At 67.4% G+C, this 55,623-nt stretch carries 53 protein-coding genes, 1 tRNA gene and 1 pseudogene (2 of these 55 cut by a window edge); 23 read left to right on the forward strand and 32 right to left on the reverse strand.

Features of this window, described 5'->3' with window-relative positions:
• The 3 genes in view from atpG to ACNQFN_RS00775 are tightly spaced (at most 53 nt apart) and all read left to right on the forward strand, a layout consistent with a single transcriptional unit that may run on beyond the window.
• Positions 1–661, forward strand: the 3' portion of a protein-coding gene (gene atpG, locus ACNQFN_RS00765) for a F0F1 ATP synthase subunit gamma (RefSeq protein ID WP_068636711.1). The gene continues 209 nt to the left of window position 1, outside the view; 661 of the gene's 870 nt are visible here — the last part of the coding sequence; the start codon falls outside the window, past its left edge; it ends in the stop codon at positions 659–661.
• Positions 662–687: 26 nt separating this feature from the next.
• On the forward strand, positions 688–2,088 hold the full coding sequence (atpD, locus tag ACNQFN_RS00770) for a F0F1 ATP synthase subunit beta (RefSeq protein ID WP_068636712.1): 1,401 nt from the start codon (positions 688–690) through the stop codon (positions 2,086–2,088).
• 53 nt (positions 2,089–2,141) lie between these two features.
• Positions 2,142–2,567: a F0F1 ATP synthase subunit epsilon gene (locus ACNQFN_RS00775; RefSeq protein ID WP_068636713.1), complete on the forward strand. Its 426-nt coding sequence runs from the start codon at positions 2,142–2,144 to the stop codon at positions 2,565–2,567.
• A 104-nt stretch (positions 2,568–2,671) separates the two neighbouring features.
• Here ACNQFN_RS00775 and ACNQFN_RS00780 read toward each other — a convergent pair whose 3' ends face one another.
• The 4 genes from ACNQFN_RS00780 to ACNQFN_RS00795 all read right to left on the reverse strand — a co-directional run bounded on the left by ACNQFN_RS00780 (position 2,672) and on the right by ACNQFN_RS00795 (position 5,400).
• Positions 2,672–3,253, reverse strand: a complete 582-nt coding sequence (locus tag ACNQFN_RS00780; protein WP_068636714.1) for a ubiquinone biosynthesis accessory factor UbiJ — start codon at positions 3,251–3,253, stop codon at positions 2,672–2,674.
• Between the two features lie 87 nt (positions 3,254–3,340).
• Positions 3,341–4,210 (reverse strand): Tim44 domain-containing protein, encoded by an 870-nt coding sequence (locus ACNQFN_RS00785; protein WP_068636715.1) that lies wholly within the window; start codon positions 4,208–4,210, stop codon positions 3,341–3,343.
• A gap of 22 nt (positions 4,211–4,232) precedes the next feature.
• On the reverse strand, positions 4,233–4,970 hold the full coding sequence (ubiE, locus tag ACNQFN_RS00790) for a bifunctional demethylmenaquinone methyltransferase/2-methoxy-6-polyprenyl-1,4-benzoquinol methylase UbiE (RefSeq protein WP_068636716.1): 738 nt from the start codon (positions 4,968–4,970) through the stop codon (positions 4,233–4,235).
• Between the two features lie 7 nt (positions 4,971–4,977).
• Positions 4,978–5,400, reverse strand: a complete 423-nt coding sequence (locus ACNQFN_RS00795) for a gamma-butyrobetaine hydroxylase-like domain-containing protein (RefSeq protein WP_418647714.1) — start codon at positions 5,398–5,400, stop codon at positions 4,978–4,980.
• Positions 5,401–5,557: 157 nt separating this feature from the next.
• Here ACNQFN_RS00795 and phoB point away from each other — a divergent pair, with 157 nt between their 5' ends.
• Together phoB and phoR are read left to right on the forward strand one after the other, a co-directional pair.
• Positions 5,558–6,268: a phosphate regulon transcriptional regulator PhoB gene (gene phoB, locus ACNQFN_RS00800; protein ID WP_068636717.1), complete on the forward strand. Its 711-nt coding sequence runs from the start codon at positions 5,558–5,560 to the stop codon at positions 6,266–6,268.
• 22 nt (positions 6,269–6,290) lie between these two features.
• On the forward strand, positions 6,291–7,610 hold the full coding sequence (gene phoR / locus ACNQFN_RS00805) for a phosphate regulon sensor histidine kinase PhoR (protein ID WP_418647715.1): 1,320 nt from the start codon (positions 6,291–6,293) through the stop codon (positions 7,608–7,610).
• Here phoR and ACNQFN_RS00810 read toward each other — a convergent pair.
• The 7 genes from ACNQFN_RS00810 to gatC all read right to left on the reverse strand — a co-directional run bounded on the left by ACNQFN_RS00810 (position 7,607) and on the right by gatC (position 14,505).
• A complete protein-coding gene (locus ACNQFN_RS00810; protein ID WP_418647716.1) occupies positions 7,607–9,229 on the reverse strand; it encodes a hypothetical protein in 1,623 nt (540 codons plus the stop codon). The two genes, phoR and ACNQFN_RS00810, sit on opposite strands and share 4 nt — an antisense overlap.
• Before the next feature lie 25 nt (positions 9,230–9,254).
• The gene (locus tag ACNQFN_RS00815; RefSeq protein ID WP_418647717.1) at positions 9,255–9,668 is read right to left on the reverse strand and encodes an HIT family protein; all 414 of its coding nucleotides are present in this window, start codon (positions 9,666–9,668) and stop codon (positions 9,255–9,257) included.
• 41 nt (positions 9,669–9,709) lie between these two features.
• Positions 9,710–10,567 (reverse strand): class II glutamine amidotransferase, encoded by an 858-nt coding sequence (locus ACNQFN_RS00820; protein ID WP_068636721.1) that lies wholly within the window; start codon positions 10,565–10,567, stop codon positions 9,710–9,712.
• A gap of 128 nt (positions 10,568–10,695) precedes the next feature.
• A complete protein-coding gene (gene gatB, locus ACNQFN_RS00825; protein WP_418647718.1) occupies positions 10,696–12,153 on the reverse strand; it encodes an Asp-tRNA(Asn)/Glu-tRNA(Gln) amidotransferase subunit GatB in 1,458 nt (485 codons plus the stop codon).
• Positions 12,154–12,187: 34 nt separating this feature from the next.
• Positions 12,188–12,685, reverse strand: a complete 498-nt coding sequence (locus ACNQFN_RS00830; RefSeq protein ID WP_245650901.1) for a hypothetical protein — start codon at positions 12,683–12,685, stop codon at positions 12,188–12,190.
• A 16-nt stretch (positions 12,686–12,701) separates the two neighbouring features.
• The gene (gene gatA, locus ACNQFN_RS00835; protein WP_418647719.1) at positions 12,702–14,174 is read right to left on the reverse strand and encodes an Asp-tRNA(Asn)/Glu-tRNA(Gln) amidotransferase subunit GatA; all 1,473 of its coding nucleotides are present in this window, start codon (positions 14,172–14,174) and stop codon (positions 12,702–12,704) included.
• Between the two features lie 43 nt (positions 14,175–14,217).
• On the reverse strand, positions 14,218–14,505 hold the full coding sequence (gene gatC, locus ACNQFN_RS00840; RefSeq protein ID WP_068636725.1) for an Asp-tRNA(Asn)/Glu-tRNA(Gln) amidotransferase subunit GatC: 288 nt from the start codon (positions 14,503–14,505) through the stop codon (positions 14,218–14,220).
• Positions 14,506–14,678: 173 nt separating this feature from the next.
• On the opposite strand from gatC, the gene ACNQFN_RS00845 reads away from it, so the two are divergent.
• The 12 genes from ACNQFN_RS00845 to ACNQFN_RS00900 all read left to right on the forward strand — a co-directional run bounded on the left by ACNQFN_RS00845 (position 14,679) and on the right by ACNQFN_RS00900 (position 26,539).
• Positions 14,679–15,722: a rod shape-determining protein gene (locus ACNQFN_RS00845; RefSeq protein WP_068636726.1), complete on the forward strand. Its 1,044-nt coding sequence runs from the start codon at positions 14,679–14,681 to the stop codon at positions 15,720–15,722.
• Between the two features lie 85 nt (positions 15,723–15,807).
• The gene (gene mreC / locus ACNQFN_RS00850) at positions 15,808–16,680 is read left to right on the forward strand and encodes a rod shape-determining protein MreC (protein ID WP_418647720.1); all 873 of its coding nucleotides are present in this window, start codon (positions 15,808–15,810) and stop codon (positions 16,678–16,680) included.
• Positions 16,681–16,683: 3 nt separating this feature from the next.
• The gene (gene mreD / locus ACNQFN_RS00855; protein ID WP_418647721.1) at positions 16,684–17,205 is read left to right on the forward strand and encodes a rod shape-determining protein MreD; all 522 of its coding nucleotides are present in this window, start codon (positions 16,684–16,686) and stop codon (positions 17,203–17,205) included.
• Positions 17,206–17,217: 12 nt separating this feature from the next.
• Entirely contained in the window at positions 17,218–19,176 is a 1,959-nt protein-coding gene (mrdA, locus tag ACNQFN_RS00860; protein WP_068636729.1) for a penicillin-binding protein 2, read from the forward strand.
• Positions 19,173–20,318: a rod shape-determining protein RodA gene (rodA, locus tag ACNQFN_RS00865; protein ID WP_068636730.1), complete on the forward strand. Its 1,146-nt coding sequence runs from the start codon at positions 19,173–19,175 to the stop codon at positions 20,316–20,318. The genes mrdA and rodA overlap by 4 nt, the downstream gene beginning before the upstream one ends.
• Positions 20,319–20,335: 17 nt before the next feature.
• Complete coding sequence (locus ACNQFN_RS00870) at positions 20,336–21,526, forward strand: septal ring lytic transglycosylase RlpA family protein (RefSeq protein ID WP_068636731.1); 1,191 nt, start codon at positions 20,336–20,338, stop codon at positions 21,524–21,526.
• A gap of 131 nt (positions 21,527–21,657) precedes the next feature.
• Positions 21,658–22,785 (forward strand): D-alanyl-D-alanine carboxypeptidase family protein, encoded by a 1,128-nt coding sequence (locus tag ACNQFN_RS00875; protein WP_068636732.1) that lies wholly within the window; start codon positions 21,658–21,660, stop codon positions 22,783–22,785.
• Positions 22,786–22,796: 11 nt separating this feature from the next.
• Complete coding sequence (locus tag ACNQFN_RS00880; RefSeq protein ID WP_068636733.1) at positions 22,797–23,081, forward strand: YbeD family protein; 285 nt, start codon at positions 22,797–22,799, stop codon at positions 23,079–23,081.
• Positions 23,078–23,749 carry a lipoyl(octanoyl) transferase LipB gene (lipB, locus tag ACNQFN_RS00885; RefSeq protein WP_068636734.1) on the forward strand — a complete coding sequence of 224 codons (672 nt, stop codon included), beginning with the start codon at positions 23,078–23,080 and terminating at the stop codon, positions 23,747–23,749. The genes ACNQFN_RS00880 and lipB overlap by 4 nt, the downstream gene beginning before the upstream one ends.
• Positions 23,750–23,808: 59 nt before the next feature.
• Entirely contained in the window at positions 23,809–24,756 is a 948-nt protein-coding gene (gene lipA / locus ACNQFN_RS00890; RefSeq protein ID WP_068636735.1) for a lipoyl synthase, read from the forward strand.
• 297 nt (positions 24,757–25,053) lie between these two features.
• Positions 25,054–25,920, forward strand: a complete 867-nt coding sequence (locus tag ACNQFN_RS00895; RefSeq protein ID WP_418647722.1) for a CheR family methyltransferase — start codon at positions 25,054–25,056, stop codon at positions 25,918–25,920.
• A gap of 13 nt (positions 25,921–25,933) precedes the next feature.
• Positions 25,934–26,539, forward strand: coding sequence for a chemotaxis protein CheB (locus tag ACNQFN_RS00900; protein WP_068636776.1), 606 nt, complete (start codon positions 25,934–25,936; stop codon positions 26,537–26,539).
• A gap of 15 nt (positions 26,540–26,554) precedes the next feature.
• On the opposite strand, the gene ACNQFN_RS00905 is transcribed toward ACNQFN_RS00900, so the two are convergent.
• The 3 genes from ACNQFN_RS00905 to ACNQFN_RS00915 form a co-directional block, all read right to left on the reverse strand.
• On the reverse strand, positions 26,555–27,247 hold the full coding sequence (locus ACNQFN_RS00905) for a pentapeptide repeat-containing protein (RefSeq protein ID WP_418647723.1): 693 nt from the start codon (positions 27,245–27,247) through the stop codon (positions 26,555–26,557).
• 75 nt (positions 27,248–27,322) lie between these two features.
• Positions 27,323–28,399 carry a response regulator gene (locus tag ACNQFN_RS00910; protein ID WP_068636737.1) on the reverse strand — a complete coding sequence of 359 codons (1,077 nt, stop codon included), beginning with the start codon at positions 28,397–28,399 and terminating at the stop codon, positions 27,323–27,325.
• Complete coding sequence (locus tag ACNQFN_RS00915) at positions 28,396–31,701, reverse strand: response regulator (protein WP_418647724.1); 3,306 nt, start codon at positions 31,699–31,701, stop codon at positions 28,396–28,398. The genes ACNQFN_RS00910 and ACNQFN_RS00915 overlap by 4 nt, the downstream gene beginning before the upstream one ends.
• A 230-nt stretch (positions 31,702–31,931) precedes the next feature.
• Between ACNQFN_RS00915 and ACNQFN_RS00920 the strand changes: the two genes are divergently transcribed.
• Positions 31,932–33,923: a UvrD-helicase domain-containing protein gene (locus ACNQFN_RS00920; protein WP_418647725.1), complete on the forward strand. Its 1,992-nt coding sequence runs from the start codon at positions 31,932–31,934 to the stop codon at positions 33,921–33,923.
• A 94-nt stretch (positions 33,924–34,017) separates the two neighbouring features.
• Here ACNQFN_RS00920 and ACNQFN_RS00925 read toward each other — a convergent pair whose 3' ends face one another.
• Complete coding sequence (locus ACNQFN_RS00925) at positions 34,018–34,455, reverse strand: c-type cytochrome (protein ID WP_068636740.1); 438 nt, start codon at positions 34,453–34,455, stop codon at positions 34,018–34,020.
• Between the two features lie 149 nt (positions 34,456–34,604).
• On the opposite strand from ACNQFN_RS00925, the gene ACNQFN_RS00930 reads away from it, so the two are divergent.
• A tRNA-Arg gene (locus ACNQFN_RS00930) sits at positions 34,605–34,681 on the forward strand.
• 120 nt (positions 34,682–34,801) lie between these two features.
• On the opposite strand, the pseudogene ACNQFN_RS00935 reads toward ACNQFN_RS00930, so the two are convergent.
• Positions 34,802–34,987, reverse strand: a pseudogene (locus ACNQFN_RS00935) (helix-turn-helix domain-containing protein); the annotation flags it as partial.
• Between the two features lie 105 nt (positions 34,988–35,092).
• Here ACNQFN_RS00935 and ACNQFN_RS00940 point away from each other — a divergent pair.
• The gene (locus ACNQFN_RS00940; RefSeq protein WP_068636752.1) at positions 35,093–35,659 is read left to right on the forward strand and encodes a hypothetical protein; all 567 of its coding nucleotides are present in this window, start codon (positions 35,093–35,095) and stop codon (positions 35,657–35,659) included.
• Positions 35,660–35,756: 97 nt separating this feature from the next.
• Here the strand turns inward: ACNQFN_RS00940 and ACNQFN_RS00945 are convergent, their stop codons facing one another.
• The 15 genes from ACNQFN_RS00945 to paaN form a co-directional block, all read right to left on the reverse strand.
• A complete protein-coding gene (locus tag ACNQFN_RS00945) occupies positions 35,757–36,056 on the reverse strand; it encodes a coiled-coil domain-containing protein (RefSeq protein WP_068636753.1) in 300 nt (99 codons plus the stop codon).
• 10 nt (positions 36,057–36,066) lie between these two features.
• Positions 36,067–36,936: a DNA-binding protein gene (locus ACNQFN_RS00950; RefSeq protein ID WP_418647726.1), complete on the reverse strand. Its 870-nt coding sequence runs from the start codon at positions 36,934–36,936 to the stop codon at positions 36,067–36,069.
• Positions 36,937–37,285: 349 nt separating this feature from the next.
• Positions 37,286–39,934, reverse strand: coding sequence for a GNAT family N-acetyltransferase (locus ACNQFN_RS00955; protein WP_418647727.1), 2,649 nt, complete (start codon positions 39,932–39,934; stop codon positions 37,286–37,288).
• Positions 39,935–40,088: 154 nt separating this feature from the next.
• A complete protein-coding gene (locus ACNQFN_RS00960) occupies positions 40,089–41,186 on the reverse strand; it encodes a 2Fe-2S iron-sulfur cluster-binding protein (RefSeq protein ID WP_068639465.1) in 1,098 nt (365 codons plus the stop codon).
• A gap of 17 nt (positions 41,187–41,203) precedes the next feature.
• Positions 41,204–41,701, reverse strand: a complete 498-nt coding sequence (gene paaD / locus ACNQFN_RS00965) for a 1,2-phenylacetyl-CoA epoxidase subunit PaaD (RefSeq protein WP_068639466.1) — start codon at positions 41,699–41,701, stop codon at positions 41,204–41,206.
• Between the two features lie 11 nt (positions 41,702–41,712).
• Positions 41,713–42,498: a 1,2-phenylacetyl-CoA epoxidase subunit PaaC gene (gene paaC, locus ACNQFN_RS00970; RefSeq protein WP_068639467.1), complete on the reverse strand. Its 786-nt coding sequence runs from the start codon at positions 42,496–42,498 to the stop codon at positions 41,713–41,715.
• Positions 42,498–42,794: a 1,2-phenylacetyl-CoA epoxidase subunit PaaB gene (paaB, locus tag ACNQFN_RS00975; RefSeq protein WP_068639468.1), complete on the reverse strand. Its 297-nt coding sequence runs from the start codon at positions 42,792–42,794 to the stop codon at positions 42,498–42,500. The genes paaC and paaB overlap by 1 nt, the downstream gene beginning before the upstream one ends.
• Positions 42,791–43,798 (reverse strand): 1,2-phenylacetyl-CoA epoxidase subunit PaaA, encoded by a 1,008-nt coding sequence (gene paaA, locus ACNQFN_RS00980; RefSeq protein ID WP_418647728.1) that lies wholly within the window; start codon positions 43,796–43,798, stop codon positions 42,791–42,793. Before paaA ends, paaB begins: the two co-directional genes overlap by 4 nt.
• Positions 43,799–43,911: 113 nt before the next feature.
• Positions 43,912–44,700, reverse strand: a complete 789-nt coding sequence (locus tag ACNQFN_RS00985) for an enoyl-CoA hydratase/isomerase family protein (RefSeq protein WP_418647729.1) — start codon at positions 44,698–44,700, stop codon at positions 43,912–43,914.
• 17 nt (positions 44,701–44,717) lie between these two features.
• The gene (pcaF, locus tag ACNQFN_RS00990) at positions 44,718–45,923 is read right to left on the reverse strand and encodes a 3-oxoadipyl-CoA thiolase (protein ID WP_418647730.1); all 1,206 of its coding nucleotides are present in this window, start codon (positions 45,921–45,923) and stop codon (positions 44,718–44,720) included.
• Positions 45,924–45,933: 10 nt separating this feature from the next.
• Positions 45,934–47,259 (reverse strand): phenylacetate--CoA ligase PaaK, encoded by a 1,326-nt coding sequence (gene paaK / locus ACNQFN_RS00995; RefSeq protein WP_068639471.1) that lies wholly within the window; start codon positions 47,257–47,259, stop codon positions 45,934–45,936.
• Between the two features lie 47 nt (positions 47,260–47,306).
• Positions 47,307–47,774 (reverse strand): hydroxyphenylacetyl-CoA thioesterase PaaI, encoded by a 468-nt coding sequence (gene paaI, locus ACNQFN_RS01000; RefSeq protein ID WP_068639472.1) that lies wholly within the window; start codon positions 47,772–47,774, stop codon positions 47,307–47,309.
• Positions 47,767–49,353, reverse strand: coding sequence for a 3-hydroxyacyl-CoA dehydrogenase (locus tag ACNQFN_RS01005; protein WP_068639473.1), 1,587 nt, complete (start codon positions 49,351–49,353; stop codon positions 47,767–47,769). Before ACNQFN_RS01005 ends, paaI begins: the two co-directional genes overlap by 8 nt.
• Entirely contained in the window at positions 49,350–50,147 is a 798-nt protein-coding gene (gene paaG, locus ACNQFN_RS01010) for a 2-(1,2-epoxy-1,2-dihydrophenyl)acetyl-CoA isomerase PaaG (RefSeq protein ID WP_068639474.1), read from the reverse strand. Before paaG ends, ACNQFN_RS01005 begins: the two co-directional genes overlap by 4 nt.
• 9 nt (positions 50,148–50,156) lie before the next feature.
• Entirely contained in the window at positions 50,157–51,824 is a 1,668-nt protein-coding gene (gene paaN / locus ACNQFN_RS01015; protein ID WP_068639475.1) for a phenylacetic acid degradation protein PaaN, read from the reverse strand.
• A gap of 410 nt (positions 51,825–52,234) precedes the next feature.
• Here paaN and paaX point away from each other — a divergent pair, with 410 nt between their 5' ends.
• Positions 52,235–53,248, forward strand: a complete 1,014-nt coding sequence (gene paaX / locus ACNQFN_RS01020) for a phenylacetic acid degradation operon negative regulatory protein PaaX (protein WP_174524561.1) — start codon at positions 52,235–52,237, stop codon at positions 53,246–53,248.
• A 12-nt stretch (positions 53,249–53,260) separates the two neighbouring features.
• Here the strand turns inward: paaX and paaY are convergent, their stop codons facing one another.
• Complete coding sequence (paaY, locus tag ACNQFN_RS01025; RefSeq protein ID WP_068639476.1) at positions 53,261–53,884, reverse strand: phenylacetic acid degradation protein PaaY; 624 nt, start codon at positions 53,882–53,884, stop codon at positions 53,261–53,263.
• A gap of 63 nt (positions 53,885–53,947) precedes the next feature.
• Between paaY and ACNQFN_RS01030 the strand changes: the two genes are divergently transcribed.
• Positions 53,948–54,748, forward strand: a complete 801-nt coding sequence (locus tag ACNQFN_RS01030; RefSeq protein ID WP_418647731.1) for an IclR family transcriptional regulator — start codon at positions 53,948–53,950, stop codon at positions 54,746–54,748.
• A 308-nt stretch (positions 54,749–55,056) separates the two neighbouring features.
• Positions 55,057–55,623 carry the 5' portion of an ABC transporter substrate-binding protein gene (locus ACNQFN_RS01035; protein WP_068639478.1) on the forward strand. 582 nt of this gene lie beyond the right edge of the window, so the window shows 567 of its 1,149 coding nt (coding positions 1–567); its start codon is at positions 55,057–55,059; its stop codon lies beyond the right edge, outside the window.

Below are 55,623 nucleotides of genomic sequence, written 5' to 3' on the forward strand. Positions count from 1 at the left end.
TCACAAGAGCCAGGTCAAGCGGGTGGGGCTGATCCTGGTGACCACCGACAAGGGTTTGTGCGGTGGTCTCAACACCAACGTCCAGCGCATCGCCCTCAACGCGATGAAGGACTGGGAGTCCTCGGGCGTGACCGAGATCCGTGCCTGCGCCATCGGCAACAAGGGTCTGGGTTTCATGCAGCGGATGGGCGCCAAGGTGGTGTCGAACGTCACCCAGCTGGGTGACACGCCGCACCTGGAGAAGCTGATCGGTCCGGTCAAGATCATGCTCGACGCGTTCCAGAACGACGAGCTCGATGCGGTCTACCTGGTCTACACCCGCTTCATCAACACGATGAAGCAGGAGCCGGTGCTCGAGCAGCTGCTGCCGCTCACCGGTGAAAAGCTGGGTACGCCGGACAGTTCGTGGGATTACCTCTACGAGCCGGATCCGCAGGTCGTCATCGACGAACTGCTGGTTCGCTACGTCGAGGCGCTGGTCTATCAGGCCGTGGCCGAGAACATGGCATCCGAACAGAGCGCGCGCATGGTGGCAATGAAGGCCGCTTCCGACAATGCCAAGAACGTGATTGGCGAACTGCAGCTGGTCTACAACAAGACCCGCCAGGCCGCGATCACCAAGGAGCTGTCGGAAATCGTCGGCGGCGCCGCCGCGGTGTAAGGCATTATTGATTTAAGGATATGACGATGAGTCAAGGTACGATCGTTCAGTGCATCGGCGCGGTGGTGGACATCCAGTTCCCGCGTGAAGCGATGCCCAAGGTGTATGACGCCCTGAAGCTCGAGGACGCTGCCGATTCCTTTGCCGAGCCTGGCCTGACCTTCGAGGTCCAGCAGCAGCTCGGCGACGGCGTGGTGCGGACCATCGCGCTGGGTTCTTCCGACGGCCTGCGCCGTGGCATGAAGGTTTCGGGCACCGGCAAGCCGATCTCGGTGCCGGTCGGCCACGGCACGCTGGGCCGCATCATGGACGTGCTGGGCCGCCCGATCGACGAAGCCGGCCCGATCGAAACCGACGAGCTGCGCGCCATTCACCAGAAGGCGCCGAAGTTCGACGAGCTGTCGCCGTCGGTCGAGCTGCTCGAAACCGGCATCAAGGTCATCGACCTGATCTGCCCGTTCGCCAAGGGCGGCAAGGTGGGTCTGTTCGGCGGCGCCGGTGTCGGCAAGACCGTGAACATGATGGAGCTGATCAACAACATCGCCAAGCAGCACAGCGGTCTGTCGGTGTTCGCTGGTGTGGGTGAGCGTACCCGTGAGGGCAACGACTTCTACCACGAGATGAAGGACTCCAACGTTCTGGACAAGGTCGCGATGGTGTTCGGTCAGATGAACGAACCCCCGGGCAACCGTCTGCGTGTGGCGCTGACCGGCCTGACCATGGCCGAGCGTTTCCGCGACGAAGGCCGCGACATCCTGTTCTTCGTGGACAACATCTACCGCTACACCCTGGCCGGTACCGAAGTGTCCGCGCTGCTGGGCCGGATGCCTTCCGCGGTGGGCTACCAGCCGACGCTGGCGGAAGAAATGGGCCGCCTGCAGGAGCGCATCACCTCGACCAAGGTCGGTTCCATCACTTCGATCCAGGCCGTGTATGTGCCGGCGGATGACTTGACCGACCCGTCGCCCGCCACTACCTTCCTGCACTTGGACTCCACCGTCGTGCTGTCGCGTGACATCGCCGCGCTGGGTATCTACCCCGCCGTCGATCCGCTCGACTCCACCTCGCGCCAGCTCGACCCGCTGGTCGTGGGCGAAGAGCACTACGGCGTTGCCCGCCAGGTCCAGCAGACCCTGCAGAAGTACAAGGAACTGCGCGACATCATCGCGATTCTGGGCATGGACGAACTGTCGCCGGAAGACAAGCTCGCCGTGGCCCGTGCGCGCAAGATCCAGCGCTTCCTGTCGCAGCCCTTCCACGTCGCGGAAGTGTTCACCGGCTCGCCGGGCAAGTACGTCTCGCTGAAGGACACGATCAAGGGTTTCAAGATGATCGTCGGCGGCGAACTGGACAACCTGCCGGAACAGGCTTTCTACATGGTCGGCAACATCGACGAGGCCATCGAGAAGGCGAAGAAGCTGCAGTAATTCGTCCGCCCGCGCGGTGCTTCGGTGCCGCGCGGATTTGAAAAGGAAACACTATGGCTATGACGGTTCATGTCGACATCGTCAGTGCGGAAGAGCAGATCTTCTCCGGGCTGGCCGAATTCGTCGCGCTGCCTGGCGAGGCGGGTGAACTCGGCATTCTGCCCGGCCACATGCCGCTGATGACCCGGATCAAACCGGGGGCGGTGCGGGTCAAGGTTCCGAATCAGGCGGAAGAAGAGCTTGTGTTCGTTGCCGGTGGTTTGCTCGAGGTTCAGCCGGGTCTGGTGACGGTGCTTGCCGACACCGCGATCCGCGGCAAGGATCTGGACGAGGCGAAGGCGCTGGAAGCCAAGAAGAAGGCTGAAGAGGCAATGGCCAACCAGACCGCGCGTCTGGATTATGCCAAGGCCCAGGCCGAGCTCATGGAAGCCGTGGCGCAGCTTGCCGCGATCCAGCGTCTGCGCAAGCGCGGTCACTGATCGCTTCTCCATCCTGCCTGAAGGCGGGACGGAAATGAAAAAGCAGCTCCTTGGGGCTGCTTTTTTTCGATCCATGCTTCGGAAAGAAAGGGCTTTCCCGTGATTCAGCGGCCTTGCTCTAGCCGTGAAATGCGCTTGTCGAGTCGCCCGATGGCGTCGCGCAAGGCGACGATGTCCTGCGCCAGCGGAGGAAGTGCGCCGTGCGGCACGAGCAGTGAGGCCTCTTCGGTCAGGTACTCGGCGACGTTGCCACCTGCGCGCTCGAGAGAGCGGCGGCTTTCGCCGACCAGTTGCTTGCCGCCTTCGACCAGACGGTGGGCGGCAATGTCGCCGAACAGCCGGGAGAGGTCTTCTTCCGCATCCCAGCGGAGGTGGCGGAAGACGAAGCCCAGGGCATCGGCGAGTTCGGCATTGCCTTCGATGCGCACGTGGCGCATCGCCGTTTCCAGGCCATCGACCAGCAGCTTCGGCAGGTCGGATGCGGCAAGTACCAGCAATACCTCAGGCTCGTTCTCGCCGGACCATGCAGCCAGATAGCCTTCGGCGGACACCGAGAAATCGAGCTCCAGCAGCGGCGTGACGGCGAGCCGGGCCGTGCGGCCGGCATGTGGAAGCAGGCGCGTGCGCGCCCAGCCGGATTGCGACAGCAAATGGTTGGTGGCGGACAGGAAAGCGCTGGACAGCATGGTGGCCGGGCGTGGAGAAGTGGGCGGAAAAATATGAGCCGAAAGCAAAACGGGGAGGCCTGAGCCTCCCCGTCCATGCCCCGATGTTCAGTCGACCTGCTGGATGCCGGCGATGAGCCAGCCGCCCTGGCCCTTGATCGGCTTGGTCAGGTGCCAGATTTCGTCGAAGGCCTCCGGTGCGGCGCCTTCCGCTTCACGCAGCAGACCGTTGAAGCGGACGCTGACGACGTAGCGCTCGCTGTCCTGCTCGACATCGACGACGTCGGCGTTCAGTTCGACGACATCGGTGCGCTGGGCAGCGGCGCCGCGCTCGTTGAGCTGCATGCAGATTTCGGCGAAGACTTCCGGCGTGGTGAATTCACGCAGATCGTCCAGGTTGCCGGCATCGTTGGCGGCCTGCAGGCGGATGAAGTTCAGTTTGGCCTGGCGGGCGAAGCCCTGCACATCGAAGCCTTCGGCAAGCGCCTTGTCGAGGCCCGATGCGGCCGCGGCTTGCGGCGCGGACGACATCGGCGGCATCGGGTTCAGCGGCCGTGCGTTCGCGCCCGCACCAGTGCCTGCCCCCGCGTATTGCAGGTTCTGGCTTTGCTGGTTGTTGGCGTTGCGGCGGAACAGCAGGCGGAAGATGAAGAAGGCTGCGGCTGCGAGCAGCAGGATCATCATGAACGAGGCCATTTCCTCGCCGAGGCCGAGGTGGGAGAACAGCGCGGCCAGCCCCAGCCCGGCGGCGAGGCCGGCGATGGGGCCCATCCAGGAGCGCTTCTGACCGGCAGCGGCCGCGCCGGCGGGCGGGGTGTTCTGGGTTGCGGCGGGTTGGCGGGGGGCTTGCTGGGGCGTCGCATTGCGCTTCATGCCGAAGCTGCTGCCGCCGCCAAGGCGCTTGGCTTCGGCTTCGGGGGCGCCGATGAAGCCGAATGAAAAGATGGCGACGATCAGGGTGAGGATCAGATTCTTCATCGTTGGTGGGTCTCCTGGGTTTTCAAAGCTTGTAGCCGCGATGCAGGGCAACCACCCCTGCACTGAGGTTGAAGTAATCGACACGCGAAAGGCCGGCTTGTTCCATCATGCCCTTCAATTCTTCCTGTCCGGGATGCATGCGGATGGATTCCGCCAGGTAGCGGTAGCTTTCGGCGTCGTTTGCCACCTGCTTGCCCATCCAGGGCAGCAGTTTGAACGAGTATAGATCGTAGATCGGCGACAGCGGCTTCCATACGCGCGAGAACTCGAGCACCAGCAGGCGGCCGCCGGGGCGCAGCACACGGCGCATCTCGGCCAGCGCGGCGTCCTTGTGAGTCATGTTGCGCAGGCCGAAGGCGACGGTCACGCAGTCGAACCAGTCGTCCGGGAAGGGCAGCTTCTCGGCATTGCACTGTGCGCTCGGCATGGCGTAGCCATGGTCGATCATGCGGTCGCGGCCGCGCGACAGCATGGCGTGGTTGATGTCCGTCAGCCACACCTGCCCCTTGGCGCCGACCTTGCGCGCGAAGGCCAGCGACAGGTCGGCCGTGCCGCCGGCGACGTCGAGCACGCGATCGCCTTCGCGCACGCCGGAAACCTGGATGGTGAAATGCTTCCACAGGCGATGGAGGCCGAACGACATCAGGTCGTTCATCACGTCGTACTTCTGCGCGACCGAGGAGAATACCTCGGCCACCTTCTTTTCCTTGGCTTCCTCGGCCACCGTCTGGAAGCCGAAGTGCGTCGTCTTGTCGCTCATGATCGTCTCAGTGATGATGTCCGCAACCACTCTTCGGCGCCGGTGGCGGCACCTTGGCGGGATCGCGGCTGCCGCCGGCCCGGGCAAGGCGGTCGAGGTAGGTCTGCCACAATGCGTCCTGCTGCTGGCCGATCGTGTAGAGATAGTCCCAGGAGTACAGGCCGCTGTCGTGGCCGTCGGAGAACACCGGGCGGATCGCGTAGTTGCCCACCGGCTGCAGGTCGACCACGTCGACGTCGCGCTTGCCCTGCTGCAGGGTCTCCTGCCCCGGACCGTGTCCGCGGACTTCGGCCGAGGGCGAATGGACGCGCAGGAATTCGAAGGGCAAGGTGAAACGGCTGCCGTCGTCGAAGGCGATCTCGAGCCGTTTCGACTGGCTGTGCAGCGTGATTTCGGTGGGAAGCGGGGTGTTCCGATCCAGTCCGGCCATGGCCAAAGCCTCGCATTCGGGGGCCACAATCATACCCGAATCGTCATCGTCCGGCCCTGTGCCGCGGCCGCGCGCGGTATTGCAGGCCGATGACGTGTCATCAAAACGTCAAACAGCTGCAATAGACTGTGCCCGTCAATAGCAGGGAATCGACAGCATGCCAGCGAACATCTTGCTCGTGGAAGACGAACCGGCGATCCAGGAACTGATCGCCGCCAACCTCAATCGCGCCGGCCATCACGTGGTCCGTGCCGCCGATGCCGAATCGGCCCAGCGCATCGTGCGCGAAGCGCTGCCCGACCTGATCCTGCTCGACTGGATGCTGCCGGGGGCCTCGGGCATCGAGTTCGCCCGCCGCTTGCGTGCCGACGAGCGCACGCGCGCGATCCCGATCATCATGCTCACCGCCCGCGGCGAGGAGCAGGACAAGGTCACCGGGCTGGAGACCGGCGCCGACGACTACATCACCAAGCCTTTCAGCCCGCGCGAGCTGGTCGCGCGAATCAAGGCCGTGCTGCGCCGGCGGGCGCCGCAGACCACCGAGGACGCCGTCGAACTGGGCGGGCTGCGGCTCGATCCGGGCACCCACCGCGTGACTGCGGAAGGCAAGGTGCTGACCCTGGGACCGACCGAGTTCCGCCTGTTGCACTTCCTGATGACGCACCCGGAGCGGGTGCATTCGCGCGCACAACTGCTCGACCAGGTGTGGGGCGACCACGTCTTCGTCGAGGAACGGACGGTGGACGTGCATATCCGCCGTCTGCGCTCGGTGCTCGAACCGGATGGCTTCGATGCGCTGGTCCAGACCGTTCGCGGCAGCGGCTATCGCTTCTCGACCCAGACGCCGCAGGTGCCGGCCGCGCGGTGATCGACGCCGACGTGGAATCAGCGTGATCCATCGCCCTCTTCGCTACATCACCGTCGGCATCGGCGTGCCGGTGGCCGCCGTGCTGGCACTGGCGTTGCTGGCCGGCCACTACCGCGGCAGCGACGCCGCGCTTGCCCTGGTGGTGCTGGGCTTGCTGGCCATCGCCATCCTGCTCGTGCGCCATGTACGCATGCTGGTGGAATGGGTGCGCCAGCCTGTCGGCAGCATGCCGCCGCAGGTCGAAGGCCTGTGGGGCAGCGTGTTCGACGAACTGGAGGACCGCTTCCGGCGCGAACTCGAGGTGCGCGACAAGCTGTCGGAGGAGCTGGGCCGTTTCCAGCAGGCGGCGCAGGCGATGCCGGACGGCCTGCTCTACCTGGCCGAGGACGGCAGCATCGAATGGCTCAACGTGATGGCCGAGCAGCATTTCGGCCTCGATCGCCGCCGCGACCTGCGGGTGCCGGTCACCAACCTGGTCCGCCAGCCCGACTTCGTCGCCTATCTGCAGGCCGACCGCCATGCCGAGCCGCTGATCATGCATTCGCCGGGGCGCAGGGAAAGGGCGCTGCAGGTGCAGATCATCCGTTTCGCCGGCAACCGGCGCATGGTGCTGTCGCGTGACATCTCCAAGTTGCAGCGCCTGGAAAACATGCGCCGGGACTTCGTCGCCAACGTGTCGCACGAGATGCGCACGCCGTTGACCGTCGTCGGCGGTTTCCTCGAGACCCTGATCGACGGCCTCGACGACTTCAGCCGCGACGAGGTGCTGCATTTCCTGTCGCTGGCGCACGAGCAGTCGAGCCGCATGCGGCATCTGATCGAAGACCTGCTGGCGCTGTCGGCACTCGAGACGGGGGCGCCGGCGCCGCTGGAGGAGGGGGTGGATGTGCCTGCGCTGATGCAGACCGTGCGGCGCGAGGCCGAATCGCTGTCGGCCGGCCGCCATACCGTCACGCTGGTGCTCGAAGGCGGCGGCGGGCTCAGGGGAAGCGCCAGGGAACTGCACAGCGCGTTCTCCAATCTTGCCAGCAATGCGGTTCGCTATACCCCCGCGGGCGGGCATGTCGAACTGGGCTGGCGCGTCGATGCCGAGGGCGGTGAATACTGGGTCAGGGACGACGGCATCGGCATCGATCCCGAGCACATTCCGCGCCTGACCGAGCGTTTCTACCGCGTGGATCGCGGCCGCTCGCGGGAGACTGGCGGCACCGGCCTCGGCCTGGCCATCGTCAAGCACATCCTGAACCGCCACCAGGCCGTGCTCCGCGTCGACAGCGAGCCTGGCAAGGGCAGCCGTTTTTCGATGCGTTTCCCGCCGGCCAGGATCGGCGACGAAAGCTAGCCGGGCACCCTGTCGGGCGTGACCGCCAGCTCCGCCTCGAAAGCGCACAGATCGTAGTTCGTGCCGCGCCGGATCAGGCGCTGCAGGCAGACCTGGCGCGCCGTGCCTTCGTGGTGGATTTCCACCCGCTGTCCGGCGGCATACCACTGCGATGGCAGCACGATGCAGGCAGGGATCTTGAGCGCGCTCGCCTCGGGCAGCAGGAAACCCTGCTGCCACGGCGCACGTCCGCTCCCGAGGATTGCCTGGCGTACCGAAACCATGCGGGGCATGCCGGGCAGCACTTCGATGCCGGCTTCGAGCGTGCCGTCTTCGCGGTACATCAGCCAGCTCAGGTCGCCGAGCAGGAAATGCGCGCTGTCCGGCGGGCGGATGCCGACGAGCTGGTGGTGGGCGATGCGCTCCCCGGCCGTGCGGCGCTGGACCCGGAAGCCGGCGACGGACTGGTCCAGGATCGTCCACTGCTCGTAATCCAGCCCGAGGCGCTCGGCGTCGCGCTGGTGGCGCGCCTGTTCATGCTCGGGCGTATCGACCTTCGGTACCTGTCCGCCGAAGGCCAGCAGGGAGATGTCCTCGCGCAGGCGGTGCAGCGGGCTGTCGGTGCGCGGCTGGCGGAACACCACGCCTTCGATGGCGAAACCGATGGTCAGCCAGTCGGCACTCAATTGCAGCATGCCGTCGGCACGCCGGCGCGGGAAGCGGCGGCCGGCCGTGCCGCGCCCCCAGGGCCGGTACAGCGACAGCAGCAGACGGACGCTGGCGTCGGTGGGGCAGTCCTCGCCCAGCCCCAGCGAAGCCGGCTTTGCGCCCCGCTTGAACTGCGCAAGCACGGCCTGGATCTGGTTGGCGAGCGTGCTGCCGTCGAAGCGCAGCCGTGCCGGCGCTTGCGGGACCAGGCCCAGCGGGCGCAAGCCGACGTCGCCATGGATATCCACGCCATAGTCGGTAGGCTTGGTGTTTTCATCGGCTGCGGCGAGATCGCAGTAGGGCGCGAAGCGCTGCGCCCAGCGGATGACCCAGTTCAGTTCGCGTTCGCTGCGGCCGTACGGGTTGGCGAGGTCGGTCAGCAGGATGGCGACGTAGGCCTCCAGCACGCTCTGCGCGTGCCATACCTCGTTGAGCGGATCGGGGACGCGGATGCGGTGGATGCCCGCCTGGCTCGCATCCGCATGGCTGGCATGGATTTCCGCCCAGCAGCCCGGCGGCACCTCGCGCCGCGCGCGGAAATATTCGAACAGGGTCATGCCGGCGTAGTAGGTGCGGCGCTGGGCCAGCAGTGCGCGCTGGTCGTGCAGCGTGCCGGCCGCCGCATCGAGCCGGGCGATCTGCGCATAGGAGCGGGACAGGTTGCGCCACAGTCCGAGCACCCGCTGCAGCGAGGCGTTTTCCTCGCTGTCGGGCGGCAGCGGCAGGCTGGCGTAGCGGCGCGCGATGTCGTCCTGGCTGCAGGCGACGATCTCGCGCGCGGCTTCGAGCACTTCGAGGTGCTGGTTGGGCGCCGGCGCCGCATGCAGCAGGGTCTCGATCATGTCGGTCAGCAAGGCATGCGTGCGCGGGATGTCCGTCGGGTGCAGCTTCTGCAGCAGGTCGAGGCAGACGGCCGGATTGGAGAAGTCCATGGCGGGAGGCGTGGGGAAAGGTGGATCAGGCCTGGGCGGCGAGGGCGCTGTCGATGGCGCGCGCCAGCGCGACCGGGTCGGCAGCGGCATGGACGGCGCCCTGGCGCTGCGCCGGCCCCCAGACCGATTCCGGGAAGTGGCGGTCGTCGCGATAGCGCGGAATCACGTGCCAGTGCAGGTGCGGCACCATGTTGCCGAAGCTGGCGAGGTTGATCTTGTCCGGGTGCAGCAGGGTGCGCAGCGCGGTTTCGGTGGCCAGCACGACGTCGAGCAGGTGGCGCCGGTCTGCCGGCAGCAGGTCGCTCATCTCGGTGACGTGCTCGTTCCAGATCACGCGGCAGAAGCCGGGGTGGGCGTCGTCATCGACGCGAATGACGCGGCAGCGCCCGTCCTCCCAGATGATCTGCTCGGCGGATGCGGGGCACAGCGGACAATCCATGGCGATCCTCGACGGCTTGAATGGCGGGAAACCGCGGAACTCTAGCGGCTCCGCGTGGCCGGGGCGAGGAATTGTTGCTCACAATCGGCATCGCGCCGCGGATAGTCCTGCGCCACCGTGCGGGTTTCGGCCATGTCGACCCGTTCGCCGTCATGGAAGGCGAACAGGTTGCCGGGCGGGATCTGCGTCCAGGCCTCGTTGTCGGTCAGCGGCGTGGTGGCGATCACCGCAACCCGGTCGGACGGCGTCGTGACCTGGTTGAAGTCGACGGTGACGTCCTCGTCGGCCAGATGGGCCACCGGGAAGGGCGCCTTGCGGACGATGTAGCACAGCCGCGACGAACAGTGCGCGAACAGGCGCTTGCCGTCCGACAGCAGGAAGTTGAATTCGCCGAGGCTGCCGACTTCGAGCGCCAGCTCGCGCAGGGCGGCATGCAGTTCGGCAGTGTCCTGCGTGCCTTGCGGAAAACGCTGGGCCAGGCGGTCGAGGATGCAGCAGAAAGCGAGTTCGGAGTCGGTGTTGCCGACCGGCTGGAAGCGGCCGGACAGCCTGGGGGCGAAGCCTTTCAGGTTGCCGTTGTGGGCGAAAATCCAGTAGCGCCCCCACAGCTCGCGCTGGAAGGGATGGGTGTTCTCGAGCCCGACGACGCCCTGCGTCGCCTTGCGGATGTGGGCGATGACGTTGAGCGAATGGATCGGGTAGTGCTTGACCAGTTCGGCGACCGGCGAATCCGCGCTCGGGCTGGGGTCGAGGAACACGCGCACCCCGGCGCCTTCGAAGAACGCGATGCCCCAGCCGTCCCGGTGGTGGTCGGTGAGGCCGCCGCGGGCGCGGAAGCCGGCGAAGGAGAAACAGATATCGGTCGGCACATTGCAGTTCATGCCGAGCAACTGGCACATCGGGGTCTCCGCGATGTCGGTACTGGAAACGGCAGTATAGCGAAGCGGGGGCGGCCGGTGGTCGCACGGGCCGTCGCGCGGGGAGCGGCCTGCCGCCGCTTCCCGTCTTCAGGCGCCGGGCTCGTGCTTCAGCCGAGCTTCTTCTTCAGCAACTCGTTGACCTGCGCCGGGCTGGCCTTGCCCTTGCTGGCCTTCATGACCTGGCCGACCAGCGCGTTGAAGGCCTTTTCCTTGCCGGCGCGGAACTCGTCCACCGACTTCTGGTTGGCAGCCAGCACCTCGTCGATCATCGCTTCGATCGCGCCGCTGTCGGTGACCTGCTTCAGGCCCTGCTTGTCGATGACCTCGTCGGCGCTGGCGCCCTCGCCGTTCCACAGCGCCTCGAACACCTTCTTGCCGATGGCGTTGGAGATGGTGTTGTCGGCGATGCGTGTCACCAGGCCGGCAAGCTGGGCGGCCGACACCGGCGAGGCGGCGATGTCGAGCTCGGCCTTGTTCAGGCGCGCGGCGAGGTCGCCCATGATCCAGTTGGCGCAGGGTTTCGCCAGCGCCGTGCCGGCGGCCGTCACCGTCGCCTGGTAGAAATCGGCGACTTCCTTGGAGGCCGTCAGCGTGGTGGCGTCGTAGGCGGACAGGCCCCACTCGTCCATGAAGCGGGCCTTCATCGCGCCCGGCAGTTCGGGCATCCCGGCCTGCACGCGCGCCTTCCAGTCAGGCGAGACCACCAGCGGCAGCAGGTCGGGGTCGGGGAAGTAGCGGTAGTCGTGGGCGTCTTCCTTGCTGCGCATCATGCGCGTCTCGCCGCTGTCGGGGTCGAACAGCACGGTGGCCTGCTGCACGCGGCCGCCGTCCTCGAGGGTGTCGATCTGCCACTGCACCTCGAAGTCGATCGCCTGCTGCAGGAAGCGGAAGGAGTTCAGGTTCTTGATCTCGCGGCGGGTGCCGAATTCGGTCGCGCCCTTCCTGCGCACCGACACGTTGGCGTCGCAGCGGAAGGAGCCTTCCTGCATGTTGCCGTCGCAGATGTCGATCCAGCGCACCAGCGCATGCAGCGAGCGGGCGTAGGCCACGGCTTCGGCCGAGGAGCGCATGTCGGGCTCGGAGACGATTTCGAGCAGCGGCGTGCCGGCGCGGTTCAGGTCGATGCCGGTCATGCCGTGGAAGTCCTCGTGCAGGCTCTTGCCGGCGTCTTCCTCCAGGTGGGCGCGGGTCAGGCGCACGGTCTTCTCGTAGGCCTGCTCGGCTTCGCCGACGCGGATCGTGATCGCGCCGCCCTGCACCACCGGCAGGTCCATCTGGCTGATCTGGTAGCCCTTCGGCAGGTCGGGGTAGAAGTAGTTCTTGCGCGCGAACACGCTCTTTTCCGCGACGTGGGCGCCGATCGCCAGGCCGAAGCGGATCGCGCGCTCGACCGCGCCGCGGTTCAGCACCGGCAGCACGCCCGGCAGCGCGATGTCCACCGCGCTGGCCTGCACGTTGGGTTCGGCGCCGAAGGCGGTGCTGGCACCGGAAAAGATCTTGCTGGCGGTGTTGAGCTGGGCGTGGACCTCCAGCCCGATCACGACTTCCCAATCCGTTCTGCTCATGGTCGTTTCTCTTGTTGCGGTTCGCGGCGCAGGCTCAATGGCACTGGCCGCTGGTCCGATCGACGATGATCGGCCATACGTAGTCGAAGGTGCCGCGGCTGCAGCGCCGCGCGCAATCGGAAAAGCCCACCGTCACCTGGTTGCCCTGCTCCCAGATGTTGACCGTGCAGCCGTCCTTGGCGCGCAGCTCCACGCTCGGCATGCGGCGCGTCTGGGTGAAGGGGCCGTCGAAGCGGCAATTGCCGCGGCGGGGGATGTCCACCGTGGCGCTGAAGCGCTTGACGTCGGCGTGGCTGATGTCGAGCACCGCGGTCGCGGTGTAGCCGGTCTCGTCGCGGAAGCGGCAGTCGGCCTGGACGTCGAGCGGGCGCACCGGCATCGGCTTCAGGCGGCCGGGGCGTTCGCTCGGCCGTGTTTCGCTTTCGGCCGGCCCCGGTGCCTGCCACGGCGGCGTGGCACAGGAAGCGAGCAGGCCGGCCGCGGCTGCGGCCAGACCGGCACGCAGCCGCCGGCGCGGCGGGATCGGGGGCACGAAAGGCATCATCGGCTCAAGCCGCGATCGCCGGCCTGCGCGTATGCCAGTCGGTCGCCTGCTGGAAGCGGTGGGCGGCGTTCAGCAGGCGGGCTTCGCTGAAGTAGTCGCCGATCAGTTGCAGGCCCACCGGCAGGCCGTCGCCGCCGAAGCCGCAGGGCTGCGACAGGCCGGGCAGGCCGGCGAGGTTGACCGCGAGGGTGAAGATGTCCGACAGGTACATCTGCACCGGGTCGTCCGCCATCTGGCCCAGCGCCCAGGCGGTGGTCGGCGTGGTCGGGCCGGCGATGAGGTCGCAGTGCTGCAGCGCGGCCTGGAAGTCCCGCGCGATCAGCCGGCGCAGGCGCTGCGCCTGCAGGTAGTAGGCGTCGTAATAGCCGTGCGACAGCACGTAGGTGCCGACCAGGATGCGGCGCTTGACTTCGGCGCCGAAGCCTTCGGCGCGGGTCTTGCCGTACATGTCGGCGAGGTCGCCATATTCCGCCGCGCGGTGGCCGTAGCGCACGCCGTCGAAGCGCGACAGGTTGCTGGAGCACTCGGCCGGCGCGATCACGTAATAGGCGGGAATCGCCAGCTTGGCGTTGGGCAGCGACACTTCGACCGTGGTGGCGCCGAGCGCGCGGTACTGCTCGATCGCGGCCTCGACCGCGGCGCGTACGTCCTGGGCCATGCCTTCGGCGAAGAATTCGCGCGGCAGGCCGATGCGCAGGCCTTCGAGCGGCCGTGCCGCAGCCGGCGCGGCGAGCGCGGCGGCGTAGTCCTCGGCCGGACGCTCCAGGCTGGTCGAGTCGCGCGGGTCGAAGCCGGTCATCGCCGACAGCAGCAGCGCGCAGTCCTCGGCGCTGGCGCCGAAGGCGCCGCCCTGGTCGAGCGAGGAGGCGTAGGCGATCATGCCGTAGCGGCTGACCACGCCGTAGGTCGGCTTGATGCCGGTGATGCCGCAGAAGGCCGCCGGCTGGCGCACCGAGCCGCCGGTGTCGGTGCCGGTGGCGATCGGCGCCAGGCGCGCGGCCACCGCCGCGGCCGAGCCGCCGGACGAGCCGCCCGGCACGCGGCTGAGGTCCCACGGGTTCTTCACCGCGCCGTAGAAGGAGCTTTCGTTGGACGAACCCATCGCGAACTCGTCCATGTTGGCCTTGCCCAGGCCGACCGCGCCGGCCGCCTTCAGCAGGCCGACGACGTGGGCGTCGTAGGGGCTGACGAAGTTCGACAGCATCTTCGAGCCGCAGGTGGTCAGCACGCCTTCGGTGCAGAACACGTCCTTGTGCGCGAGCGGGATGCCGGTCAGCGCGCCGGCCTGGCCGGCGGCGATGCGCGCGTCGGCGGCGCGGGCCGCGGCCAGCGCGCCTTCGCGGTCGACGGTGATGAAGGCGTTGAGCTGCGGGTCGAGCGCGTCGATGCGGTCGAGGAACAGGGTTGCGAGCTCGACGCTGGAAATCTGCCGGGCGTCGAGCGCGCGGCGCAGTTCCGGAAGGGAAGCGTGGATCATGTGTTCGGCAAGCCAGGTGAAGGCGCGGGAGCCGCGCCGCGGATCATTCGATGACTTTCGGTACCAGGTACAGCCCGGCCTCGGTCTGTGGCGCGACCTGCTGGAAGGCGGCGCGCCTGTCCTGTTCGGTGACGAGGTCCTCGCGCAGGCGGGTGGCGAGCTCCTGCGGATGGCTCATGGGTTCGACGCCGGCGGTGTCGACCGCCTGCATCTGCTCGATGAGGCCGAAGATGCCGTTCAGCTTGTCGCGGGTGGCGTCGATTTCGGCATCGGAAAGGGCGATGCGCGCGAGGCGGGCGAGGTGCCCGACTTGTTCATTTGAAAGCGACATGAGGTAACAAAACCTGCTGAATCCACAAAGGTTTGTAGGTTATCATAATCGTCTTTGCCCCGCCGGGGCTGCGCCATCGGGCGGTAGCGGGCGGGGCACTCGCGTTGCGGTGCATCATGCCTTCGTCCGGTGCGCCACGCGACTCAACCATTCCACCGGTTTCGGAAGGCCCCATGTTCGGTTTCCTGCGCTCCTATTTCTCCAACGATCTCGCGATCGACCTCGGCACCGCCAATACACTGATCTACGTGCGCGGCAAGGGCATCGTGCTCGACGAACCCTCGGTGGTGGCGATCCGTACCGAAGGCGGTCCCAACGCCAAGCGCTCGATCCAGGCCGTCGGCCACACCGCCAAGCAGATGCTGGGCAAGACGCCCGGCAACATCACCGCCATCCGGCCGATGAAGGACGGCGTGATCGCCGACTTCGTCGTCACCGAGCAGATGATCAAGCAGTTCATCAAGAAGGTGCATGATTCGCGCCTGCTGTCGCCTTCGCCGCGCATCATCATCTGCGTGCCCTGCGGCTCCACCCAGGTCGAGCGCCGCGCGATTCGCGATGCGGCGCTGGCGGCCGGCGCCTCGCAGGTGTTCCTGATCGAGGAGCCGATGGCCGCGGCGATCGGTGCCGGCCTGCCAGTGTCGGATGCGACCGGCTCGATGGTGGTGGACATCGGCGGCGGCACCACCGAAGTCGGCGTGATCTCGCTCGGCGGCATCGTCTATTCGGGCAGCATCCGCGTCGGCGGCGACAAGTTCGACGAGGCCATCGTCAATTACATCCGCCGCAACTACGGCATGCTGATCGGCGAGACCACCGCCGAGAAGATCAAGAAGGAAATCGGCTCGGCCTTCCCCGGCTCCGAAGTGCGCGAAATGGAAGTCAAGGGCCGCAACCTGGCCGAAGGCATTCCGCGCAGCTTCACGGTCTCGTCCAACGAGATCCTCGAAGCGCTGGCCGAGCCGCTCAACCAGATCGTCTCCGCGGTCAAGATCGGTCTGGAGCAGACGCCGCCCGAACTCGGCGCCGACATCGCCGAGCGCGGCCTGATGATGACCGGCGGCGGCGCGCTGGTGCGCGACCTCGACCGCCTGCTGATGGAGGAGACCGGCCTGCCGGTGGTCGTCGCCGAAGAGCCGCTGACCTGCGTTGCGCGTGGCTGCGGCATGGCGCTCGACAAGATGGACAAGCTCGCGGCGATCTTCACCTCCGAGTGAGCCGCTGCCCCGGCCTTGCCGCCGGGGCCTGCGTTCGTCATCGTCCACGCCATCGTTCTCGATCCGGTGGCTCCTGGTTTCCCGGATGTCTCTCGTCGGCCACAAGACCCCTCCGATCTTCAAGCGCGGACTGACGCCGGTCACGCGCCTGTCGGTGTTCGTCGCCATCTGCCTGCTGCTGCTGGTGGCGGACCTGCGTTTCCGCTACCTGGAGGTCGTGCGCAATGCCTTGTCGGTGGTGACTTATCCGCTGCAGATGGCCGCCGCCAAGCCGGCCGACTTCGTGCGCAACGCCTCGCGCTATTTTGCCACCCTGGTCGAAGTCCAGCTCGAGAACGCCGAGCTGCGCCGTGACCACCTGACGACCGGCGAGCGCCTGCTGCGCTTCGAGCTGCTCGAAAAGGAAAACGCCCAGCTGCGCGAACTGCTCGGCATGTCGCAGCGCATCGACGTCAAGAGCGTCGCCGCCGACATCCTCTACAACGCGCCCGACCCCTTCGCCCGCAAGGTCATCCTCGACCGCGGCGCGCAGCAGGGTGTCGAAGCCGGGCTGGCGGTGATCGACGCCAAAGGCGTGGTCGGCCAGGTCACGCGCGTGCACCCGGTGCAGTCCGAAGTCACCCTGCTCACCGACCGCAACCAGTCGATCCCGGTCAGCGTGCTGCGCAACGGCGTGCGCGGCGTGCTGTTCGGCACCGGCCGCGGCCGCCTGGAAATGCGCTTCGTGCTGGCCGACGCCGACATCCGCGAAGGCGACCGGCTCGTCACTTCCGGCCTCGACGGCATCTTCGTGCCCGGCCTGCCGGTGGCGGACGTGACCATGGTCGACCGCAGCTCCGACGCCTTCGCCCGCATCGATTGCGAGCCGCTGGCGGACATCGACACCAGCGTGCAGGTGCTGGTGATCGGCCGCACCGCCTACCCGCCGCCTCCGCCGGCACCGGACCAGGAGCGCTGAACGATGCAGCCGACCAACCGTTCCAGCCGCATCCTGCTGCCGGTCAAGCTGTGGTTCGTCTATCTCAGCCTGATCGTCGCGCTGGGGCTCGAATACATCCCGACCGGGCGGATGCCCGGCATTCCTGGCTGGGTGGCGCTGGTGCTGGCGATCTGGTGCGTGCGCGAGCCGCAGCGCATCGGCATGGGCGCGGGCTTCGTGCTCGGCCTGCTGGTGGACGTCGGCCAGGGTGCGGCGATGGGCCAGCATGCGCTGGCCTACGTGGTGCTGGCCTATCTGGCCAACGGTGCGGCGCGGCGCGTGATGTGGTTCCCGCTGTGGCAGCAGGCGCTGCATTTCCTGCCGCTGTTCCTGCTGACCCAGGCGCTGATGCTGGCGGTGCGCCTGCTGGCCGGTGCCGAGTTTCCGGGCTGGTCGTACTTCCTCTCCAGCCTGAGCAGCACTGCGCTGTGGGCGCCGCTGTCGATGCTGCTGCTGCTGCCGCAGTACCAGCCGGTCGACCGCGACGACAACCGGCCGATCTGAGGCTTGCGGCGGATGACGGAGATTCGTTCCACCGCCCGGGAACTCGCCCGCTTCCGCCTGCGGGTGGTGGTGGCGCTGCTGTTCGTCTGCGTCTGCCTGGGGCTGCTGGCGGCGCGCTTCCACTACCTGCAGGTGGTGCGCCACGACTACTACCTGACGCGGGCCGAGGACAACCGCATCGCGCTGCTGCCGAAAGTGCCGCATCGCGGCACCATCGTCGACCGCAACGGCGTCGTGCTGGCGCGCAACTACGCCACCTACACGCTGGAGATCACGCCGTCGCAGGTCAAGGACATCCAGGGCACGCTGGACGAACTCGCCACCCTGGTGGCGATCGAGCCGCGCGAGCGCCGGCGCTTCATGAAGCTGCTGGAGGAAAGCCGCAGCTTCGAGAGCGTGCCGGTGCGCAGCCGTCTCAGCGACGAGGAAGTCGCCCGCGTAGTGTCGCAGCGCTACCGCCTGCCGGGCGTCGACGTGAAGGCGCGGCTGCTGCGCGACTATCCGCAGGGCACGGTGGGGGCGCACGTCGTCGGCTACATCGGCCGCATCAACCAGCGCGACGTCGAGCGCATCGAGGAAGCGGGCGAAACCGCCAACTACCGCGGCACCCAGCACATCGGCAAGGCCGGGCTGGAGCAGTTCTACGAATCCGAGCTGCACGGCACCACCGGCATCGAGCAGGTCGAAGTCAATGCCGGCGGGCGGGCGGTGCGCGCGCTGTCGAGCATGCCGCCGACGCCGGGCAACGACCTCGAGCTGACGCTGGACATCGAGCTGCAGCGCGTGGCCGAAAAAGCCTTCGGCGAGCGCCGCGGCGCACTGGTGGCGATCGAGCCGGCCACCGGCGGCGTGCTGGCGCTGGTATCGACGCCGAGCTTCGATCCCAACCTGTTCGTCGATGGCATCTCCACCCAGGACTGGAAGGCGCTCAACGAGTCGCCAGACCATCCGCTGCTGAACCGTGCGATCTATTCGGCCTACCCGCCGGGCTCCACGTTCAAGCCCTTCATGGCGCTGGCCGGGCTGGAGACGGGCAAGCGCACGCCGGGGCAGGCGATCGCCGACTTCGGTTATTTCACCCTCGGCAACCACCGTTTCATGGACGACAAGATCGGCGGCCACGGCATGGTCGACCTGCACAAGTCCATCGTGGTGTCGTGCAACACCTACTATTACCAGCTCGCCCATGAGCTCGGCATCGACAACATCGCCAGGTTCATGGCGCCGTTCGGCTTCGGTTCGCGCACCGGCATCGACCTGCCGGGCGAGGCCAGCGGCGTGCTGCCCTCGCCGGAATGGAAGCGCCAGCGCTTCCGCCGCACCGAACAGCAGCAGTGGTTCGCCGGCGAGACGATCTCGGTCGGCATCGGCCAGGGCTACAATGCCTTCACGCCGCTGCAACTGGCCAATGCGCTGGCAGCGCTGGTCAACGACGGCAAGCTGTACCGGCCGCACATCGTGCGCTACGTCGTCGATTCGCGCACCGGGCAGCGGCGTGCGGTCGAGCCCGAGCCGCTGCGCGAGATTCCGCTCAAGGCGGGCAACATCAAGGCGGTGCGCGACGGCATGGTCGGCGTGAATGTCAGCGGCACCGGCAAGCGTGCCTTCCAGGGGGCGGAATACTCCTCGGGTGGCAAGACCGGCACCGCGCAGGTGTTCTCGCTGCGCGGCCAGCGCTACGTCGAGGGGCGGGTGCGCGAGCGCCTGCGCGATCATTCCTGGTTCGTCGCCTATGCGCCGGCCGAGGCGCCGCGCATCGCGCTCGCGGTGCTGGTCGAGAACGGCGGCTTCGGCGCGCAGTCGGCGGCGCCGATCGCGCGCCAGGTGATGGACTATTACCTGCTGCACCAGCAAGCGGGCGAACCGGCGGCAGAGGATGCCGTCGCCGGCGAACTCGAAGGCGGCGAGCAGGCCGAAGCGGCCCCGGCCGATGCCGCAGCGGCCGAAGCGCCGGCAGGGAGCCTGCGATGAGCAACTGGCGTTTCAACCCGCTCGCGCTCGTGCGTGCCTTCCTTCGGCCGATCGACCCGATCCTGCTGCTGCTGCTGGCGGTGCTGCTCGGCTATGCCTGGGTGCTGATGCAGAGCGCCTCGCCCGAGCGCCTGGACAACCAGGCACTGCATTTCGCCATCGCGCTGGCGGCGATGTGGGCGATGGCCTGGCTGACGCCCGTGCATCTGCTGCGGCTCGCGCTGCCGCTGTATGCGCTCGGGGTGGTGCTGCTGATCGGGGTCGATCTGTTCGGCGAGATTTCGAAAGGCGCGCGGCGCTGGCTCGACATCGGCATCACCCGCATCCAGCCGTCCGAGATCATGAAGATCTCGATGCCGCTGATGCTGGCCTGGTATTTCCACCAGCGCGAAGGCCAGACCCGCTTCGTCGATTTCCTCGTCGCCGGTGCGCTGCTGGTGGTGCCGGTCGGTCTGATCCTGATCCAGCCCGATCTCGGCACCAGCCTGCTGGTCGCCGCTTCCGGCCTGTACGTGATCTATTTCGCCGGCCTGTCGTGGAAGCTGATCGTGCCGCTGGTCGTCGCGCTGGTCATCGGCCTGGGTTCCATCGTCGCCTTCGGCGACACGCTGTGCCAGCCCGAAGTCGATTGGCAGGTGCTGCGCGAGTACCAGAAGCAGCGCGTGTGCACCCTGCTCGACCCGACGCGCGATCCGCTCGGCAAGGGCTTCCACATCATCCAGTCCACCATCGCCATCGGTTCGGGGGGCGTGTCGGGCAAGGGCTGGATGGAAGGTACCCAGACCCATCTCGCCTTCCTGCCCGAGCGCCATACCGACTTCATCTTCGCCGTGCTGGCCGAGGAGTTCGGCCTGATCGGCGCCGTCGTGCTGCTGGCGACCTACCTGCTGCTGATCGTGCGCGGCTTCGTCATCGCGGCCTTCGCGCCCACGCATGCCTCGCGCCTGCTCGCCGGCGCGATCACGATGATCTTCTTCACCTATGCCTTCGTGAACATGGGCATGGTCAGCGGCATCCTGCCTGTCGTAGGGGTGCCGCTGCCCTTCATCAGCTACGGGGGAACCGCGCTCGTCACGCTGTGTCTGGGCGTGGGTATCCTGATGAGCATCCAGCGCAGCCGGCTGACGGCGCGCAAGGCTTGAACGACCGAGGAGCGCCGATGAAATCCGATTCTGCCCGGGCCGATGCTCGCAGCGTCCACACCCCGGCCATGCGGCGACCGCGCTGCCGCGGGCTGGCTGGCGTGGCCGTGCTGGCATTTGCCGCCGTGCTGCTGTCGGCCTGCGGTTCCGCGCCGAAGCGCGGTGAAGGCAGCGCCGCGGCCGAACCGCCTGCGGCGAGTGCGGCGAAGCCCGCCGGCCGCGGCGGCGGCTATTACAAGGACGACGGCCCGGACGAGGTGCCGCCCGACAACCTCGATGCCATTCCCGACGCCGAGCCCCGCCTCGAGCCGCTGCACCGCTTCGCCAACCGGCCCTACAACGTCTTCGGCAAGGGCTACGTGCCCGCCACCGAGCTGCGGCCTCACCGCGAACGCGGACGAGCGAGCTGGTATGGCCGCCGCTTCCACGGCAAGCCCACGTCCAGCGGCGAACCCTACGACATGTATGCGATGACCGCCGCGCACCCGACGCTGCCGATCCCGAGCTACGTGCGCGTCACGCATGTGGCCAGCGGGCGTTCGGTGGTGGTGCGGATCAACGACCGCGGCCCCTTCCACAAGGGCCGCATCATCGACCTGTCCTACACCGCGGCCCACAAGCTGGGCTACATCAACGCCGGCAGCGCGGAAGTCGAAGTCGAGCAGATCCTGCCGGACGAACTGCCGCTGCTTGCGGCGGCGAGGCCGGTGCCGCCGGTACGCGGCCGCCAGGCCCAGGCCATCGAAGCCGCAGCGGCGCCGACGACGGCTCCGGCCGAAGTGGTGGACGCTGCGCCGCGCACCCTGCCCCCGCTGGCGCCGCCGCGCGTGGAGGCAGGCACTGCGGCCGCTGCCACCGGGCAGAGCGCCGCCGCGCGTGTGGTGGCTGCGGCAGCCGGCGCTGCAGCGGTCGAGACTGCTGCAGTCGCTGCGACGGAAGTTGGCGACGGCCTGGTGCCGCACATCGCCTCGGCCAGTGCCGGCATCTTCCTGCAGCTCGGCGCCTTCACTTCGCGCGCGAACGCCGAAGGCTTCAAGGCTTCGGTTGCGGATGAAGTCGGTGAACATGCGGAGCGCCTCGAACTGTTCGCCGACGGCGAGCGTTTCCGCCTGCATGCCGGTCCCTACGACACGGTCGATGCGGCGCGGGCGGCGGCCGAGAGAATGGGGGCGGCGCTCAAGCTCAAGCCATTCGTGATCGTGCGCTGAACGGCCGCTGCCGGCTGCTGCGCTGCCGCAGCGGGTTGAAACAAGGCCTTTCGCTTTTGGTCCGCAGCCGGGGTGGCACTTATAATCCGGCGTTCCCGCCAGCTTTTTCCCTCTTCTTTCCGGGTTCCCTCATGCGTTTCGTCCTTGCCGTCCTGATTTCACTGTTTTCCTTTGCCGCGCTGGCGCAGTCCGTGCCGCCGCCGGCGCTGGCCGCCAATACCTGGGTGCTGGTCGACCATGCCACCGGGCAGGTGCTCGTCGACAAGGATGCCGACACCCGCATCGAGCCGGCTTCGCTGACCAAGCTGATGACGGCCTACCTGACTTTCAGCGCACTGAGGGCAGGCACGCTGACGCCGGACCAGGTGGTGCCGGTGTCGACCAAGGCCTGGCGCATGGAAGGTTCGCGCATGTTCATCGAGCCGAACAAGCCGGTGACCGTCGATGAGCTGATCCGCGGCGTGATCGTGCAGTCGGGCAACGACGCCTGCGTGGCGCTGTCCGAGGCGATCGCCGGCAGCGAGGAAGCCTTCGCCGCGCTGATGAACCGCGAAGCCCAGCGCCTGGGCATGACCAACACCAACTTCACCAACTCCACCGGCCTGCCCGATCCGCAGCTCTACACCACCGCGCGCGACCTGGCCATCCTGGCGAGCGCGATCGTGCGCGACTTCCCCGAGTTCTACAACCTGTACTCGCTGAAGGAGTTCACCTACAACGGCATCAAGCAGCCCAACCGCAACCGCCTGCTGTACATGGACGCCACCGTCGACGGCATGAAGACCGGCCACACCAGCACCGCCGGCTACTGCCTGGTGTCGACCGCGCAGCGCGGAAGCCGCCGCCTGATCTCGGTCGTGCTCGGCGCCGCTTCCGACACCGTGCGGGCGCAGGAGTCGCTGAAGCTGCTGAACTTCGGCTTCCAGTTCTACGACACGGTCAAGCTCTACTCGGCAGACGAGGCGCTGTCGCAGTTCCGCGTCTGGAAGGGCGAGGACAACGAGGTGGCGGTCGGCTTCACCCGCGATTTCGTCATGTCGCTGCCCAAGGAGGTGGCGCAGAACGTCGCCGTGTCGCTGGAGAGCCGCCAGCCGCTGATCGCGCCGCTGGAGAAGGGCCAGCCGGTTGGCACGCTGAAGCTGAGCGTCGACGGCAAGTCGCTGGGCGAATATCCGGTGGTCGCGCTCAAGGACGTGCCGGTGGCCGGCTTCTTCGGCCGCCTGTGGGACGCGATCGTGCTGTTCTTCAAGAACCTCTGAGCGAATACGCCATGAGCGAACACAGCGGTGCGCAGCCGCGCCAGACCCTGATCGAATACCCCTGCGACTTTCCGATCAAGGCCATGGGCGCGCGGGTGGACGGCTTCGCCCAGGCAGTGATCGAAGTGGTGCTGCGCCACGCGCCGGACTTCGAGCCCGCCGGCGCCGAGATGCGGCCGTCGAGCAAGGGCAACTACCTGGCGGTGACCTGTACCTTCCGCGCCACCTCGCAGCAGCAGGTCGATGCGCTGTACCGCGAGCTGACTTCGCACCCGCTGGTCAAGGTGGTGCTGTGATCGTCAAGCGCCTCGGCCTGGTGGACTACGCGCCGGCGCTGGAAGCGATGCGCGTGTTCACCGCCGGGCGCACGGACGGCACGCCGGACGAGATCTGGCTGCTGCAGCATCCGCCGGTCTATACCCTGGGACAGGCCGGCAAGGCCGAGCACCTGCTGTGCAACCCGGCGGGCATCCCGCTGGTGCAGATCGACCGTGGTGGCCAGATCACCTACCACGGCCCGGGCCAGCTCGTCGCCTACCTGCTGATCGACCTGCCGCGGCGGCGCCTGAAGGTGCGCGAACTGGTCCATCTGATGGAGCAGGCGATCATCGACACCCTGGCCGAGTACGGCCTCGCCGCCGAGCGCAAGGACGGCGCGCCCGGCGTCTACATCGCCGGCGACAAGATCGCCGCGCTCGGCCTGCGGGTCAAGAACGGCTGCAGCTATCACGGCCTGGCGATCAACGTCGATGCCGACCTGACGCCCTTCGGCTGGATCAATCCCTGCGGCTACGAGGGCCTCAAGACCATCCGCATGAAGGATTTCGGCGTGGATGACGGCGTCGAAGCCGTCGGCGAGCGCCTGCTGGCCCATCTGCAGCGCCTGCTGCCGCCGATCGAAGCGCGGGCTGATGCGCACAATCAGCCTGAACGGGCTGCGCAAGAGGCGCCGGCGGGGCCATAATCGCGCTCATCTACCAAGAGCGCCACACCACACAGAGAGCGGACAACATGGAAAACCCGGTGGAAACCCCCGCCCGCAAACAGCGCGGCGCCGCAAAGACGGCGCGGATCCCGATCAAGATCGTCCCCGCCGAGCGCCTGCAGAAGCCTGACTGGATCCGCATCCGGCTCGGCGCCGGCCAGGAAGCCGAGCGCTTCAACGAGATCAAGGCCACGCTGCGCGAGCACAAGCTGCACACCGTGTGCGAGGAAGCGTCCTGCCCCAACATCCACGAATGCTTCGGCAAGGGCACGGCCACCTTCATGATCATGGGCGACATCTGCACCCGCCGCTGTCCCTTCTGTGACGTCGGCCACGGCCGCCCCGAGCCGCTGAACGCCGACGAGCCGCGCGACCTCGCCAAGACCATCGCCGCGATGCGGCTGAAGTACGTCGTGATCACCTCGGTCGATCGCGACGACCTGCGCGACGGCGGCGCCCAGCACTTCGTCGAGTGCATCCGCGAGACCCGCAGCGCCTCGCCGGCGACGACGATCGAAGTGCTGGTGCCCGACTTCCGCGGCCGCATGGAAGTTGCCCTCGACATCTTCGACCAGGCGCCGCCCGACGTCATGAACCACAACCTCGAGACCGTGCCGCGGCTGTACAAGCAGGCCCGCCCGGGTTCCGACTATGCCTATTCGCTCGAACTGCTGCGCCAGTTCAAGGCCCGCCACCCGGACGTGCTGACCAAGTCCGGCCTGATGGTCGGCCTCGGCGAGACCGACGAGGAAATCCTCGAAGTCATGCGCGACATGCGCGCCCACGACGTCGACATGCTGACCATCGGCCAGTACCTGCAGCCCTCCGGCGGCCACCTGCCGGTACTGCGCTATGTGCACCCGGACACCTTCAAGATGTTCGAGACCGAAGCGCTGAAGATGGGTTTCCGCAACGCGGCCTGCGGTCCGATGGTCCGGTCGAGCTATTGGGCGGATCAGCAGGCGCATGGTGCAGGGGTCGTGTGATTTCCATCGATAGCAGCCGATGCACGGCGCTCGCTGCGAGCTCGATGCAAAGCCAGCGTTCCGCGCGTGATTCGCAGCTCCAGGCGGCGTAATCACACTCGGCTGCAAGACCTGCCGCCCCCAGTCCGGCATCGCCGCCGCTGGGGGTTCGGCATTTTCAGGTGCCGGCGAAACTGCGTCGAACGACGCTGGCATGGAAAAAACGCTGTGGACAGGGAAGAACTCACAGGCTGCATGCGGCGGAACGTCGACAATCGGAGCCTTGCCGTGCATGCGCGCGGCGCAGGCTGAGGGCGGATGGAGATGTTTTCGAGCGAGGCTGGCGTCAGGACTGGCCAGGTCCAGTCGATACGGGAGTTTTCGTTCTCCGAACGGGAGTTCGAACGTGCGCGCAAGCTGATCCACCGGCTGGCGGGCATTGCGATGACCGACATGAAGCAGGACATGGTGTACGGCCGGCTGGTGCGCTGCCTGCGGGCGAAAGGGCTGAAGAGCTTCGAGGCGTATCTCGATCTGGTCGAAGCCGACCGCGGGCGGGAACGCCAGGCCTTCATCAATGCGCTGACGACCAATCTGACCTCCTTCTTCCGCGAACCGCACCATTTCCCGATACTCGCCGAGCACGCCCGCAACCGTGGCGGCGCGGGGGCCTACCGGGTGTGGTGCGCGGCGTCCTCGACCGGCGAGGAGCCGTACTCGATCGCGATCACGCTGGCCGAGGCGCTGCCTGCGGCCCGCGTCGAGATCGTCGCCTCGGACGTGGATACCCAGGTGCTGGAAAGCGCACGGCGCGGCGTCTATGCTGAAGCGCGGGTGCGCGAGCTTGCGCCCGATCGCCTGCGACGCTTCTTCCAGCCGGCACCCGGTGCCGGGCAGGGCATGCTGCAGGTGCGCCCCGAACTGTCCGCCCGCATCGACTTCAGGCACATCAATCTGCTCGATGCCGACTGGGGGCTGCGTGGCCAGTTCGATGCCATTTTCTGCCGCAACGTGATGATTTATTTCGACAAGAGTACCCAGCGCCGCATCATCGAGCGTTTTCGTCCGCTGCTGCGCCCCGAGGGCTTGCTGATATGCGGCCATTCCGAAAGCCTGCAGAATCATTCCGATCTGTTCCGCAGCCTGGGGCGTACCACTTATGCACCTGTCCTCCGGTCGGCCTGAGGCGGGCGCCGCGATGGCCTTGCGCCAACCGCTGGCATTCAACGACAGACTGATCGCCATCGGTGCGTCGACCGGCGGCACCGAGGCCATCCGCGAAGTGCTGGCCGGGCTGCCGGCCGGGTTGCCGGGCATCGTCATTGCCCAGCACATGCCCGAACGCTTCACCCGTTCCTTTGCCGAGCGCCTCGACCGGACCTGCGCCTTGGTGGTCAAGGAGGCGGTGCATGGCGAGCGCATCCTGCCGGGCCATGCCTATGTGGCGCCGGGGCACTCCCATCTTGCGGTCATCCGCAGCGGCGGCCATTACCTGGCAGAAGTCTCGGGAAGTGCGCCGGTCAACCGCCATCGGCCTTCGGTGGATGTGCTGTTCCAGGCGGTTGCCCGGGTGGCGGGACGCAATGCGGTCGGCGTGCTGCTGACCGGCATGGGCAAGGATGGCGCTGCCGGCCTGCTCGAGATGCGCCGCGCGGGGGCCTTCACCATTGCGCAGGACGAGGCTTCGTGCGTGGTCTATGGCATGCCGCGCGAAGCGGCGGAAATCGGCGCGGCTTGCGAAGTGCTGGATCTGCGCGCGATTCCTGCGCGCATCGTCGGTGAGCTGCGCCAGACGGTGCGCTGAGGGGCGGAGAAGGTTTCAGGGGCAGCCGGTGCAGCCGTCAGTCTGGGCATTGAGGAAGATCGCCTGATCGAGATTGGCGCCGCTGAGATCGGCGTCGACCAGCACCGCGCGGGTCAGGATCGCACCCTGCAGGTTGGCGCCGGCGAGCGAGGCGCCCTTGAGCTTGGCGGCGCGCAGGTTGGCGCGCTGCAGATCGGCCCTGTCCAGCTTCGCGCCTTCGAGCCGGGCGTTGGTCAGGTCGGCGTTCGCCAGCCGGGCGCCGCTGAGATCGGCCGCCGTCAGCACGGCGTTCTGCAGCACGGCGTTGCGCAGATCGGCCTCGACCAGCGTGGCATTGGCGGCCCGCGCGTTGCGCAGGTTGATGCGCGCCATCGATGCGCTATTGAAGTTGGTGCCGGTGACGTCGGTGCTGGAGAAGTTCGCCTCGCTCAGCGTTGCGCCGCTGAGGTCCGCGCCCGACAGATCGGAGCGGGTGAATTGCGAATTGGCCAGATTGACGCCGGCGAGCTGGGCGCCGTTCAGATTGGCATTGGTGCACAAGGTGCCGCGGCGGATGTCGCAGCCGCCGACGCTGCCGGTGCGCTGGGCCTGGGCGGCGAAGGACTGGGCCAGCATGGCGATGGCGAAGAAGCAGGCGAGAGGCGCATGCAGGTGCGGCCGGCTGAGGTGTGGCCGGCGCAGGAGTGGGGCTGTTGCGAGCAATTTCATCAAAGGGTTCCGCGGGAGCATGGTGCGAGTGGATTGTCGGTGAGCAGGCGCCGGCTGTCACTCCCGCCGTTGCGCTCAGATGGGAATGTGCGGACCGGCTTCGGTGTCGTCCAGCTTGCCGTGGGAGTCGGCGAAGCGTTCGCGAATCCGGATCATTCGAGGCAGGGCACGGCGGAAAGGTTCGATCAGGCCGGGATCGAAGCGCGAACCCGCTCCCGCTTCGATGTAGGCCACGGCATCCTCTACGCTCCACGTCGGCTTGTAGGGACGGCCCGTCAGCAGGGCGTCGAAGACGTCGGCGATCGTGGCGATGCGGGCCAGCAGCGGAATCTCCTCGCCGGCCAGGCCGCGAGGGTAGCCGGAGCCGTCCCAGTGCTCGTGGTGACAGAGGGCGATCTCGCGCGCGGCAGCCAGCAGTTCGTCGCTGTGCGTGCCGATGATTTCCGCGCCGATTTCCGGGTGGCACATCATCATCGCCCACTCTTCCTCGTTCAGCGGTCCGTTCTTGAGCAGCACGGTGTCGCGGATGCCGATCTTGCCGATGTCGTGCATCGGCGAGGCGTGGTAGAGCGTCTGCACGACTTTTTCGTCCAGTCCTACCGCCTCGCCGATCAGGCGGCAGTAGTGGCTCATGCGGATGATGTGGTTGCCGGTTTCGCCGTCGCGGAATTCGGCCGCGCGGCCGAGCCGGTGGATGATCTGCTGGCGGGTGTTGAGCAGGTCGAGCGTGCGCGCGTGGATCTGGCGGGCGAGTTCGCGATTCTGGTCGTAGAGCGCGAGGTGGGTGCGGACACGGGCCAGCACGATGGCGGGGCTGACGGGCTTGGTGATGTAGTCGACGGCACCGAGCGCGAGGCCGTAGGCTTCGTCTTCGGTTTCGTTCAGCGCGGTGACGAAGATGACTGGGATGTCGCGGGTTTCCGGGCGTGCCTTCAGGCGCCGGCATACTTCGTGGCCGTCGATGTCCGGCATCCGGACGTCGAGCAGGATCAGATCCGGGTGCGGCGGCGTGGCGGCGATCTTCAGCGCCCGTTCGCCGCCGGGTGCGACACGGGTGCGATAGTGCGGCGAGAGAATGCGCCCGAGGATGTCGATGTTGTCCGGTACGTCATCGACCAGGAGAAGGGTGCTTCGCGGAGGGGCTTCGCTCATGGCTGGATGCTTTCGGGCGTGGGGGGCGGGTCGGCGAGAGCCGGGCAAGCCTGGCGCAGGGCGTCGAGGCAGTCGAGCGCTTCGTCGAAGCGGTACAGGGCAACGAGTTCGCGGAGTCGTTCGATGCGCTCCGGCTGCTCCAGGCTGTCGAGGGCGGCGGCGAGGGAGTCGAGGTGGCGGCCGCTCTCGCCGTCATCCGCGAGCAGCAGGTTTTCCAGTTGCTGCAGGCCGGCCCGGAGTGCGTCGAGCCAGGCAGGCGTTGCGGCGGCTGTCGTATCGGCGACGGTGCCGGCGGGCGCGTGGCGGGCGAGCGCTGCCCGGATGCCGCTGCCCAGTGTGGCGAGCGCGCCGGCCAGTCCGTGCAGGGCGGCCTCGGCGTCCTGGCCGTTGCGCAAGCGGCTGTCGATGTCGGCGGCGCGGGCGGCGAGGGCTTCCGCGCCGATGTTGCCGGCGAGGCCTTTCAGCGTATGGGCGATGCGCGCGGCGGTGTCCCTGTCGCCTGCGGCAAGCGCTTGCGAAATCCGCGCCGGGGCGTCGCACTGGGTGTCGCAGAAGCGGCGCAGCAAGGTGTGCAGCAGTTCGGCGTCGCCCCCGAGGCGCTGCAGCGCGGTGTCGAGTTGCAGGCCGGGAACGGCGGGCAGCGCGATGGTGTCGCTGCGGGGATCGGGCGTGCCGTCCGGCAGCGCCTGCTGGCGGGCGCGGGGCCCGATCCATTGATGCAGGCGGATGAACAGCTGCTGCACGTCGATCGGCTTGGAGATGTGATCGTTCATCCCTGCCGCCAGGCAGCGTTCCCGGTCGCCGCTCATGGCATTGGCCGTCATTGCGATGATCGGCAGCCGGGCGCAGTCTTCCATCGCGCGGATGCGGTGCGTGGCCTCGAAGCCGTCCATGACCGGCATCTGGCAGTCCATCAGCACGCCGTCGTATCGGCTGCGGGCGATCAGCGCCAGCGCCTCCGCACCGTTGTTGGCGACATCGACATGGATGCCGCTGCGGCCGAGGATGTCGACGCTCATCTCCTGGTTCATCGTGTTGTCCTCGACCAGCAGCAGACGGGCGCCGCGGAGCGCGCGCTGCGCTTCGAGAAAGTCGGCCTGCATCGCCTTCTTGCGCGGCTGGTGCGTGTCTGCTGCGCCGAAGGCGGCGAGAATGCAGTCGAGCAGCGTGGAAGGCGTGACCGGTTTCTCCAGCAGGCCGGCGACCGGCAGGTCGCCGAGGCGTGCGTGCAGTTCTTCCCGGCTGAAGGCGGTCACCATGACGAAGCAGGGCGTTTCGCCGATGCCGGGGTGGGCGCGGATCTGGCGGATGGCTTCGACGCCGCTGGTGCCGGGCATCATCCAGTCCATCAGCACCAGCCGGTAGGGCCGGCCCGCCGCACAGGCGCTTTCGAGCATCGCGATTGCGCCGGCGGCGTCGGCAGCGGTGTCGGCATCGAATTTCAGTGCATGGAGCATGCCTTGCAGGATGTCCCGCGCATTGGGGTTGTCGTCCACGACCAGCACGCGCATGCCGAGAATGTCCTCGCTGCCGATCTCGAGCCTGCGTTGCCGGTTCTGCAGACGGAACGGGGCACGGAAATGGAAGGTGCTGCCGATGCCCGGCTCGGAATCGACGCCGAGCTCGCCACCCATCAGCTCCACCAGACGCTTGCAGATCGCCAGCCCCAGGCCGGTGCCGCCGTATTTGCGCGAGGTGGATGAGTCGGCCTGGGTGAAGGCCTGGAACAGGTGCTGGCGCTGTTCCTCGTCGATGCCGATGCCGGTGTCGTGGACGGCGAAGCAGAGCCAGACGCTGTCGTCCAGGCTTCGTTCCCGGCGGATGGTGATGGTGATCTCGCCCTGCGTGGTGAACTTGAGCGCATTGCCCAGCAGGTTGTTGAGCACCTGGCCGAGCCGCAGCGGGTCGCCGCGCAGGCTGGTCGGCACGTCGACGCCGATGTCGAACAGCAGTTCCAGGCCGCGGTTCTGTGCTCTGGCGGTGCCGAGGGCGGCAAGATTGGCGAGCACGTCTTCGAGGAAGAAGTCGGTCTCCTCGAACTGCAGCTTGCCCGCTTCGATCTTCGAGAAATCGAGAATGTCGTTGATGATGCCGAGCAGGGTTGCCGAGGCCGCATGGATCTTCTCCAGGTAGTTGCGCTGGCGCGGGCTCAGCGGGCTGTCGAGGGCGAGGTGCGCCATGCCCATGATGACGTTCATCGGCGTGCGGATCTCGTGGCTCATGTTGGCGAGGAAATCGGACTTGAGCCGCGTCACTTCCTCGGCCAGCAGCTTGGCCTCCACCTGGACCTGTTCCGCCTGCTTCTGTGCGCTGATGTCGATCAGCGCGCCCACCAGACCGGCAGTCCTGCCGTCGCTGCCGCGGTGGCCGCTCAGGCTGTAGAGCACGTCGTGCACCCTGCCGTCGGCGTAGGGCAGGCGCATTTCGGCAGTGAAGGTGCCGCCTTCGCGCAGCACGCGCTCGTTGGCTTCGTGGTAGGCCAGGCGGTCCTCGGCAGGTAGCTGCATGAACTGCAGCACGCTCTTGCCCAGCAGCGTTTCCCGCTCGATGCCGAATGAATCGAGGAAGGCCTGGTTGAAACCGAGGTAGCGGCCTCTGCCGTCCTTGAAGAACATCGGATGCGGCAGGGTGTTGAGCAGCGTGCGCTGGAAGGTGAGCTGGTCGGCAATGGTCTGCTCGTAGGCCTTGTGCTGGGTGACGTCGCGCACCGTGACGCAGGTGCAGGCCGGCCCGCCACCCTGGTCGGGCAAATGGGTGAGGCCGAGTTCGACGGGAAATTCACTGCCGTCGTGCCGGGCTGCGCGGAAGCTGCCGGCGGCCTTGCCGAGATGGAGGTGGCCGTCGGCACAAGCGTTGAAGCGCGCACGCATGGCGGCATGGCGCGGGCGGATGTCCGTGGGCACGAGCTCGTCGACGCCGAGGCCGACCAGGCTGCCGGCCGGATAGCCGAACAGCTCGTGTGCCTTCGGGTTGGCGATGATGATGGTGCCGCCGGCATCGACGATGAGCATGCCGTCCGGAGAAAACTCGATGATCTGGCGGTACCAGGTTTCGGTGTGGCCGGATTGTTCGCGCTCGGCATCGGTCCTGCAGGCGGCGCGGCGATGGAAAAACTGCATGGACGCTGCGAGCATGCCCATGCCGGCCAGGACCAGGACGATCGAACCGAGTACGCCGTACTGCCCGTGAGCGAGCAGGAAGCCCAGCAGCACGCTCGACGTGGCCGCCGTCAGCAGGATGGCCGGTCCTCCGGTGAATCTCGAGCGATCGGGCATGGGTTTCAATGTGGCGTTCTTGTCCATGACAAAGTATTGCGGGGCTGCGGCCATCCCGTATTTGCGCTTCAGGCATGCGCATGTTTCCGGCCGCTTCGCAATGAAGCTCGTTCGCGGATGAATGCCCAACGTGGGGAGTTTAGTGTGCCGGGGTCCTGCTTGCCATCCCCGGCGCCGGTCCGGCCGGGCGGCATCCCGTGCCCGTTCGGCTAGAATGGCCGGCCGCCGTGCCCTCGCCTCCTGCGCCTGCCGAATCGATGTCCGCTCTCCTCAACGCGCCGCAGCGCGAAGCAATCCGTTATCTCGACGGCCCCTGCCTGGTGCTGGCCGGCGCGGGCAGCGGCAAGACGCGGGTGATCACCCACAAGATCGCCCACCTGATCGACGAATGCGGGCTGAGCCCCGCCAACATCGCCGCGATCACCTTCACCAACAAGGCGGCGAAGGAAATGCAGGAGCGCGTCGCCCATCTGATGGGCGGGCGGGCGCCGAAGGGCCTGACCGTGTGCACCTTCCATGCGCTGGGCGTGCGCATCATCCGCCAGGAAGCCGTGCATTGCGGCCTGAAGCCGCAGTTCTCCATCCTCGATGCGTCCGACACGGTGCAGATCGTCGCCGACGTCGCCGGCGACAGCGACAAGGGCATCGCCAAGCAGATGCAGTGGCAGATCTCGTCGTGGAAGAACGCGATGATCACCCCCGAAGAGGCCGCGCAGCTTGCCGACAACGAGATCGCCTCGGTCGCGGCGAAGCTGTACAAGGAGTACGAACGCACCTTGCGCGCCTACCAGGCGGTGGATTTCGACGACCTGATCTCGCTGCCGGTGCGCCTGTTCGACGAGCACCCCGAAGTACGCGAGCGTTGGCAGAACAGGCTGCGCTATCTGCTGGTGGATGAATACCAGGACACCAACCGCGCCCAGTATCGGCTGCTGCGCCTGCTGTCGGGCGTGCGCGGCGCCTTCACCGCGGTGGGCGACGACGACCAGGCCATCTATGCCTGGCGCGGTGCCGACGTCGAGAACCTGCGGCTGCTGCAGCAGGACTACCCGAAGCTGAAAGTCATCAAGCTGGAGCAGAACTACCGCTCGTCGCGCCGCATCCTCGAAGCCGCCAACACCGTCATCGCCAACAACGCGAAGCTGTTCGAAAAGCGCCTGTGGTCCGAGCACGGCGTCGGCGAACAGATCGTCGTCACCAACTGCCGCGATGCCGAGCACGAGGCCGAATGGGTGGCGACCAAGCTGTCCGCGCACAAGTTCGAGAATCGCACCCGGTTCAAGGACTACGCCATCCTGTACCGCGGCAACCACCAGGCCCGCATCATCGAGCAACAGTTGCGCAACAACCGCATTCCCTACGTGATGTCGGGCGGGCAGAGCTTTTTCGACAAGGCCGAGATCCGCGACCTGATCGCCTGGCTGCGGCTGATGGTCAACGAGGACGACGACCTCGCCTTCATCCGTGCCATCACCACCCCGCGCCGTGGGGTCGGTGCTGCCACGCTGGAAGCGCTCGGTGCCTATGCCGGCCAGCGCCACGTCAGCCTGTTCGCCGCGGTGTTCGAGGAAGGGCTGACCCAGCACCTGAACGCCAAGCAGCTCGGCGGCGTGCAGGAATTCGCCGGCTTCATCAACCGCCTGCAGTACCGCGCGCCGCGCGAGCCCGCCGCGCAACTGCTGGAAGACCTGCTCGGCGCGATTGGCTACGAAGCCTGGCTGTTCGAGCACTGCGACACGCGCGAGGCGGAATCCAAGTGGAACAACGTGCGCGACTTCGTCGGCTGGCTGGGCAGGAAGGGCGAGGAAGACGGCAAGAACCTGATCGAGCTGACCCAGACCATCGCGCTGATGTCCATGCTCGACAAGGAAGACCCGGATTTCGACGGCGTGCAACTGGCCACGCTGCACGCCTCAAAGGGCCTGGAGTTTCCGCATGTGTTCCTGATCGGCGTCGAGGAAGGCCTGCTGCCGCATCAGAGCAGCATCGACGAGGACAAGATCGAGGAAGAGCGCCGGCTGATGTACGTCGGCATCACCCGCGCCCAGCGCAGCCTCAACGTCACCTGGTGCGAGCGGCGCAAGTCCGGCCGCGAATTCCGCCCCTGCGAGCCGAGCCGCTTCATCGCCGAGATGGGCGGCGATGTCCGCATCAACGACCGCAAGACCGCGGCACCGGTATCGAAGGAGGAAGGCCAGGCGCGACTGGCCAGTCTGCGGGCGATGTTCGAGTCGCGGGCGAAGGACTGAGGGCGGGCAGCACGGCCCATGGCGGACACGAAAAAGGCAGCCGAAGCTGCCTTTCCGGAGTGCCTGCTGCCCTGACGGGCAGCACAAGCGAAACTTACTCGACCGGGGGTTCGGTGTAGCTCGCACCGGCGCTGTTGGCCAGGAAGGCCACCGCGCGCTTCACTTCGGTGTCGGTCAGGTCGCTGCCGCCGCCGCGCGGGGGCATCGCACCCTTGCCGGCGATGGCCGAAGCGGTCAGGCCGTCGAGGCCCATTGCCAGGCGGGAACCCCAGTCGCCCGCATCGCCGGTCTTCGGCGCACCGACCAGGCCGGCTTCGTGGCAGGCGGCACAGGTGGCCTTGTAGATCTGCTCGCCAGTGCGGGAGCCCGGTGCGATCTTGACGGCCTGGATCTCGACCCGTGCGACGGGCTGGATCAGGGTGGCGGTCAGCTCGGGGTCGACCGAACTCTGATTGCCACAGCCGGCCAGCCCGGCGGCTGCGATCATGGCGACAGGCATTGCGAAGCGGGTGAGAGCGCGATGGTTCGACATGCTCGGGTCCTTTGACTTGTGTTATGGCGCAAGGCGAAAGCACGAATTATAGCCATGTAAAAACCATCGTGGCAGCGCGGCATGGACTTCGCGGACAAACACGGCTATGCTTGCGACCCTTGTGCGGGTAGCGATCCGCGCAAGCCCCCGCGCCCGTAGCTCAGCTGGATAGAGTACTGCCCTCCGAAGGCAGGGGTCGGACGTTCGAATCGTCTCGGGCGCGCCACATTCCAAGCGGTCCCCCAGTTCTCTGGCGGGCCGCTTTTGCTTTGTGCTCCCAGAACGCGCGCTTGGCCGCGTCCTTCTCCCGCTCGGCGTTCGCCTGGGCGATGACTTCCAACTCGTCGATGCCGAGCAATTCCGCCAGGCGGGCGGCGGTGTAGTCGTCGATTACCCGCTGCTCTCCTTGGTCGTATCGCGTAAGAGCCGGCCGGCTCAATCCAAGCGCGCGCGCGAGTTCGGCGTTTGTTTTTGCCTCTAGCTTCCTCTTCGCTGCCTTTAGGTATTCCTGAGTGTTCATGGCTCTCTCCATCGGGACGGGGGGAACATACGTCCGCTGTTGCCGCTTGATAACGTTGTTGCCGCATGGTTACGTTCGCATCGCTGTCACTTGAAAACGATGTCATAGGTGAGTGTCATGAGCGCAAACGCAGCAGCAGCATCAGTCGCGGAACTGCCCGCAAAGAAGCCGCTTCCGATCGGCGAAGCCACCATCAAGGGACGCCTGCAGCTTTACCGCCGTCCGCAAGGCAATAGCCAGTTCTGGGAAAACCTCATCATCCTGCCGGTGCCGGACGAGTATTCATCGCCGGCCACGGTGCTCGTGCTCGCCTCGCGTCGCCTGGGCGAGCGCGACGACGATGTGACGGTGCGCGTGCGCATCGGCGGCTACCGCTCTGCCGGCGTACAGCTCACGGTCGAGCCGCGCATTTTCGAGGAACTGATCGTGGCCAAGGTCTCGCAGGAAATCAGCTCCTTCGCCGTCACCACCACCAGCGGCATCGACTCGCCGACGATGATGAAGCGCTCGGCCTCGACCGTGATCGATCTGCGCCCCGGGGAAGTCGTGGCGCTGGCCGGCCTCGATGAGACGCGCGAAACCTCGACCCGCTTGGGCCTGTCCTGGCTTCCTTTCGACTTCTCGCGCTCGGGCTCGAATGCCCGATCTCAAATTCTGCTGTTCCTGCAGGCGGAAGCAAGCTGATGGAGAAAGCAAAAGGCCCGGAACCGGGCCTTTTTGGTGACAGGTGGTGACGTTGGAACGCTGGCGCCGGCTCGGCCGACGTGGGCGCTGTCACCAATCAGGGGATCAGTCGGGCGATGGCCACGGCCAGTGCAGCGGCGGCAAGGATGGTGCCGATGTTCCACTTGATGATGTCGGCCTTCATCGCATGCATCTCGCTTCGCAGCGACTCGATGCTGTTCTTGAGTTCGAGCTTCGTGGTGGAAATGTCTTCCTTCGTAGCCAGGCTTTTCATCTCGACCAGATCGCCCAGGGCGTCGCGCAAGGCTTCCGCCTCCGCCTTGGCCTGCTTCTCGGGCAGGCCTGCGGCGGTGAGGCGCTCGACGTACTTCAGGGTATCGAAGGTGATGGCGGACATTCTGTTTTCCTCAAATTGGTGACAAATGCAGCTGCTCGATCGCGGGTTTTGTCACCAATGCGGAGTCTAGCCCATTGGTGACAGATTCCCTACCTGGTCGCGCTCCGCTGTCACCATCGACCGCGGCTGATGGCGACAGTTTCGCACCTGGTGCAGCGGCTGCCGTCACCAAGTCCAACGGCGCCAGGCGCTCCAGGTCACGGATCATCGATTCCAGTTGGTAATGCACCGCGTCGAGCGTGCGTTCGATCCGCGTTGTCTCTGCCTCAAGCGCATCATGGTTCTTCGCGTTCTCGAGCTTCTTCAGGGCCTCGGCGACGCGGGCAGGGGCTGCGCCGATGTATTCGCGCACGCGCTCGCCGTCCTGGCTGGGGTGGATCAGGTACAGATACTTGCCGGCCCGCCAGTGCGGTGTTGCGTAGATGCGTCCCTCATCAGCGAGTCGCTGAATCTCGCGTCGGTTGTAGCTGACCAACTGGATGCGGTCGAGCAGCAGTGACTGCATCCAGCGCGCCCGTTCGAGCAGTTTGGCCGCATTCTCGGCCTGCAGCCGCCTGACCGTTTCCCGCATTTCGTCCAGATCGGCCGTCACCGCGTCAGCCAGCCGGATGGCTTCGTCGCGTTCCGCCTCGATCTGGGCGCGCTCGGCCGCCCATGCATCCCGCTCTGCCTGGAACTGCTCGCCCGCGATCCGCATCGCGATCGCGAACAGGTCCGCTCCGGTCTGGACGATCCGATCCTCGAATTCGGCCGCTACCGGCGCCAGTTCGTCGCCGTCGCTGGCTTCCGGCTCGACCCATTCCTTGAGTGCGGCCGTGATCGTCGTGTATGACCCGGTGCCCAGGCGCTTCCGAACTTCGACGGCGGACGGCTTTTCCATGGGTGACAGTTCGAACGCCAGGATTGCCCCATCTGTCACCCATGGATGTCGTTGCCGTTCCGATGGCAACATATCTGCATGACATTCAACGAAACCATAGCCGAATACCTGGCAGCCCATCGACACCGGCAGCAAGATTCCAAGCGCGACAGATACACCCTCAAGCACCTGCGCACCCATTTCCAGGGCAAGCGGCTTGCAGGGCTCAAGCGCACCCAGATCAGGGCTTACATCAATGCCCGCCTGGATGCCGGCGTGAAGCTCTCGGCGGTGAGGCGAGAACTCCGCCTCTTCTGGGGGAAAACGTCGTCTGCCTGCGTTGGTTCTGAATCCTGGCGCCGGACAGTGTTCACTTGCCGTGCAACACCTTCACCACCCGCCGCAGCGTGTTTTCTTCCGGGTGGGGCTGGACCAGGAAGCCGAGGCCGTGCATCAGGCGCAGCATCTTGGCGTTGTTGCCCAGCACGTCGCCGAAGATGCTGCGGTAGCGCCGGGCGCGGGCGACTTCGATGAGGGCGCCCATCAGGCGGCGGCCCAGGCCGTGGCGCTGCCAGCCGTCGCCGACCACCAGGGCGAATTCGACCGATTCGCCGTCGGCGGCGAGGGCGTAGCGGGCGCTGCCGATCATCTGCTCGGCGCCGGCCTCGTCGGTGGTGGTGGCGATCAGCGCCATCTCGCGGTCGTAGTCGATCTGGGTGAAGCGCGCGACCATTGCCGGGCTGAGTTCCTCGATCGTTTCCATGAAGCGCAGGTAGCGGGTCTCGGTGCTGAGCGTGTCGAAGAAGGCGAGCAGCAGCCCGGCGTCCTCGGGGCGGACCGGGCGGGTGCGGATGCTGCGGCCGTCGCCGATCTGCCACTCCTGCACCAGGTGCAGCGGATAGGGGTGGATTGCCATGTGGGCGTAGCGGTCGCTGCCGGCGGGCAGGCCCTGGTCGATGGCGACGCGGGCATCGGCGGCGATGGCGCCGTCGGCATCGACGATCAGCGGGCCGATCTCCAGCGCGCGCACCCAGGGCAGTTCGCAGGCCAGGTCGGACACCGATACCAGCACCTCCTCGATCGCGCTGCGCTTGAGCACGCCGGCCGTGCCCTGCGGCCCTTGTGCCTCGGCCGGTATCGCCGAGTCGATGAGGTCGCGCGCCAGCACCGCGTTCAGCGGCGGCAGCGCGAAGGCGCGCAGCGCCGGAGCATCCTGCGGCCCCAGGCTGATGACCGGGCCGAAAGTGGCGTCGCGGTCGATGCGGATGTTGAATTCGCGTGCCTGCGGGCGGTACAGGTAGGGTTCGATCGAGACCCCGTTGATGCGGGCGCCGGGGTGGCGCAGGTGAATCGTGTCGACGATGTCGTGGTAGGCGCTCCACACCGATTCGGCGGTGTTCAGATTCAGGCGCACGCCGCCCGCGTCGGACTTGCTGGCGATGTCGGCGGCGTCGACCTTCATCGCTACCGGAAAGCCGGTCTGCTCGGCGACGAACAGGGCTTCGGTGGCGTCGCGCGCGACCGTGGTGGGTGTGACCGGAATGCCGAAGCTGCGCAACAGCGCTTTCGATTCCATCGCCGACAAAGTGTGGCGGCGCTGGTTGAGCAGGGCTTCGACCAGCACGCGGGCGCCGCCGGTGCGGCGCTGGGCGCTACTGCTGGCGCCGCCGGCGGTCTGCAGCAGCAGCGCCTGGCTGCGGTGGAAGCGCGAGATGTCGTGGAACAGCTCGATCGCCGTCTCGGGCGAACTGAACACCGGAATGCCCGCTTGTGCCAGCAGCGCGCGCGCCTCGGCCACCTGGCCGCCGCCCATCCAGCAGCAGCACAGCTTGAGCCGCAGCTGGGCGGCGAGGTCAATGATCTCCTGCGCGACCTCGACCGGTTCGACCAGCGCATGCGGCGACAGGATGACCAGCAGGTTGGACACCGCCGGGTCGTCGGCCAGCGCCAGGATGGCGTCGCGGTACAGCAGCGGGCCGGCGTCGCCGCCGAGGTCTAGCGGATTGTGGCGGCGGCGCTCGCGCCCGCCCAGGCGTTCGAGCGCGGCGATGGTCGGCGAGCCGAGGCCGACCAGCTCGGTGCCCAGGTCCTTGGCGCGGTCGGCGGCGAGGTCGGCCGGGCCGCTGCCGTTGGAGACGATCGCCAGGCTGTCCGTGCGCGGCTGGAAGCCACAGGACAGTGCCTTGGTGGCGAAGAAGAGCTGATCGATGTTCTGCACCCGCACCACGCCGGCGCGGCGCATGGCGGCATCGAACACGACGTCGGCCGAAACCGCGCGCGCGCCGTCGGCGCCGTCGCCGTGGCGGCCGGCCTTGAGCAGGATGATCGGCTTGACGCGCGCGGCCGAGCGCAGCGCGCTCATGAAGTGGCGGGCATCGTGCACCCGGTCCACGTACAACAGGATGTAGCGCGTGCGGGAGTCGTGGATCAGGTATTCCAGGGTCTCGCCGAAGTCGATGTCGACGGTGCCGCCGAGCGAGATCACCGACGAGAAGCCGACGTCGTTGGTCAGCGCCCAGTCCAGCACCACCGAACACATCGCGCCGGATTGCGAGACGAGGGCGATTTCGCCCGGCTTGACCGTGATGCGGGTGAGCGCGGCATTGAGCCCGCTGCCCGGCCGGGCGATGCCCAGGCTGCCCGGGCCGAGCAGGCGCAGCCCGGTTTCGCGCGCGGTCTCGACGATGCGGCGTTCGAGTGTGTGCCCGGCGGCGCCGACGATGACGGCGTTGCGCACGCCGCTGCGCCCGCACTGCGCGATGATGTTGTGCAGCATGCGCGCCGGCGTGGCGATGATGGCCAGGTCGACCGGGCGGCCGATGTCCTCGATCGAGCGCAGGCAGGGGTGGTCCTGCAGGCTGTCGTATTTCGGATTGACGGCGTGCAGCGTGCCGCGGTAGCCGCCGTCGAGCAGGTTGCGGAAGATGATCCGGCCCACCGAGCCGGGCGTGTCGGAAGCGCCGATGACGGCGATCGAGCCTGGATCGAAGGCGGTGCTGAGAGCGTGCGGGCTGGTCATGGTCGGCGCGGCAAGAGGAGGATGATATTTATTTGATACCAAATTACTATGTTTTGCACATGATTTGTATCATATTTCCGGGCCATGCAGCGATCCAAAAAAAGCGGCCGTCGAAACGGCCGCCGAAGGGGGTGGAACGGCGTGGTGCGCTCGTTCAGCGTTCGTCGAAGCTGATCCTGAGCTGCTTGGTGGTGGCGCGGGCCTGGCAGCTCAGCACGAAGCCCTGGGCGACTTCGGCCTCTTCGAGGGTGAAGTTCTTGTCCATGACGACTTCGCCGTCCTGCACCTTGGCGCGGCAGGTGCAACAGACGCCGGCCTTGCACGAGAAGGGCAGGTCGAGGCCGGCGTTGAGCGCGGCGTCGAGCAGGTGCTCGTCCGGGCCGATGGCGATCTCGTGTTCCTTGCCGTCGAGGACCAGGGTCATCGTGATGTCCTTGGCCGCGGTGGCGACCGCTTCGGCGGTGCTGGAGGCACCGACCGGGTGGGCGCCGGGGGGCAGGTTGACGGTGAAGCGCTCGGTGCGGATGCGGTCGGCGGGCACGCCGGCTTCGACCAGCGCGTTCTCGGTGTCGGTGATCATCGCGTCGGGGCCGCAGATGAAGACTTCGTCCATGCTGCCCACCGGCAGCAGCGCGGCGATGATCTCGCGCACCTTGGCGCCGTCGATGCGGCCTTGCAGCAGGTCGACTTCCTGGGCCTGGCGCGACAGCACGTGGATCATCGTCAGGCGGTCGCGGTAGCGGTCCTTGAGGTCCTGCAGGGCCTCGTTGAACATCACCGTGGACATGCGGCGGTTGCCGTAGATCAGCGTGAACTTGGAGTCCGGCTGTTCTTCGAGCGTGCTCGCGGCGATCGACAGGATGGGCGTGATGCCCGAGCCGGCGGCGAAGCCGACGCGGTGGATGGCGCGCTTCTTCCTGATCACGAAGCGGCCGTCGGGCGGCATCACCTGCAGGGTGTCGCCGGCCTTGATGGCGCGGGCGGCCCAGTTCGAGAACAGGCCGCCTTCGACCGGGCGGATGCCGATCTCGAGCTCGCCGCTGCAGGCGAGGCGGCTGCGCGGGCTGCTGATCGAGTAGTTGCGGCGCACGTCCTGGCCGTCGATGGTGGCGCGCAGGGTCAGGAACTGGCCCGGCTCGAAGTTGAAGCGTTCGCGCTCGGTGGCGGGGATGTCGAAGGTGATTGCCACCGCGCCGGCGGCCTCGGGGCTCACGCGCTTGACGGCGAGTTCTTGGAAACGGAGTGCTGACATGGCGTTTGGCTCCGGCGTCAGTAAGGTTTGAAGTAGTCGAAGGGCTCTTGGCAGTCGAGGCACTTGTACAGCGCCTTGCATGCGGTGGAGCCGAACTGCGAGCTCAGGGTGGTGTTGGTCGAGCCGCACTGCGGACAGGCCACCGGCCGGGTGTCGGTGCGGCGCACGAACCTGATCACGCTGGTGTCGCTGCAGGTGGTGTGCGGCGGCGCGATGCCGTAGGCGCGCAGCTTGGCCTTGGCCTCCTCGCTCATCCAGTCGGTGGTCCAGGCCGGTGCGAGCTGCGTGATCACATGTGCCTCGATGCCGGCCTGCTGCAGGCTTGCACGCACGTCGTCCTCGATCTGGCCCATCGCCGGGCAGCCGCTGTAGGTCGGGGTGATGACCACCTCGATGCCGTCGGTGGTTTCGCGGATGTCGCGCAGGATGCCCAGCTCGCGCAGCGTGACCACCGGGATCTCCGGGTCGGTCAGATGGTCGAGGGCGGCCCAGACGTCGTCGATCGTGGCGTGCATGGCGGTCGCTCCTACCAGGTGGCGCCGGGGTGGGCGCGCGCCAGGCCCTGCATTTCGCCCAGCAGGTAGCTGAGGTGCTCGGAGTGGCGGCCGTGCTTGCCTTCCGGCACGTAGCCGCGCACTTCGGGGCGCTTCAGCGTGGCTTCGGCCAGGGTGTCGGCGACGATGGCGTCCCAGGCGGCGCGCAGCGTGCGCACGTCGGTGACCGCACCGCTGGCGATGGCGGCGTCCTCGATCGCGCTCGGCGTCCAGAACTCTTCCGTGTAGGGGAACAGGTGGTCGAGCGCGGCCTGGGCGCGGGCGTGCGATTCCTCGGTGCCATCGCCGAACTTCACCACCCAGTCGGCGGCGTGGTGCAGGTGGTAGCGCGCTTCCTTCAGCGACTTGGCGGCGATCGCGGCCAGATCGGCGTCGGGCGACTTCTGCAGCGCGTCCCATACCAGCACCATCAGCGCGCTGTAGAGGAAGTTGCGCACGATGGTGGTGGCGTAGTCGCGGTCCGACGCGGCGTAGCCGACCAGGGCGCCGTGGTTGGGCAGCTCCACCAGGGTGTAGTTGCGGAACTCGGTGTCGTCGCGGAAGTAGGCCAGCGAATCCTCGGTGGCGCCCTTGCCCATGCGGGTGGCGGCGAGCTGGTACAGCAGGCGGGCCTGGCCGATCAGGTCGAGGCTGACGTTGGCGAGCGCGAGGTCTTCTTCCAGGATCGGGCCGTGGCCGCACCACTCGGCGTCGCGCTGGCCGAGCACCACGGCGTTGTCCGCCAGGTGCAGCAGGTAGTCGTTGGGTGCCGTGCTCATCACATGTGCCCCACTTCTTCAGGGATTTCGTAGAAGGTCGGGTGGCGGTAGATCTTGTCCGCGGCGGGGTCGAACAGCTCGCCCTTGTCGTCCGGGTTGCTGGCGGTGATCGAGGCCGAAGGCACGACCCAGATGCTCACGCCTTCCTGGCGGCGGGTGTAGACGTCGCGCGCCATGTGCAGCGCCTGCGCGGCGTCGGCCGCGTGCAGGCTGCCACAGTGCTTGTGCTCGAGGCCTTGCTTGCTGCGGACGAAGACTTCCCAGAGCGGCCAATCCTTCAGTGCGGGGGTGTTCATGCTGCCTCCTTGTCTGCGCGTGCGCGTTGCTTTTGTGCGTGTGCCAGGGCCGCGTCGCGGACCCACTGGCCATCCTTGTGTGCCTTGACCCGGGTGGCCAGGCGTTCCTTGTTGCAGGGGCCGTTGCCTTCGACGGTGTTCCAGAATTCCTGCCAGTCGATCTGGCCATGGTCGTAGTGGCCGCGTGCCTCGTTCCACTTCAGCTCGGGGTCGGGCAGGCTCACGCCGAGCACCTTGGCCTGCGGCACGGTGGCGTCGATGAACTTCTGCCGCAGATCGTCGTTGCTGATGCGCTTGATGCCCCAGCGCATGCCCTGCGCGCTGTGCGGGCTGTCGGCGTCGGGCGGCCCGAACATCGCCAGGCACTTCCACCACCAGCGGTTGACCGCGTCCTGCACCATGCTGCGCTGCGCTTCGGTGCCCTTCATCATCACCAGCAGCGCTTCGTAGCCCTGGCGCTGGTGGAAGGATTCTTCCTTGCAGACGCGGATCATGGCGCGCGCATAGGGGCCGTAGGAGCAGCGGCACAGCGGGATCTGGTTCATGATCGCGGCGCCGTCGACCAGCCAGCCGATCACGCCGACGTCGGCCCAGTTCAGCGTCGGGTAGTTGAAGATCGAGCTGTACTTGGCCTTGCCGCTGTGCAGCCCGTCGATCATGTCGCCGCGGCTGGTGCCCAGGGTCTCGGCGGCGGAGTACAGGTAGAGGCCGTGGCCGCCTTCGTCCTGCACCTTGGCGATCAGGATCGCCTTGCGCTTCAGGCTGGGTGCGCGCGAGATCCAGTTGCCTTCCGGCAGCATGCCGACGATTTCGCTGTGGGCGTGCTGGCTGATCTGGCGCACCAGGGTCTTGCGGTAGGCCTCGGGCATCCAGTCCTGCGGTTCGATGCGGCCGTCGGCGTCGATGCGGGCTTCGAACGCGGCTTCCTGCTCGCTCTGCGGCGGGGGTACGACGCTGAGTTTCTTGCCGGACTCGTCCGGAATGTCCATTGCTTGGGTGTACATCTGTTTCCTCCTTGCAAACACCGCTCCGGGGATGCCGGAACGGAATGTTGCGGGCCGCGGGTGTGGTCCGCGTTTACCTCAAACATCCGCCGCGCGCGGGGCGCGGCCGGGGTTCATGTCGCCATCCATGCCGGCGGGCGTTTCTCGAAGAAGGCGGTGAAGCCTTCGCGCGCCTCGTCGGTCGTGCGCTGGCGGGCGATGCGGATGGCGGTTTCCTCGCCCACCGCTTCGTCGATGCCGCGCCCGTCGATGGCGCTGATCAATTGCTTGGCGGCGAGCTGGGCCTGCGGCCCGCAGGCCAGCAGGGCCTGCACCAGGCGGTCGATCGCGGTATCGAGCTGGCCGGCCGGGACGGCGTCATTGACCAGGCCGATCGACTTCGCCTCGGCGGCGTCGAAACGTTCGGCACTCTGGAAGTAGCGCAATGCGTGGCGCGGGCCGATGGCACGCAGCACGTAGGGGCTGATCACCGCGGGGATGATGCCGAAGCGGGCTTCCGAGGTGGAGAAGCTGGCATCGTCGGCGGCGATCGCCATGTCGCAGGCGGCGGCCAGGCCGGTGCCGCCGCCGAGCGCGGCGCCCTGCACGCGGGCGATGGTCGGCTTGGACAGCCCGGCCAGGCGGCGCAGCATGGCAGCGAAACGGCGCGAATCGGCCAGGTTCTCCTGCTCGGTGCTGGCGGCGGCGCGGCGCATCCAGTTGAGGTCGGCTCCGGCGGAAAAATGCCGGCCGCGACCGCCGAGCACGACCACACGCACGCCGGTGTCGCCGTCGAGTTCGGCGCAGGCGGCGTCGAGTTCGGCGATCAGGCGCTCGTCGAAGGCGTTGAAGACCTCGGGGCGATCCATCCAGATCGTCGCCACCGCGCCCTTGCGTTCGATGTCGAGGGTTTCGTAGCTCATGGCTTTGTCCTCGCGCCTCACACGCGTTCGATGATCAGTGCGATGCCCTGGCCGACGCCGATGCACATCGTGCACAGCGCGTAGCGGCCGTTGCGGCGCTGCAGCTCGTAGGCGGCGGTGGTCACCAGGCGGGCGCCGCTCATGCCCAGCGGGTGGCCCATGGCGATGGCGCCGCCGTTGGGATTGACGCGGGCTTCGTCGTCGGCGAGGCCGAGGTCGCGCAACACCGCCAGCGCCTGCGCGGCGAAGGCTTCGTTGAGCTCGATGACGTCCATCTGGTCCAGCTCCAGGCCGGTCTGCGCCAGCACCTTGCGCACCGCCGGCGCCGGGCCGAAGCCCATGATGCGCGGCGCGACGCCGGCGGTGGCCATGCCGACGACGCGCGCGCGCGGGGTCAGGCCGTGGCGGGCGGCGGCGGCTTCCGAGGCCAGCAGCAGCGCGCAGGCGCCGTCATTGACGCCCGAGGCGTTGCCGGCGGTGACGGTGAGGTCGGGGCCGTTGACGCCTTTCAATTTAGACAGCGTTTCCAGCGTGGTGTCGGGGCGGGGATGCTCGTCGGTGTCGAATACGACGGGGTCGCCCTTCTTGCGCGGGATTTCGACCGGCACCAGTTCGTCGGCGAAGCGGCCGGCGGCGTGGGCGGCGGCCCAGCGCTGCTGCGAGCGCAGCGCGAAGGCATCCTGGTCGGCGCGCGAGATGCCGAAGTCCGCCGCCACGTTGTCCGCCGTCTGCGGCATCGAGTGGGTGTCGTAGAGCTTCTTCATCAGCGGGTTGATGAAGCGCCAGCCGATCGTGGTGTCGTGGATCGCGGCGCTGCGCGAGAAGGCGCTTTCGGCCTTGCCCATGACGAAGGGCGCGCGCGACATGCTCTCGACGCCGCCGGCGATCATCAGTCCGGCTTCGCCGGCCTTGATCGAACGCGCGGAGAGGCCGACGGCGTCCATGCCCGAGCCGCACAAGCGGTTGACCGTGGTGCCGGGCACTTCGATCGGCAGCCCGGCGAGCAGGCCGGACATGCGTGCGACGTTGCGGTTGTCTTCGCCGGCCTGGTTGGCGCAGCCGTAGATGATGTCGTCGACCGCGGTCCAGTCGACGTTCGGGTTGCGTGCCATCAGCGCCTTCAGCGGTACGGCGCCGAGGTCGTCGGCGCGCACGCTGGCGAGGGTGCCGCCGTAGCGGCCGATCGGGGTGCGGATGGCGTCGCAGATGTAGGCTTCGTTCATCGCCGGCTCCTCACAGTTGCTTCGGACGCTGGTCGATGACACGGCGGGCCTTGCCGGTCAGCGTGCGCGGAATGGTGTCGAACTCCATCACGTTCACCTTGGTGGTGATGCCGATGATGGTCTTGATGTTGCCCTGCAGCGTGCGGGCGATGTTCTCGACGTCGTTGCGCCCCAGTGTGCCCGACAGCTCGCGCTGCAGCTCGCAGCGCACTTCGACGTTGTCGAGGTGGCCGTCGCGGGTCAGCACGATCTGGTAGTTGCCGGACAGGCGCGGGTCGCGCAGGATCTGTTCCTCGATCTGGGTCGGGAACACGTTCACGCCGCGCACGATCAGCATGTCGTCCGAGCGCCCGGTGATCTTGCCGATGCGGCGGAAGGAGCGGGCGGTGGGCGGCAGCAGGCGGGTGAGGTCGCGGGTGCGGTAGCGGATGACCGGGAAGGCTTCCTTGGTCAGCGAGGTGAAGACGAGCTCGCCTTCTTCGCCGTCGGGCAGCACTGCGCCGGTGTCGGGGTCGATGATCTCGGGGTAGAAGTGGTCTTCCCAGATGACCGGGCCGTCCTTGGTCTCGATGCATTCGCAGGCCACGCCCGGACCCATGACTTCGGTCAGGCCGTAGATGTCGATGGCGTCGATGCCGAGCTTTTTCTCGATCTCGCCGCGCATGCCTTCGCCCCAGGGTTCGGCGCCGAAGATGCCGACTTTCAGCGAGATGTCTTCCGGCGCGATCTTCAGGCGCTCGAATTCCTCGGCGATCACCAGCGAATAGGACGGCGTGACCATGATCGCGTCCGGGCGGAAGTCCAGGATCTGCTGGACCTGCTTCTCGGTCTGGCCGCCGGACATTGGCACCACGGTGCAGCCGGCGCGCTCAATGCCGTAGTGGGCGCCGAGGCCGCCGGTGAACATGCCGTAGCCGTAGGCGTTATGCACCATGTCGCCGGCGCGCAGGCCGGCCGCGCGCAGCGAGCGGGCGATCAGGTCGGCCCAGTTGTCGAGGTCGCTGCGGGTGTAGCCCACCACCACCGACTTGCCGGTGGTGCCGCTCGACGCGTGCAGGCGGGCGATCTTGTTGCGCGGCACGGCGAACAGGCCGAAGGGGTAGTGGTCGCGCAGGTCGGCCTTGGTCATGAAGGGGAACTTGGCGAGATCCGCGAGCGACTTCAGCTCGTCCGGATGCACGCCCTGTTCCTCGCACTTGCGGCGATAGGGTTCGACGTTGTCGTAAGTGTGGCGCAGCGACCACTGCAGGCGCTGCAGCTGCAGCGCGTTGATCTCGTCGCGGCTGGCGGTTTCGATCGGATCGAGATCGCCGGGCTGGGGGTTTTTCACGGGCATGGTGTTGTCTCCTCTCCTTCTCTCTGTTGGCGCGTCCGGACTCGGGACTACTGTTGTTGTGCGTCGGGGCCGGCGATGACTTCGCCGGCGATGCGGTGGCTCTTGCCGCGGAACAGGGCGACGATGCCGCCGGCGCCGTCGCGCACGGTGATGTCATAGACGCCGGTGCGGCCCGACAGCGAACGTTCCACCGCTTCGGCGCGCAGCGTGTCGCCTTCCTTGCCGGGAGCGATGAAATCGATGCTGCAGGCCGAGGCGACGGTGCTGCGGTTGTAGGCGTTGCAGGCGTAGGCGAAGGCGGTGTCGGCGAGCGTGAAGATCAGGCCGCCGTGGCAGATGTGGTGGCCGTTCACCATGTCGCTGCGTACCGGCATGCTCAAGGTGGCGTGGCCGGGGCCGACGCTGTCGATGCGCATGCCGAGCGCCTGGGCGGCGCGGTCGCGCGACCACATGGCGGCGGCGACGGCTTCGGCGAGCGCCTGCGGATCGGTGGGGAGGGAGCGGGCTTCAGTCATGGATGTTCTTTCCGGCGAAGACGTGTTGCTGGATCAGCGGCGAGACGCGGTAGCGGTCTTCGCCATAGAAGCGGGCGAGGTTGGCGAGCACGTCGCGCACCGCCGGCAGGCCGATGCGGTCGGCCCATTCGAGCGGCCCGCGCGGGTAATTGACGCCCAGGCGCATCGCCGCGTCGGCGCCGCGCGCGTCGCACACGCCCTGGTTGACCGCGTCCGCGGCCTCGTTGGCGAGCATGGCGACGGTGCGCATCACGATCAGGCCGGGGATGTCGTTCAGGCGCGAGACGGCGAAGCCGGCCGCCTGCAGCAGGCCGATGGCAGCGCCGATGGCTGGCGCCCAGGCGTTGATCGCGGCGCCGACGGCGATGCGCGTCGCGCTGGCGTGGTCGAGCGCGGCGTCGATCAGCACCACGTTGGCGATGCCCAGGTCGGCGGCGCGCTGGGTGGCGCTGCGGCCGTCGGTGACGAACAGCACCGCGCCGCCGGCTTCGGCAATGCGGCCGTCGTCGGCCTGGCCGCGGCTGCGTTCGTCTTCGGCTTCGCTCCAGGCGTAGGCGATGCCGCGCTCGAACAGGCGGTCGGCCAGCGCGTGCGCGGCGGCCGACTGGCCGTGCAGCACGATGTCGGTCGGCGTGCTCTGCGCCACCGCTTCCTTGGGCGCGGGGCGGACGGCGCCGTCGCGGTAGTCGAAGAAGCCGCGCCCGTTCTTGCGCCCGTAGAAGCCGGCATCGACCAGTTCCTGCTGGATCAGCGAAGGCGTGAAGCGCGGGTCGTTGTAGAAGGCGTTCCACACCGAGCGGGTGACGGCGAAATTGACGTCGTGGCCGATCATGTCCATCAGCTCGAACGGCCCCATGCGGAAGCCACCGCAGTCGCGCATCAGGGCGTCGAGGGTGGCGCAGTCGGCACCGCCTTCGTTGAGCACGCGCAGCGCCTCGGCGTAGTAGGGGCGGGCGACGCGGTTGACGATGAAGCCCGGCGTCGAGCGCGCATGCACCGGCGTCTTGCCCCAGGCCTCCGCGGTGGCGAACAGGGTGTCGGCCACCGCCTTGTCGGTGGCGAGGCCGGACACGATCTCGACCAGCGCCATCAGCGGCGCGGGGTTGAAGAAGTGCAGGCCGGCCAGGCGCTCGGGGCGGCGCAGCGTCGCGCCGATCGAGGTCACCGAGATCGACGAGGTGTTGGTGCCGAAGATGCAATCGTCGCCGACGATGGCTTCCAGCTCGCGGTACAGCGTGCGCTTGGCTTCCAGGTTCTCGACGATGGCTTCGACCACCAGCGCCGCATCGGCCAGATCGCCGAGGCCGGCGGCGGCGACCAGGCGCCGGCCGGCGGCCTCGGCGGCCTCGGCCGTCATGCGGCTCTTGTCGGCGAGCTTGCGGTACTGTGCGCGGATGCCGTCGATGGCCGCGGCGGCCGCGCCTTCGCGGGCATCGACGAGCTTCACGAGGTGGCCGGCGGCGGCCGCCACCTGGGCGATGCCGGCGCCCATCGCGCCGGCGCCGACCACCGCGACGACGGCCGAGGGCTCGAGCGGAACAGCGCGCGGCGGAGTGTGCTGGGTGTCGCTCACGCTCATTCTCCGGTGAAGCGCGGCGCGCGCTTTTCCATGAAGGCGGCGACGCCTTCGGCGTAGTCGCGGCTCCAGCCGAGTTCGCGCATGAAGCCGCCTTCGAAGGACAGTTGCTGTTCCAGCGTGTGGCCCGGCGCGGCGTGCATGGCCTGGCGGGTGCGCACCAGTGCCTTGGTCGGCATCGCGGCCAGCTGTGCGGCCACGGCATCGACCTTGGCAGCGAACTCGGCGTCGTCGTAGGCGGCCCAGATCAGGCCCCAGTCGGCAGCCTTGTCGGCGGGCAGCTTGTCGGCGAGCAGGGCCAGGCCCATCGCCCGCGCCATGCCGACGCGCTGCGGCAGGAACCAGGTGCCGCCGGTGTCGGGCACCAGGCCGATCTTGCTGAAGGCCTGCAGGAAGGAGGCCGAGCGCGCTGCCAGCACCAGGTCGCAGGCCAGCGCGACGCTGGCGCCGGCGCCGGCGGCGATGCCGTTGACCGCGGCGATGGTCGGCACGCGCAGGTTCTGCAGGCGCAGCACCAGCGGCTTGTAGTTGCGCTCGACGACGTTGCCGATGTCGGGCAGGCGGCCGTCGGGCAGCGCCGCCATGTCGGGGTCGGCCAGGTCCTGGCCGGCACAGAAGGCGCGGCCGGCGCCGCTCAGCACCAGCACGCGCACCGAGGCATCGGCCTGGATGGTGTCGAGCGCGTGGCGCAGCTCGGCATGCATCTCGCCGGTGAAGCTGTTGAGCTTGTCCGGGCGGTTCAGCGTCAGGCGGGCGATGCCGTTTTCGACGCTGAAGAGGATGTTGTTGTATTCCATCGTTCCCCCTCAGGCGTGATAACGACGCTGGACGACACGGAAGCGGTTGGCGACGAAGGCCGAATCCGCATACGAGGCATTGGCCGCCGGGTTGCCGCCGGTGCCGTGGTAGTCGGAGAAGGCCGCCGACTGGTTCACGAACACGCCGCCGGTGAGGTTGATCGACAGCGCGACCTTGCTGCGCCAGGTGGCTTCGGTCATCGCGTCGATGACCTCCTGCTTCGTCGAATAGAGGCCGACGGTCAGGGCGCCGTGGGTGCTGACGACGCGCTCGGACAGGGCGATCGCGGCGGCGGTGTCGGCGACCTTGACGATGAAGCTGATCGGGCCGAAGCGCTCTTCCATGTAGGCTTTCTCGTCGCTGGCGTCGCAGGCCAGCAGCACCGGGGTGCGCACCGTGGCGGCGGGGAAGTCGGGGTTGTCGAGGCGCTGCGAGGCCAGCACGACGCGGCCGAGCTCGCCGGCGTTGGCGATGTCGATGCGTTCGGCGGTGTCGGCGGACTGGATCGCGCCGAGCACGGCATGGGCGACTTCGGGCTTGGACAGGAAGCGCTCGATCGACTTCGCCAGGTCGGCGCAGACCTCGTCGTAGCTCTTGTGGCCTTCGTCGGTGTCGATGCCGCCGGCCGGCACGAAGATCGCCTGCGAAGTGGTGCACATCTGGCCGGAGTACAGCGACAGCGTGAAGGCGAGGTTGCCCAGCATCGCCTTGTAGGCGCTGGTGGAGTCGATGACGATGTTGTTGACGCCGGCCAGCTCGGCATAGACTTGGGCCTGGCGGCAGTTGTCGATCAGCCACTGGCCGAAGACGTTGCTGCCGGTGAAGTCGATCGATTTCACCGCCGGATGGGTGGCCAGCGCCTGGGTGGCGGCGCGCTGGGGCGCGACGCACAGCGTGACGAGGTCGGGGTCGATGCCGTTCTCGGCGAGCACGGCGCGGATCGTGCGCACGGTGATCGCCGCCGGCAGGACGGCGTTGCTGTGCGGCTTGACGATGACGGCGTTGCCGGTGGCGAGCGCGGCGAACAGGCCGGGGTAGGTGTTCCAGGTCGGGAAGGTGCCGCAGCCGACCACCAGGCCGACGCCGCGGCCGACGATCTGGTAGTGCTTCTTCATGACCAGCGGCGGGTTCTTGCCCTGCGGCTTCTCCCAGCTCGTTTCGGCCGGCACGAAGCTCTGCTCGCGCCAGGCGTAGGCGACGGCCTCCAGGCCGCGATCCTGCGCGTGCGGGCCGCCGGCCTGGAAGGCCATCATCCAGCCCTGGCCGGTGGTCATCATCACCGCATGGGCGATCTCGAAGCTCTGGGCGTTGAGGCGGGTGAGGATTTCGAGGCAGATGCCGGTGCGGCCGTCGGCGCCGACGGCCTGCCAGCTCTTCATGGCTTCGGTGCCGGCGGCGATCAGTGCCTCGGGCTCGCACACCGGGTAGCTGACGCCGAGCGTGGCGCCGTAGGGCGAGGTTTCCTTGTCGAGCCAGCCGGTCTGGCCGGGCTGGTCCAGCTCGAAGTGCTTGCCCAGGTGGGCCTCGAAGGCACGCTTGCCGTCCTCGGGCGCGGTTTCGCCGTAGAGCTTGGGGCTGGGCATTTCCGGGAAAGGCGTCCAGTAGCCGCGCGTCGCGATCGTGTTCAGCGCGTTGTCGAGGATGCCGCGGTGCTTTTCAAGAAGGGGGTGGCTCATACGTCTCTCTCCGGCGGGGTGTTTTATAAACGATACGAATTAGTCCATTGAACGTCAAGAAACAGTATCGATGGATTGTCTCGAAAAATTTTCAATTTCTTCTATTCAAAATTTGTTCCGTAAATCAAAACATGTATATTTTCATATAGATACTGTGATAATAAGGGTGATTTTTAAAGTCATTCATCATTTATAAAATTTTTTCATCAATTCCTGAAAAGCCATAAACGATACTAAATTCTGAGTTTTATATGAGAATTTGTATCGTTTTAAGGCGATTCGCCGCAGCGTGGCCGGCGCCTGCGCTCCGGTGCGGTGACGGCATCGCAGCGGCAGCGGGAACGGGCTGAAGGCATCTGCGGCCGGCAAGGCATGGTCGGCTCCTGCTGCAGGGAAGAGAGGGGCTGGCTATGCGCAAACCACTGAATCCGTTAGACTTCGCCGCCTCGAACGCCATGTCCTCCGTCATCACCGTGTCCAACCCCCTGCAACAGCTGCTCGACGATTTCCGTCGTCAAGACCGTGTACATGCAGGCTCCCTGATCGTTTCGATGTTCGGCGACGCGGTCGTGCCGCGCGGCGGCCGGATCTGGCTGGGCAGCCTGATCCGCCTGCTGCAGCCGCTCGGGCTCAACGAGCGGCTGGTGCGCACGGCGGTGTTCCGCCTGGTGCGGGACGAATGGCTGGCGAGCCAGCGTTCGGGCCGGCGCACCGACTATCTGCTGACACCCTTGGGCGAACAGCGCATCGACGAGGCCGCGCGCGTGATCTACGCCGCTGCCACACCACACTGGGATCGCCGCTGGCGCCTGATCGTCACCGTCGGCGAACTGGCCGCGAAGGACCGCGAGCGCCTGCGCAAGGCCTTGCTGTGGCAGGGCTTCGGCTCGCTCAGCAACGACTGCTTCGTGCATCCGGGCGTCGACCTGATCGCCGTCTTCGATGCCCTGGTGGCCGAAGGCCTGGGCGGCCTGCTCGACCGCCTGAAGCCCCTGATGGCGGCCGACGCGGCGCCCGGCACGGCGGCGAGCGACGCCGCGATGGTGCATTCGGCCTGGGATCTCGGCCACCTGGCCGACATGTACCGCAGTTTCACCGCGCGCTACCAGCCGGTGCTGGGCACCTTGCGCGACGGTGGCTTCGAGCTGGCGGACGAAACCGCCTTCCTGCTGCGCGTGCTGCTGATCCACGATCATCGCCGCCTCCTGCTCCGTGATCCCGGCCTGCCCGACGTCCTGCTGCCGGCCGACTGGCCGGGGCAGAAGGCCCGCCTGCTGTGCCGCGAACTCTACCGCCGGCTGCTGGCCGGTTCCGAGCGCCACCTGGATGCCTGCTTCCATCTGGCCGATGGTTCGACGCCCGAAGCCTCGGCGCGTCTCCACGAACGTTTCCGCGATACCGACCCGCTCGCGCTGCCGCTCTGAGCGCCGCGGTGCTCAGCCTTCGCGCTTCCTGACTTCGACCAGCGGCACGACGCCCGGCATCTCGATGCGCTTGCGGCCGGGCTCGACCGCCGCCAGCGGCGTCGTCTCGTACAGGGTTGCCAGGCAGCGCCGCGTCAGGTCCTGGTAGGTGGCGGTGCCTTCGCCCTTCCAGCGGATCTCGTCCTCGCTCAGCGGCCGGATGACCTTGGCCGGCACGCCGGCGACGAGCACGCGCGGCGGAATCTCGACGCCGGCCTTGACGAAGGCCGATGCGGCGACGATGGCTTCCTCGCCGATCACCACGTTGTCCATGATCACCGCGTTCATGCCGATCAGCGCGTTGCGCCCGACGCGGCAGCCGTGCAGCACCGCGCCGTGGCCGACGTGGCCGTCTTCCTCCACCACCGTGTCGGTGCCGGGAAAGCCGTGCATGACGCAGGTGTCCTGCAGGTTGGCGCCGCGTTCGAGGATCAGGCGGCCGAAGTCGCCGCGCAGGCTGGCACAGGGGCCGACGTAGCAGCCGGGGCCGATGATGACGTCGCCGATCAGGATGGCCGAGGGGTGGACGTAGGCGCTCGGGTCGACCACAGGAACGATGCCGTCGATGGCGTAGACCTTCAGTTCGGGCTTGATCACGCATGCTCTCCTGTGTTTGAGTTATATATAAATAAACGATTTCTTGGATAAGGAACAAGTCCGATGAGTACGGCGAGCGAGGAGCTGGACGGCAAGCATGGGGTTCAATCGCTCGAAGTGGGCATGAGCATTCTGCGCGCGATGGTCACCGGCCGGCGCTCGATGATGCTCAAGGACATCGCCCAGGCGGCCGGCATGCCGCCGTCGAAGGCGCACCGCTACCTCGTCAGCCTGATCCGCAGCGGCCTGGTCGAGCAGGACCGCCTGACTTCGCGCTACGACCTCGGCCCCTTCGCGCTGAACCTCGGCTTGGTGGCGCTCGACCGGGTGGACCGCATCCGCCTCGGCCTGATGGCGATCAGCGACCTGCGCGACGCCACCAACGAGACGGTGGCGCTGTCGGTGTGGAGCGAGGGCGGCCCGGTCGTGGTGCGCTGGGAACGTCCGCGCCGCCCGATCACGGTCAACGTCGTCACCGGCACCAGCCTCAGCATGCTGCGCTCGGCGGGCGGGCGGGTGTTTGCGGCCTGGCTGCCCGAGCGCCAGACCGAGGCGCTGATTGCGCGCGAACTCGAAAGCGGCAGGACGCCGACCGGCATCCACGACATGGACGATGTCCGCACGCTGCTGGCGCAGGTGCGTGAAGCGGGGATGGCAGTCGTCACCGGCGACTACTTCGCGCGCGGCGTCGAGGCCGCCGCTGCGCCGGTATTCAATTTCAAGAACGAGATCACCATGACGATCGCCGTCGTCGGCGTCGAAGGCTCGATGGACCTGTCTCCGGGCGGTGCCACGCTCGCCGCGCTGCGGCGCGCGGCCGACGATCTTTCGCGGCGGCTCGGCGCCACGCCGGCGCCGGACTGAGCCTGCCGGCGGAGCGGCTCGCAGGCCTGCTCCGGTGTTCACGGCAGGCGGGTGGTGGATGTGGGGCGCGGCCTTCGATAGGCCGCGACTGCGATGGATGTCTCAAGCGATACAAAATTTCAGCTTGACGCATCGTTTTGTATCATTTCTAATAAACGAAATCTCTTCCGCTATTCAGAATTTTTCGGGTGCTTCCCGCATCCGTGCCGAAGGGCGGTCGAGGTAGGTCATCAAGTGTTGCAGGCCGGGCTGCGGGCAGAGCTGTCGAGCACGCGGTTCATCACATCTAGAAGAACGGAGGAGAAACCATGAAGCTACGTCACACCCTGCTGGCCGCCATCGGCCTCGCGTTTGCCGCCACTGCCGTCCAGGCCGAGATCAAGGTCGGTGTCGTGCTGTCGGCGACCGGCCCTGCGGCCTCGCTCGGCATTCCCGAGCGCAACACCGTGTCGCTGCTGCCGACCACCATCGGCGGCGAAACGGTGCGCTACATCGTGCTGGACGACGCATCCGACACCACCACCGCGGTCAAGAACACGCGCAAGCTGGTGGCCGAGGACAAGGTCGACGTGCTGATCGGCTCCACCACCAGCCCCCCCTCGCTGGCGATGGTCGACGTCGCCGCCGAAACCAGGACGCCGATGATCTCGATGGCTGCCTCGGCCCGCATCGTCGCGCCGATGGACGACAAGCGGTACTGGGTGTTCAAGACGCCGCAGAACGACCAGCAGATGGCGTCGGCGATCATCGAGCACATGAGCGCCAACAAGGTCAAGACGGTGTCCTTCATCGGCTTCGCCAACGCCTATGGCGAAGGCTGGTACGAGCAGTTCCAGAAGCTGGCCGACGCCGCCGGCATCAAGATCGTCGCCAAC

Source organism: Thauera butanivorans, from assembly GCF_048398245.1.
Taxonomy (GTDB): Bacteria; Pseudomonadota; Gammaproteobacteria; order Burkholderiales; family Rhodocyclaceae; genus Thauera; species Thauera butanivorans.

Coding starts and splice junctions, on each gene's coding strand:
- paaK (WP_068639471.1), bottom strand. CDS start 47,259: ATGCCCGTGAAAAACCCCCAGCCCGGCGATCTCGATCCGATCGAAACC.
- paaN (WP_068639475.1), bottom strand. CDS start 51,824: ATGAGCCACCCCCTTCTTGAAAAGCACCGCGGCATCCTCGACAACGCG.
- paaI (WP_068639472.1), bottom strand. CDS start 47,774: ATGACTGAAGCCCGCTCCCTCCCCACCGATCCGCAGGCGCTCGCCGAA.
- gatA (WP_418647719.1), bottom strand. CDS start 14,174: ATGATCCACGCTTCCCTTCCGGAACTGCGCCGCGCGCTCGACGCCCGG.
- ACNQFN_RS00875 (WP_068636732.1), top strand. CDS start 21,658: ATGCGTTTCGTCCTTGCCGTCCTGATTTCACTGTTTTCCTTTGCCGCG.
- ACNQFN_RS00810 (WP_418647716.1), bottom strand. CDS start 9,229: ATGGACTTCTCCAATCCGGCCGTCTGCCTCGACCTGCTGCAGAAGCTG.
- ACNQFN_RS00785 (WP_068636715.1), bottom strand. CDS start 4,210: ATGAAGAATCTGATCCTCACCCTGATCGTCGCCATCTTTTCATTCGGC.
- ACNQFN_RS00915 (WP_418647724.1), bottom strand. CDS start 31,701: ATGGACAAGAACGCCACATTGAAACCCATGCCCGATCGCTCGAGATTC.
- ACNQFN_RS00955 (WP_418647727.1), bottom strand. CDS start 39,934: ATGACCAGCCCGCACGCTCTCAGCACCGCCTTCGATCCAGGCTCGATC.
- ACNQFN_RS00945 (WP_068636753.1), bottom strand. CDS start 36,056: ATGTCCGCCATCACCTTCGATACCCTGAAGTACGTCGAGCGCCTCACC.
- ACNQFN_RS00960 (WP_068639465.1), bottom strand. CDS start 41,186: ATGTCAGCACTCCGTTTCCAAGAACTCGCCGTCAAGCGCGTGAGCCCC.
- paaB (WP_068639468.1), bottom strand. CDS start 42,794: ATGAACACCCCCGCACTGAAGGATTGGCCGCTCTGGGAAGTCTTCGTC.
- ACNQFN_RS00775 (WP_068636713.1), top strand. CDS start 2,142: ATGGCTATGACGGTTCATGTCGACATCGTCAGTGCGGAAGAGCAGATC.
- ACNQFN_RS00880 (WP_068636733.1), top strand. CDS start 22,797: ATGAGCGAACACAGCGGTGCGCAGCCGCGCCAGACCCTGATCGAATAC.
- ACNQFN_RS00925 (WP_068636740.1), bottom strand. CDS start 34,455: ATGTCGAACCATCGCGCTCTCACCCGCTTCGCAATGCCTGTCGCCATG.
- ubiE (WP_068636716.1), bottom strand. CDS start 4,970: ATGAGCGACAAGACGACGCACTTCGGCTTCCAGACGGTGGCCGAGGAA.
- ACNQFN_RS00910 (WP_068636737.1), bottom strand. CDS start 28,399: ATGAGCGAAGCCCCTCCGCGAAGCACCCTTCTCCTGGTCGATGACGTA.
- paaG (WP_068639474.1), bottom strand. CDS start 50,147: ATGGAATACAACAACATCCTCTTCAGCGTCGAAAACGGCATCGCCCGC.
- ACNQFN_RS01005 (WP_068639473.1), bottom strand. CDS start 49,353: ATGAGCGTGAGCGACACCCAGCACACTCCGCCGCGCGCTGTTCCGCTC.
- rodA (WP_068636730.1), top strand. CDS start 19,173: ATGAGCAACTGGCGTTTCAACCCGCTCGCGCTCGTGCGTGCCTTCCTT.
- ACNQFN_RS00905 (WP_418647723.1), bottom strand. CDS start 27,247: ATGAAATTGCTCGCAACAGCCCCACTCCTGCGCCGGCCACACCTCAGC.
- ACNQFN_RS00780 (WP_068636714.1), bottom strand. CDS start 3,253: ATGCTGTCCAGCGCTTTCCTGTCCGCCACCAACCATTTGCTGTCGCAA.
- paaC (WP_068639467.1), bottom strand. CDS start 42,498: ATGAGCACGGCACCCAACGACTACCTGCTGCACCTGGCGGACAACGCC.
- ACNQFN_RS00920 (WP_418647725.1), top strand. CDS start 31,932: ATGTCCGCTCTCCTCAACGCGCCGCAGCGCGAAGCAATCCGTTATCTC.
- gatC (WP_068636725.1), bottom strand. CDS start 14,505: ATGTCGCTTTCAAATGAACAAGTCGGGCACCTCGCCCGCCTCGCGCGC.
- paaA (WP_418647728.1), bottom strand. CDS start 43,798: ATGTACACCCAAGCAATGGACATTCCGGACGAGTCCGGCAAGAAACTC.
- ACNQFN_RS00985 (WP_418647729.1), bottom strand. CDS start 44,700: ATGAGCTACGAAACCCTCGACATCGAACGCAAGGGCGCGGTGGCGACG.
- ACNQFN_RS00950 (WP_418647726.1), bottom strand. CDS start 36,936: ATGGAAAAGCCGTCCGCCGTCGAAGTTCGGAAGCGCCTGGGCACCGGG.
- mreC (WP_418647720.1), top strand. CDS start 15,808: ATGTCTCTCGTCGGCCACAAGACCCCTCCGATCTTCAAGCGCGGACTG.
- ACNQFN_RS00940 (WP_068636752.1), top strand. CDS start 35,093: ATGAGCGCAAACGCAGCAGCAGCATCAGTCGCGGAACTGCCCGCAAAG.
- phoB (WP_068636717.1), top strand. CDS start 5,558: ATGCCAGCGAACATCTTGCTCGTGGAAGACGAACCGGCGATCCAGGAA.
- ACNQFN_RS00820 (WP_068636721.1), bottom strand. CDS start 10,567: ATGTGCCAGTTGCTCGGCATGAACTGCAATGTGCCGACCGATATCTGT.
- ACNQFN_RS00895 (WP_418647722.1), top strand. CDS start 25,054: ATGGAGATGTTTTCGAGCGAGGCTGGCGTCAGGACTGGCCAGGTCCAG.
- mrdA (WP_068636729.1), top strand. CDS start 17,218: ATGACGGAGATTCGTTCCACCGCCCGGGAACTCGCCCGCTTCCGCCTG.
- paaD (WP_068639466.1), bottom strand. CDS start 41,701: ATGCACGCCACGATCGACGACGTCTGGGCCGCCCTCGACCATCTGACC.
- ACNQFN_RS00845 (WP_068636726.1), top strand. CDS start 14,679: ATGTTCGGTTTCCTGCGCTCCTATTTCTCCAACGATCTCGCGATCGAC.
- atpD (WP_068636712.1), top strand. CDS start 688: ATGAGTCAAGGTACGATCGTTCAGTGCATCGGCGCGGTGGTGGACATC.
- ACNQFN_RS00795 (WP_418647714.1), bottom strand. CDS start 5,400: ATGGCCGGACTGGATCGGAACACCCCGCTTCCCACCGAAATCACGCTG.
- ACNQFN_RS00870 (WP_068636731.1), top strand. CDS start 20,336: ATGAAATCCGATTCTGCCCGGGCCGATGCTCGCAGCGTCCACACCCCG.
- gatB (WP_418647718.1), bottom strand. CDS start 12,153: ATGAGCAGAACGGATTGGGAAGTCGTGATCGGGCTGGAGGTCCACGCC.
- paaX (WP_174524561.1), top strand. CDS start 52,235: ATGCGCAAACCACTGAATCCGTTAGACTTCGCCGCCTCGAACGCCATG.
- ACNQFN_RS00900 (WP_068636776.1), top strand. CDS start 25,934: ATGGCCTTGCGCCAACCGCTGGCATTCAACGACAGACTGATCGCCATC.
- ACNQFN_RS01030 (WP_418647731.1), top strand. CDS start 53,948: ATGAGTACGGCGAGCGAGGAGCTGGACGGCAAGCATGGGGTTCAATCG.
- ACNQFN_RS00815 (WP_418647717.1), bottom strand. CDS start 9,668: ATGGATTGTCCGCTGTGCCCCGCATCCGCCGAGCAGATCATCTGGGAG.
- mreD (WP_418647721.1), top strand. CDS start 16,684: ATGCAGCCGACCAACCGTTCCAGCCGCATCCTGCTGCCGGTCAAGCTG.
- pcaF (WP_418647730.1), bottom strand. CDS start 45,923: ATGAACGAAGCCTACATCTGCGACGCCATCCGCACCCCGATCGGCCGC.